This is a genomic window from Maribacter aurantiacus (assembly GCF_005780245.1).
In the GTDB taxonomy this organism is placed as follows: domain Bacteria; phylum Bacteroidota; class Bacteroidia; order Flavobacteriales; family Flavobacteriaceae; genus Maribacter; species Maribacter flavus.
On record NZ_VBUK01000011.1, the window covers coordinates 1 to 57671 of the forward strand.

Below are 57671 nucleotides of genomic sequence, written 5' to 3' on the forward strand. Positions count from 1 at the left end.
TGCTAATTGCTAATTGCTAATTGCTAATTGCTAATTGCTAATTGCTAATTGCTAATTGCTAATTGCTAATTGCTAATTGCTAATCGCTAATCGCTAAAAGCCAACAACCAATGAACAAAAAATTCGAAACAAACGCCATACGGAATCAGTTGAAACGCACGGAAAACCTGGAGCATTCCGTACCTATGTACTTAACGTCCAGTTTTGTCTTTGAGGATGCAGAGGACATGCGCGCCTCGTTTGCCGAGGAGAAGGAGCGTAACATCTATTCCCGCTATTCCAATCCCAATACCAATGAGTTTGTGGATAAGGTTTGCCAAATGGAAGGGGCGGAGCAGGGCTTTGCCTTTGCCTCGGGTATGGCGGCCGTATTCTCGACATTGGCGGCCTTGTTGGAGAGTGGCGACCATGTGGTTTCGGCAGCCAGTATTTTTGGGTCTACCCATTCCCTGTTCAACAACTTTTTTCCAAAGTGGAATATTTCCCACAGTTATTTTGATGTACATGATTTGGATTCCATAGAAGGACTCATTCAACCGAATACCAAATTGATCTATGCCGAAACTCCTACCAATCCAGGTGTGGATGTGCTGGATTTGGAAGTGTTGGGCCAGATTTCGAAAAAACATAACGTTTTGTTGGTGATCGATAACTGTTTTGCCTCGCCCTATTTGCAGCAACCTATTAAGTTTGGCGCGGATTTGGTCATTCATTCCGGTACCAAACTAATGGATGGTCAGGGACGCGTCTTGGCAGGTATTACCGTGGGTAAGGCGGAACTGATGGACAAGGTCTACCGCTTCTCCCGTATTACGGGTCCTGCCCTTTCCCCGTTTAACGCCTGGGTATTGAGCAAGAGCTTGGAGACCCTGGCAGTAAGGGTAGATCGGCATTGTGCCAATGCCCTTAAATTGGCCGAATTTTTGGGAACGCACGACCGGGTAAACTGGGTAAAATATCCCTTCTTAAAGTCGCACCCAAAATACGATGTCGCAAAAAAGCAGATGAAGGCCGGTGGCTGTGTGGTCGCCTTTGAGGTAAAGGGCGGACTGGAAGCTGGCCGAAAATTCTTCGATTCCATAAAACTGTTGTCCCTCTCCGCCAATTTGGGGGATTCCCGTAGTATCGTGACCCATCCGGCCTCGACTACCCACAGCAAGCTGTCCGTGGCCGAGCGTGCCGCCAGTGGTATTACCGAAGGTATGGTCCGTATTTCTGTAGGTCTGGAGCATATTGATGATATAATTGCCGATATTTCCCAGGCGTTGGGGTAATTACAAATTCTTCAAAATTGTCAGTTCGAGTGATTTTCACTAGAAAATAGTATCGAGAACATTTTGATTTAAACGTGTCCTTCTCGATACAAAATTACAATGCGATTTCACTCGTAGTGATAAAAGTGTCTTGCCATTCATTTTGAGGGTTCTGGGGTGGTGAAGGAAGTGCGTTTGGAGAACACCAGAGGCTTGAACCACAGCCTATAATTTTCCTTTTTTTCAGGATAAATGGTTACTTTTTTTTGGTAAAAAAACTATATTTAAGGATTCCCCCTGTTTTAAACTTTGGATTCAAAAAGCATTGACAAATCTGTATACTTGTCATGGTCTGATGGTTAATCCTATTCCAAAGGTTTTAACGTAAAGAAGTAACCAATACTAAACTAAATACATGTAACCATGAAAAAGCAATTCGTGCACGCAATCGTCGTTCTATGTGCAATTTCCCAATGCTGGAGTTGTAAGGAATCCCAAGAAATGGAAATGCAATCTGGAAAAGAATATTCGGAGGAAATCAAGGAAATCATCATGGCGAAGAACGCCGAAATAGAAAAGTTGTATGCGGAGGGAATGATCGACTCGGCGGCGACCCATTTTGCCGAGGATTGTATCCAGTTACCGCCCAACCAACCGGCTATCATTGGAAATGAAAATTATAAAGCGGCTTGGAAGCAGAACATGCAATTCGGTACTTGGGAATTTGACCTGAACACCGAAAAGGTAAAAGCCAGTGGTGATTTAGCTACGGAATACGGCTCCTATTCCCTGACCTTTAGTCCTAACGAGAATTCTCCCATTCCGGCCATGGAGGACATGGGGAATTATGTGGTGCTTTGGGAAAAAATCGATGATGATTGGAAGGTTCTGTGGGATGCCCCGGTAAGTTCCGTACCCATGCTTATGCAGGCAACGGATTCTATCCCCAGCCAATAGCTCTCGCTCCCTCACGATTCCAATCGTATGGTCTTAAAAGAGACCATTAATAAAGAAACAAGGTAACTACTGGTTCGTAGGCCATGGTTTTGAATTATGGAAATAATTGTTCCACGGGTATTTTCATTTTTTTTAGGCAGACTAAAATCTCAAATTCCGAGTTGCTTTGGGGAACTGCGGATCGTTTTGTAGTTTGTCGGCTAAAATCATCCTAACATGACCACGTTTGCGGAGAAAGTAATCTCCTTTCATAAATATCTATGCTTTGACGCGCCCCTGGGGGAAAACATCCAGGTGATGAACCCCTTTTCGGAAAATGAAGCGGTGCTCCACATATTGGAGCAATTCTATACCCAATTTTTTAGGGATACTCTGTCTCGACGTATCGTCTTGGGAATCAACCCGGGTAGGCTGGGAGCCGGGGCCACGGGCATTCCCTTTACGGACACCAAACGCTTAGCGGAGGATTGTGGCATTGAAACAACCGCCATCCAAACACACGAGCCTTCCTCCGTTTTTGTCTACGATATGATCAATGCCTATGGCGGTAGCGAAAAATTTTATAGCCAATTTTATATCAATTCCGTTTGCCCCTTGGGCTTTATCGAGAAAAATAAAAAAGGGAATTGGGTCAATTGCAATTATTACGATTACCCGGAACTGTTTGAAGCCACCAAAGATTTTATCATCACCACCCTAAAGGAACAGATTGCCTTTGGTATCGATACCTCGGTCTGTTACATTCTGGGAAAGAAGAATGCCAAATTTTTCAAGAAGATCAATGATGAGGCCAAGCTGTTCGATTCTTTTGTGGTCTTTGACCATCCAAGGTACATTGTTCAGTATAAACTCAAACAAAAGGAGGCGTATATTGAGCAGTATTTGAGGGGATTAGGGGACTAGTTCCTTGTTTTTTACTATTAATTGTTTTAATTTTTATTTCAACAGATTCGGCGCAGAAGATGGCAACGACGCTAATTTTGGCCTGTTTTCAAACCATAACTGGTGTAACCTTTGTGCTTACGTATTTTATTCATTTATAGTGGTGGTCACTGCATGTTTATCTTCTTTGGAAGACGTATCTTTATCTTAGAATGCGAAATTCAATCCGTTGAAAATTATGACCGAAACCAAGAACTTTTTCACCACTTATAAGGATGCCGTTTGGAAGAAGGACGCCAAGGCATTGATAAACCTATATAGCCCAGAAATGGTGGCCTTTGATATGTGGGACCAAGGTTTTTATGGTTCATTGAAGGAGTGGATTCCAGAAATGGAGCATTGGTTGGGTTCCCTTGGTGAGGAAAGGGTTCAAGTGGATTTTGACCGTATCAGGCTTCATGAGTCGGATGCCCTTGGCTTTGTCAGTGGGTATATTTCCTTCAAGGCTATTGCACCGGATGGAAGGGTTTTGCGGGAAATGACCAATAGGATTTCGGTCGGTTTTACCAAGGAAAATGGCGATTGGAAGGTAGTCCACCAACATATTTCGGCCCCGGTACGTTCTTCAGACCTTACTGCTGTCCTGGAGCTTTAAATTGGAACAAAATATAGATGGGACAATTGCATATAGAATCTTTTTTTCCATAGAACTCTGACGCAACCATTTAAAGAAAAGCAAATCTAAATTGAAAAGAACCATTATGATGCCAATCCGCTATTTTCTAAAGAACCACATCCTTATTATTCTTTCATTTTTGTTTTTCCTAGGTTGTTCCAAAGACGATGACAACAGTTCCGATGCATTGGTAGGCAATTGGACGGTTGCGTACTTTATAACTGACGGTGACCTTAAAATCACCAAGGATGATAATCCCACTTGGCCAGAAGTTAATGATGGAGAAATCACTGCAACATTCGGTGAGCCTGATGGAAATGGAAAGGGAACATTATCGGGGACCTCGGTAAGTAACTCCTATACTGGAAGTTATACGGCGAAAGGTAATGGTGAGCTGACCATTGGTTTCATTGCTTCTACGCTTGCCACTGAACCGGAATGGACATCCTTGTACAACATTAGTGCAGCACAAGAGTTTGAAATTAAAAACGGTAAGCTTTTTATTTATTACAATGACAGATTGAATGCAATTGTCTTTGATCGAAACTAAAGCTTTATTTTAGGTCCAAACCCAGACCGATAAATTCTAATGGCATGATTTTTCTCATGTTTTAAACCCCGTATCAGGGCCATCTTTGCGCCCTTAAAATAGAACCCATGAACATAGTAAGTAAGGAAGAAGCCGTTGGAATCGTAAAATCTGGAGACCGAGTCTTTATCCAGGGTGCCGCCATGACACCCAATACCCTTATCGATGCCCTGTGCGACAGGTACCTGGAACTTAAAGACGTAGAGATAATTTCCATTCATACGGAAGGGGATGCCAAATATACCGTGGAGCCCTACAATCAAAGTTTTAAGATGAACAGTTGTTTTGTGGGTCGCAATGTGCGCACCGCCGTAAACAGTAGCTTGGGCGATTATATCCCCATTTTTTTGAGCGAAATCCATCTGCTCTTTCGTCAGGGAATTTTGCCCTTGGATGTGGCGATTGTGCAGGTTTCCCCCCCGGATGTACATGGTTATTGTTCTCTAGGGGTTTCGGTCGATGTGGCCCTCCCGGCCATTGAAACGGCCAAAAAGGTAATCGCCCAGATAAACCCTTTCGTACCCAGGACGCATGGCGACGGTATTATCCATATCAAGGACATCGATTGTGCCATTGCCGTGGAAAGTCCCATACATATTCATGGGGTCACCGAGGTTTCCCCCGTGGAGGCTGAAATAGGAAAACATGTGGCCGACCTTATCGAAGACGGGGCCACCTTACAGATGGGCATCGGGAGTATTCCCAATGCGGTTCTCAACAATTTGGGGAACCACAAACATCTGGGCATCCATACGGAAATGTTTACGGACGGGATTCTTCCCTTGATAGCATCGGGCGTGGTTACAGGTGAAAAAAAGAAAGTAAAAACGGGCAAGATCGTCACCTGTTTTGCCGTAGGCTCGCAAAAACTGTATGATTTTGTGGACGACAATCCATTGGTACATTTTAAGGAAGCGGCGTATACCAACTATACGGCGATTATCCGAAAAAACCCAAAAGTAACGGCCATCAATAGTGCCATCGAAATCGATTTGACCGGACAGATTTGCGCCGATACCATAGGAAACCGACAATTTTCCGGGGTAGGGGGACAAATGGATTTCATTAGGGGCGCTTCCCTTTCCAAAGGAGGGAAACCCATTTTTGCGATGCCCTCCGTGACGGCCAAGGGAATTTCCAAAATCACCCCGTATTTGAAGCAAGGGGCCGGCGTTACCACCACCCGCGCCCACGTGCATTATGTAGTGACGGAATATGGTACCACCAATCTCTTCGGGAAAAACCTGAAGGAAAGGGCAAAGTCGCTCATAGCAATTGCACATCCGGACCATAGGGAGGAACTGGAACGCGCGGCTTATGAGCGTTTTAGAAGTTGATGTACATGATACCCATCGAAACCCAAAGACTCCATATCCAAGAGGCAACCCTAACCGATGCCGATTTCATTTATGAACTTTTGAACAGTCCAACGTGGTTGGAACACATTGGCAATCGGGGGATACGGACTTCTGCCGATGCGGAGGCGTATATTCAAAATAGCTTGTTGGCATCCTATCGGGATTATGGCTTCGGACTTTGGAAGGTTTCTGTAAAGGATACCAATGTGCCTTTGGGTATCTGCGGATTTTTAAAAAGGGATTATCTCGATGCACCCGATATCGGCTTTGCCCAATTACCCCAATTTGAAGGCTTTGGCTATATGTTGGAAGCGTGCCGCTCCGTCATGGACTATGGTGTATCGGCACTGAACTTCCCAAAAGTGCTGGCGGTGACAACATCCAATAATGTACGCTCCCAAAAACTGCTGTCAAAACTGGGTTTTTCGGAGATCGGCACCGTGCAGCCTTCGAACAAAGAAACGCCTTTTCGATTGTATTCCAATCCCTAGGAGGTAATCCGCTAATTACCCCAGCAGTTCCCGTTGCTTTAAAAAGGGCTGTTTGTACGAGCGTTTTCCGGTCGCCTTGTACATGGCATTCGCCAAGGCGGCAAAAATAGGAGGGAAGGAAGGTTCCCCCAATCCCGTAGGATGGATGTCACTTTCCACAAAGTGCACATCGATTTCCTTGGGCGCCTCGCGCATGCGGATTATGCGATAGGTATCAAAGTTCCGTTGGTACGGCACACCGTCCTTAAAGGAAATTTCCCCGTAGAGGGCATTGCCTATTCCGTCCACGATACCGCCCTCGGCCAGATTCGTTGCGGCATCCGGGTTGACCACGATTCCACAATCGATTGCGCAGGTTACCTTTTGAACGACCGGTTCATTGTTTTCCCACGTCAGGTCCAATACCTGGGCCGCATAGGAATTATGGCAGAAATAGGCGGCCACGCCTCGGGCCACGCCGTCCCTATTGGACCAATTGGACTTTTCCTTTACGAGTTTCAATACGCCGGCATAGCGGTGGGCCTTATAATCATTATTTTCCCCAACGGGATTGTGCTGGGCGCGTTCCAATAGTTCCAACCGAAAGTCTATGGGGTCCTTACCAGCGGCTTCGGCCACTTCATCCAGAAAGGACTGTTCTGCACAGGCGATAAAATTGGAGCTGGGCGCCCTAAAGGAACCTACGGTCAGGTTGGTGTCAATGGTCCAATCTTCCGCCAGGTAATTTTCAACGGCTCCTGCGGGAAAACGGTTTTCATGCAGGGGACTCTGAGGAATTCCACCCGTTTTTACGTGAAAGCCAATGAGGTTGTTATCGGCATCCAGTGCCGCCCGAAAGGTAGCCCTGTAGGAGGGTCGGTAAATACCATTGGTCATATCGTCCTCGCGGGAATACACCAATTTTACAGGGGCCTTCATTTTCTGGGAAATAAGGGCCGCTTCCACGAGCCAATGTGCATAGGACCTTCGGCCATACCCACCGCCCAAACGGGTCATCTGTATCTCTATATTTTCAATGGGCATGCCCAATCGGGCCGAAAGGGTCTGTTCCGTTAGTTCAGGTTTTTGCAACGGACCAATGAGCAAGGCTTTATTATCGGAAACATCTGCAAAAAAGTTCATGGGCTCCATGCAATTGTGCGCCAAGAAAGGGGCCGTATAGGTTGCTTCGATAACCTTGGCTGCATTCTTAAAGGCATTTTCGGGATTTCCGTCCCTACGTTTCACCGTCGCTTTTTTGGAAGCGATGGCTTCCATCTCAGCATAGTGTTTGGCTGTGCTTTCCAGTCCGCCCGGGGTGTATTCCTCCCATTTTCTGCCAAACCGGTTTCGGGTCTCCGTAATACCTTCAATGGGTTCACATTCAATTTTCAGTGCTTTTTTGGCCTGCATCACCTCCCAAGTAGAGTTTCCAACAACAACCGCTACCTCGTTGAACGTTCGCGTATCGAAGAAGGCTTTCTCATAGTCGTCATTAAATACCTTGATGGTAAAGATGGATTTGATACCGGGCATGTTTTTTGCCTCGCTGTCATCAATGGATTTTAGTTTGAGCCCAAATGCCGTTGGCGTTACGATCATGGCGGTCAGCATGCCCTCTTTATAGGTGTCTACTCCAAATAAAGGTTTACCCGTAACGATTTTGTGGCCGTCCACATTTTTTTGGGATGTACCAATAATGGTGAAATCCTTGATTTCCTTTAATTGCACTTCTTCGGGCACATTCATAGTTGCCGCAGCGGATGCCATTTCGCCATAGGAAGCACTTTTGTCACTTTCGGTATGTGTTAAAATGCCATTACGTGCACTGATTTCTTCTGATGGTACTTGCCAATCTTGGGCCGCCGCAGCAATCAACATGGCCTTAGCGGAGGCACCGGCCATACGCAGCCCTTCCCAACCCCTGCGAATGGATTGGCTTCCACCCAAAAATTGAAGTGTAAAAGCCGCCGTATCCAAGGGTGCCTGCTCCACGATTACATCCTTCCAATCCACGCCCAGCTCATCCGCAACAATCATGGGCATGGAGGTCTTTACATTTTGACCTCCCTCCGGATTAGGTGATAGAATGGTCACCTGACCATTGTCCGCTATTCTTAAATATCCGTTGATTTTAAACCATTCCTTTGGTAGTTGGTTCACTTCTTCCGCTGACATTTTGCAGGATGCTAACCAGCTAAAGCCCAGTACCATTCCACCACCGGCCAAGGCACTACTTTTTATAAATGATCGACGTCCAATTTTGGTTTTAACGATGGTCACTTATTCAGATATTTTAGATTCGTTTTGAGCATTATCCTACTAATGGCGGTTTGTCCGTTATAAAGGGTTGATGATAATGTCTTCTGCCCGTAGCCTTATACAATGCATTCGCCAAGGCCCCCATAATGGGAGGAAATGGCGGTTCGCCCATGCCTGTTGGGTCTATGTCATTTTTCACAAAGTGCGTTTCAATGGATTTTGGTGCTTCGCTATGTCGAATCAATCGATAACGGTCAAAGTTGTTCTGTTCTGGAGTACCGTCCTTAAAGGTAAGGCCACTGTACATAGCATGGCCAATTCCGTCAATAGCTCCCCCTTCGGATAGGTTCGATGCCGCATCGGGGTTTACCACAATACCACAATCGATGGCAGCCGTAACTTTTTGAACGACGGGTTTGTTATTTTCCATGACCATATCCAATACCTGGGCAACGTAACTGTCGTGGCAGAAATAGGCTGAAACCCCTCTGTGAACTCCCGCTTCGGATTGGCCCCAATTCGCTTTTTCTTTTACCAATTCCAGCACCCCTGCATATCGGGCCGCGTCATAATCGTTGGATTCCTTTTCCCCGACCGGGTTCTCTTGGGCTCGTTTTAGTAGTTCCAATCTGAAATCGATGGGATCCTTGCCCATTTCCTCGGCCAGTTCATCCAAAAAGGACTGTTCCGCCCCGGCGATAAAATTGGAGCGTGGCGCTCTAAATGCACCGGTGGTAATGTTGGAATTAAGGGTAAAGTCTTCAGCTAAATAATTGTCAATGGCTCCGGCAGGGAATCGATTGGCGAATACTGGGCTTTCCGGAATTCCACCTCCCTTTACATGAAAGGCTATCAATTTATTATCTGCGTCCAAGGCCGCACGATAGGTGGCATAATACGCTGGGCGATAAATCCCTTGCGTCATATCATCTTCCCGACTATAGACCAATTTCACGGGAGCTTTCATTTTTTTGGATATCAAGGCGGTCTCCACCATAAAATGGCCATAAAGCCTCCTACCAAAACCACCTCCTTGTCGCGTCATTTGAATATCAATGCTTTCCAAGGGTAATCCTAAAACTTCGGAAACGGCGGGTTCCATCCATTCTGGGGTTTGTGTAGGACCTAATAACTCCGCATGGTCTTCCGTTACATGTGCAAAGAAATTCATGGGTTCCATGGTATTGTGTGCCAAAAACGGACAACTATAACTCCGCTCAATAATTTTGGCGGCATTTTTAAAGGCGGTTTCAGGATCGCCATCTTTGCGTGTTACCTTTCCTTTGGAAGTCACCAATTCCTTTAATTTGGTGGTATGGGTCTCCGAATCTTCCATACCGGCGGGAAAGTTAACTTCCATATCATTGCCGAACATGGTTACGGTTTCTGTAATATCGGAAGCGTTTTCCCATTCGATATTCAAAGCTTTCTTGGCCTGAAATACCTGCCAAGTGCTTTCCCCTACCACAGCGATCAACTCATTGAAGGCCGTAAAGTGAAAGGTATTTTTTTTGTAATCTTCATCGTATAGTTTGATGGAAAAAATATCATGAATTCCTGGCATCTGCTTGGCAGACTCCGCATCAAAGGATTTTAGTTTCATGCCAAAGGCAGGCGGATGAACCAATGAGGCGATCAACATACCTTCCCGCTGTACGTCCAATCCAAATAGGGGTTGGCCCGTTACTATTTTTTTGCCATCCACATTTTTACGTGATGTTCCGATAATGGAAAAATCTGCAATCTCCTTTAATTCTATTTCTTCGGGCACTTCCAAGCTCGCCGCAGATGAAGCCATTTCGCCATATCCGGCGGAATTGCCGCTTGCTTCGTGTGATAGAACACCTGCAATAGCGGCAATTTCTCCAGCGGGCACCTGCCACGCCTGTGCCGCTGCATTTTTAAGCATCTGTCTGGCGGTGGCTCCCGCCATACGTAGGTTTTGCCAAGAACTGCTTATCGATCTACTGCCGCCGGCCACCTGCCAACTATACAGATTTGTATTTAAGGGTGCTTGCTCAACGACCACATTTTTCCAGTCAACCTCCAGTTCATCCGCCACGATCATGGGCATGGATGTTCTTACGTTCTGACCAATTTCGGGATTGGGAGACATGATGGTAACTACCCCGTTGTCCCCAATTTTTAAGTAGCCATTGATTTCATACCATTCCTTTGGCATTTCAGGTTCGATGGCCATGGCCACGGCCTCAGCTCCTTTTGGTTTACAGGAATTCAACCAACTGAATCCAAGGATAAGGCCGCCTCCAGCGACGCTGGTATTCCTAATAAATGCGCGTCTTCCCAATGTTGTTTTTATGTGTGTCATGGTCCTATGAAGTTTGAGTGCTATTGGCAGCCATTTTAACGGCTTTCTTAATTCGTGTATACGTGCCGCAGCGGCAGATGTTTCCGTTCATGGCATTTTCAATTTCTACGTCCGAAGGGTTAGGATTTCTCTTGAGCAAGGCAGAAGCTGTCATAATCTGACCTGCCTGACAATACCCACATTGGGGAACATCCACTTCCAACCAAGCTTCCTGTACCGGATGGTCTCCATTTTCTGAGAGCCCTTCTATGGTGGTGATTTCTTGGTCACCAACAGAGGATACGGGTAATTGGCATGACCTTACCGCGTTGTCGCCTAGGTGAATGGTACAGGCCCCACATTGGGCAATACCACAGCCGTATTTGGTTCCTACCATTTGCAAATGATCGCGAAGGACCCAAAGCATGGGTGTTGATGGGTCTACATCTACTTGCTGAGACGTACCGTTGATTTTTAATGAGAATGCTGCCATAATTTTTGATAAGTTGTTGTTCTTGTTGAAATTACAAAATATTGATATACAAAGGGAAAACTAAGGTAGGGAAGTTCAAAATAAAGAAGGTTATATGACTTTTAGCTTTGGTTGGCGTGGAATTAAAAAAGTGTTGCCGAAAAAAACTTCGATAACACTTTTCAAATTTACGGCCGTGGGGTCGTAACGGTAATACCTAGCAATTATAGGCTAAGCAATATACTATCCCACTATTTCCTTTTCAAGAATAAAGGGTTGATTGTAGACGCGTTTTCCGGTTGCCTTATACATGGCATTCGCCAATGCCCCGATAACAGGTGGCAACGAAGGTTCTCCAAGTCCGGTAGGGTCTATACCGTTATCAACAAAATAGGACTCTATCTGTTTGGGCGCCTCGCTATTTCTAATTAAATGATAGGAGTCGAAGTTCTGCTGCTGCGGAACCCCGTTCTCAAAGGTCATTTGAGAATAAGTAGCATGTCCAATACCGTCTATGATACCCCCTTCAATCTGATTTTTGGCACTGATTGGATTGATTACGATTCCACAATCCACGGCACAAACAACCTTTTCTACCATAGGTTTGTTACCGTCCATGGTAAGATCCAATACTTGGGCTACATAGGAATTGTGGCAGTAATAGGCGGATACTCCCCTGGCTTTACCATTATCCAAACCGTCCCAATTGGCTTTTTCCTTAACTAATTTTAAAACACCGGCATAGCGTTCGGGGTCGTAATCATTTTTCTCAGGTGGTCCAACGGGGTCTTTTATCGCCCTGTCGAACAATTCCAAACGGAATTCGATAGGGTCTTTACCGGCCAATTCGGCTACCTCGTCCATAAAGGACTGCTCTGCACCGGCCATAAAGTTAGACCTAGGTGCTCTCCATGCCCCTGTCGTAATTTTGGTCTGTAGGCTTGTCTTTTCAGCTAAATAATTATCTACCGCTCCCGCAGGGAATCTATTTTCAAAAACTAAATCATCATTAGTTCCAACTCCCTTCACAGACCAAGCTATTAGATTGTTATCCTTGTCCAATCCTGCCTTGAACCTCACTTTGTAGGCAGGGCGGTAGGTTCCTTGGGTCATGTCGTCCTCTCGGGTATACACCAATTTGATCGGAGCCTGTACTTTTTTGGAAATAACGGCTGCCTCTACACCAAAGTGTCCGTAGAGCCTACGTCCAAATCCACCACCCATACGAGTCATGCCAACATCTATTTTATCAATGGGCAATCCTAACACAGAGGATAAGGTCTTTTCCAAAAACTCAGGAGTCTGTATAGGACCTTTGACTTCGGCCTTATCCGCAGTTACGTTAGCAAAAAAGTTCATGGGCTCCATTGTATTGTGGGCCAAAAATGGAGCACTATAGGTTCGCTCGATGACTTTGGCCGCACCTTTAATGGCCTTGTTAAAATCCCCATCGCTACGAGCTGGTTCTTTTGCGGGAGCATCCAACAATTTTGCTAAATCGTCCTCATAGCTTTCGGTACTTTCCAAGTTAGATGGGCTTTCCCATTCCACTTTTAAAGCTTTTTTGGCCTGCATGCACTGCCACGTACTTTCACCCACAATTGCAACTAGTTGTGGTATTCCACCTCCATCGGACCACTGTTTTTCAACCCCTTCTGGATATACATCAACAGGGAAAACATCTATAATTCCCGGCATGGATTTGATTGATTCGGCATCCATTGATTTAAAGGTTTGCCCAAAAGCCTCAGGATGCACTATCATGGCTGTAAGCATACCTTCCTCTTGGACATCGATTCCGAACAATGGTTTTCCTGTAACTATTTTTGGTCCGTCAACATTTAATCTGTCCGTACCTATTATCGTAAAATCATTTATGTCCTTTAATTCCACTTCTTCCGGAACTTCAATATTTTCTGGTGGGTCATTGGGAGAAGCTACGCCCACAGCGGCAGATGCCATTTCCCCATATCCCGCGGACTTGTTGCTAGCTTTGTGGTAGAGCGTTCCGTTGGATGTGGTCACCTCTTCCAAGGGGACCTCCCAAGCTTTGGCAGCAGCCTGTCTCAACATTTTTCTCGCTGTAGCACCAGCCATACGCAACCCTTCCCATCCTGCTCGGATGGATTGGCTTCCGCCGGCCAACTGTCTCTGGAAAACATCCAAATTTAGCGGCGCCTGTTCCACAATGACGTTTTTCCAATCTACGTCCAATTCATCGGCCACAATCATAGGCATGGCCGTTTTTACGTTCTGTCCGATTTCTGGATTGGGAGACATGATTGTTACCAATCCATTATCACCAATTTTTAGAAAACCATTGATGTCAAACCATTCTTTTGGAAGGCTGTTCACTTCTTCGGGGGTCATTTTACAAGAGGCGAGCCAACTAAAACCCACCATCATACCACCACCGGCAAGTGCCGAAGTTCTTATAAAAGATCGTCTTCCTATTTTTGTTTTTACGAGTGTCATTTTTTTTGATTTTTTTGGTGCTTTGTACGAGTCATGCATTCTGAGTCTCTGAGACTGCCATTTTTATGGCTTTCTTGATGCGTACATAAGTTCCACATCTACAAATGTTTCCGTTCATAGCCGTTTCTATTTCTTCATCGCTGGGGGAAGGATTTCGCTTTAGTAGGGCCGTTGCACTCATGATTTGACCGGCTTGACAGTAGCCACATTGTGGAACATCTATCTCTAGCCATGCTTTTTGTACTGGATGATCGCCGTTTTCAGAAAGTCCTTCTATGGTTGTAATTTCTTGGTTGCCAACAGAGGAAACAGGTAATTGGCACGAACGAATCGCGTTATCTCCCAAGTGAACGGTGCAGGCACCACACTGGGCAATGCCGCAACCATATTTTGTTCCCACCAATTTAAGATGGTCCCTGAGCACCCATAACATGGGTGTACTATCGTCTACATCGACCTCTAGGGTCTTTCCATTTATCTTTAAGCTGAATTTTGACATAGTGAGTTTGTTTTGAATCGGATGCTTCAAGTTACTAAATATTTATATGTAATGGAACAAGTATTGTCTTAGATTAACATTTTTTTATTTTGATATTGGCCATAGAAAGAGTCTGTTAACTGAACTCACACGTAACTGGCTATCAGTGTTATTTCAGTTTACGTTTCTATCGACTAAATCGCTACACCAAATTTCTCAACCTTAATTTTAATTATCTTTGAAATATGCTTTCCAAGAAGACAAAATACGGATTAAAGGCCCTTGCATATTTGGGAAACCAAAAAAATCGAAAACCCGTCCAGATTTCCGAAATAGCGGAGCATGAGAATATATCCCAAAAGTTTTTGGAAAGTATTCTCCTAAGCCTACGTAAATCTGGATTTTTGAGTTCCAAAAAAGGTAAGGGTGGTGGATATTACCTCTTGAAGGACCCAGACCAAATATATATGACCGATGTTATGCGGGTACTGGAAGGGCCTATTGCCATGGTACCTTGTGTAAGCCTTAATTTTTACGAAAGCTGTGACGATTGCCCGGACGAAAGGACATGCTCCGTCCACAAATTGATGCTCCAAGTTAGGGACAGTGCCTTGGCGGTATACCGAAACAATACCTTACAGGATATTCTTTGCAATCAACCCAAAGACGAGAAATAAGCTTGCCCATCTAAAACTCTTGTTGGAAATATCTCAATTTAACCCCTGTTTTGTTAATAATCTACTAATTCTATAGGGTAATTATAAATTTTAAGGATTTCATTGGTGATAGGTAAAAATTAAATTCTATTTTTGAAAACTCTACTAATTAAGTAGGGTAATAAAATTTACAATTTAAGATGATTGCAGATCAACTTGTTTTAGATAAGAAAACCACAAAAACGACCTACGCGGAGGATAAAAAATCCGAAAAGCCTATACGAAGTATTGCCAAGGCATTTAGCTGGCGTATCATAGGAACTCTGGACACACTTGTTATTTCGTACATTCTTACCGGTAAGATTTCAATTGCGGCATCCATAGCGTCAATAGATTTTGTCACGAAAATGATTCTCTATTTTTTTCATGAAAGGTTGTGGAACTTAATAAAATGGGGCAAATAAAAAAGGTATGGCATTATCAACATCTCAAATTCAACAATTGAACGCCCAATTCAAGGGTATACCACCAGAGGAAATAATCTCTTGGGCCGTGAAACACGGTAATACCCCGGTGGTTACTACCAATTTTCGGCCTTATGAAGTCGCTATTTTACATGCGGTATCCCAAGTAAGTCAGGACATTCCCGTGATTTGGTGTGATACGGGGTACAATACCCCAAAGACTTACAAACACGCGGAGGAGCTAATTGAAAGGTTACAATTGAACATCAAATTATATGTTCCCAGACAGACCTCTGCCCATAGGGATGCCATAATGGGAATTCCACAAATAGATGATCCACGACATGAGGAATTTACCAAGCAAGTGAAATTGGAACCTTTCGCCAGGGCCATGGCCGACTTTAAACCAGATGTTTGGTTTACGAACTTGCGCAAAGGTCAGACAGCTTTGCGTGATAGTTTGGATATATTAAGTTTGAGCAAGGACGGGGTGCTAAAAGTGAGTCCTTTCTATCATTATAATGACACCCAATTAGACACCTATTTAAGGAAGTTCGATCTTCCCAATGAACATAACTATTTTGATCCCACCAAGGTTTTGGCCAATAGGGAGTGCGGATTACATACATAAAGAATACCTATGGAAGTAAAAGAATTGGAAGTGCCAGTTGAAATCGGTGAGAATACCGCCCATATCAATGCCCTAGAAAATGAGGCCATTTATATTTTGAGGGAGGTAGCGGCACAATTTGAAAAACCGGTTTTATTGTTTTCGGGAGGAAAGGACTCGATTACTTTGGTAAGGTTGGCCCAAAAGGCCTTCTGGCCCGCTAAAATTCCTTTTCCCTTGATGCATATTGATACCGGACATAATTTTCCCGAGACCATAGAATTTAGAGATCGTTTGGTTAAGGAACTGGGATTGGAACTTATTGTTAGAAATGTCCAGGACTCCATTGACCAAGGAAAGGTCAAGGAAGAGTCTGGAAGATATTCCAGTAGAAACAGTTTGCAGACAACGACGCTGTTGGATGCTATTGAAGAGTTTAAGTTCGATGCTTGTATTGGAGGTGCCCGTAGGGATGAGGAAAAAGCAAGGGCCAAGGAAAGGATATTTTCTGTTCGTGACGATTTTGGACAATGGGACGAAAGAAACCAAAGACCGGAATTGTTCGATATGTTGAACGGTCAGATCGAGTTGGGTCAGAACGTACGCGTGTTCCCTATTTCCAATTGGACAGAGCTGGATGTTTGGTCCTATATAAAGGATGAAGGAATAGAGATTCCTTCCATCTATTTTGCACATAAGCGCAAGACCTTTCTTAGGGACGGTATGATATGGTCGGCCGAAGATGGAATTGTATTCAGGGACGAGGATGAGGTTGTGGAAGAACGGATGGTTCGTTTTAGAACGGTAGGTGATATGTCCTGTACGGCGGCCGTTCTTTCGGATGCCATTAGTATAGATAAGGTGGTAGCCGAAATTAGGGATTCTTCCATTTCAGAACGAGGTGCCCGTATAGACGACAAACGTTCCGAAGCGGCCATGGAAAAAAGAAAACAACAAGGATATTTTTAGAATTTTCTTTTGAAAATTCTGCCGTTGGCTATTAGCTATCGGATATAAATCAAATAATAATTAATGGCCAGCAGCTAAAACCTAATGGCTAACCGCATAAAAATGGAAGTACTAAAAATAGCAACGGCAGGTAGTGTGGATGATGGTAAAAGTACCTTGATTGGAAGGATACTTTACGATACCAAATCCTTGACTTCGGATAAACTCGAAGCCATAGAAAGGACCAGTAAGCAAAAAGGATACGATTATTTGGATTTTTCCTTGGCTACGGATGGTTTAGTGGCTGAAAGAGAACAGGGAATTACCATAGATGTAGCCCATATCTATTTTTCCACGGCTAAGAAAAGCTACATTATTGCCGATACCCCAGGACATGTTGAATATACCCGAAACATGGTAACGGGTGCCTCTACCTCTCAGGCGGCCATCATTTTGATTGATGCCCGCAAAGGGGTCATTGAGCAAACCAACAGGCATTTTTTCATCAATAATCTTCTACGTATAAAGGAAGTAGTGGTGGCCATCAATAAAATGGATCTGGTCGATTTTTCGGAGGAACGATACAATGAAATTAAGGCCGATTTTGAAAAACTGATGGAGAAACGGGATTATGCCGATCAAAAAATCACGTTTGTTCCGGTCAGTGCCCTTAAGGGTGATAATGTCGTAAATAAATCCGAAAATACATCTTGGTATAAGGGGGAAACTTTATTGGAGCATTTGGAAGCTTTGGATCTTGCAGCGGTTTCCAATGTGGGCACGCCTCGTTTTCCCGTGCAGTATGTTATCCGTCCAAAAACAGAGGAGCATCATGATTTTAGGGGCTTTGCAGGTAAGGTCTACGGAGGTGAGTTGAGTGTGGGTGATGAGGTAGTTGCCCTACCTTCACAGACAAGGTCTAAAATCAAGGACATTTATGTTTACGATAAAAAATATAAAACGGCTTCTAGAAGGTCATCTGTGACCATTACCTTGGAAGACGAAATTAATCTGAGCCGGGGTGATATGTTGGTCAAGGCCAATGACCTCCCAACCATAGAAAAGCAATTTACAGCTACCATTTCCTGGATGGATTCCAAGCCGTTGGCGGCAGGGAACAAATATGTGGTTCAGCATGGGGTCAATAAGGTATTGGCCAAGGTTGATCAGGTGCATCATAAAATTGCACCGGATTATTCCGGAGTGGATGCCGAAGCCCAGTCGTTGGGTATGAACGATATTGCGGAGGTGAGTTTTAGGTTAAACAAACCTATTTTTTACGATAAGTTCAAAAATCATAGGACCAATGGTTCCTTTATTCTTATCGATACACAATCAAATAATACGGTAGGAGCCGGGTTTATAAGTTAGTCGTAATCCTGAATTAAATGTTGAATATAATTTTAAATTAAAACATATTAATCCGATAGGATTTATATTATTATTAAAGCAGCAGGACAAGATCATATAAAAAATAGCAATGCAAAGTTTTAGAACAGAAATAGAAAATCCGATTGTTGAAAAGGACATCCTAGAGTTGGAACGAAAGATTCATGAGTTCCACGGCGGTAAGTTGGATGAGGAGAAATTTCGAAGTCTTCGTTTGGCCAGGGGAGTTTATGGACAGCGTCAACCAGGGGTTCAAATGATCAGGATTAAGTTGCCTTACGGAAAGGTAACATCTAAACAATTGCATCGTATTTGTGAGGTTTCGGACGAGTATTCCAGAGGTAGGCTCCATATTACGACCAGACAGGATATCCAAATTCATTATGTGGATTTGAACAGGACTCCTGAACTCTGGGCGGAGTTGGAAAAGGATGATATTACCCTCAGGGAAGCCTGTGGTAATACGGTACGCAATGTAACGGCCAGTGAAACCGCAGGCATCGATATAAACGAGCCTTTTGATGTATCGCCCTATGCCCACGCCCTTTTTCAATATTTTTTGAGAAATCCCGTGAGTCAGGAAATGGGACGAAAGTTTAAGGTTTCCTTTTCCGCTTCGGATGAAGATACCGGACTTTCCTACATGCATGACCTTGGTTTTATTGCCAAAATCAAAGAAGGTATTAAAGGTTTTAAAGTGATGCTTGGTGGGGGATTGGGGTCACAACCGAGGCATGCAGATGTTTTATATGAGTTTTTGCCTTCGGATAAAATAATTCCTCTGATGGAAGTAGTGGTCCGTGTTTTTGACCGCTTTGGAGAACGAAAAAGCAGGGCAAAAGCCAGAATGAAGTTCTTATTAAAAGATGTAGGCTTGGATGGTTTTAGAAAACTGATCGATGAAGAATGCAAGGCAATTCCCTTTAAAACCTATCCCATTGATGCCTTGGAATACCCTAAAATAAAAGTTTCCGAGCTCGAAGCTCCAAAAGTAGAAATTGACGATATCAAGGAATTTGAAAAATGGAAGTCTACCAACATCCTACCACAGAAACAAGATGGTTTTGTGGCGATAGGAATTAAGGTTCTTTTGGGAGACTTTTATACGGAAAAGGCCAGATTGTTAGCGGATTTGGTACAGAACTATGCTGCGGGTGAATTCCGGTTGACTTTGCGCCAAAATATATTGATTCCCTATGTAAGAGAGGATGCCATTCCATTTTTCTTCGCGGAACTAAAAAAACTAGGCTTTGCTGAAGCCGGTTATAATAAGGCCTTGGATATTACCGCCTGTCCCGGAACGGATACCTGCAATCTGGGTATTGCGAGTAGTACGGGAATAGCGGAGGAGTTGGAACGGGTAATAAAAGCAGAATATCCACAATATATTGAAAATCCAGATGTGGTCATTAAAATAAGCGGATGTATGAACGCCTGTGGACAGCACAATATGGCCAATATTGGTTTCCAGGGTATGTCCGTTAGAACTAAAGATAAATTGGTGGCCCCTGCCTTACAGGTATTATTGGGAGGTGGAAACGATGGAAATGGAAATGGACGGTTTGCGGATAAAGTAGTTAAGGTGCCTAGTAAGCGAGGACCTGAAGCCTTACGATTGATATTGGACGATTTTGATGCTAACGGCAATGGAAAATCCTTTCCCGATTATTATGCCGGAAAAGGACAAATGTATTTCTACGATTTCTTGACCCATTTATCCAATGTCGATGATCTAACTGCCGATGATTTTGTTGATTGGGGAAATACCGAAAGATATGAGAAAGCTATCGGTGTGGGAGAATGTGCCGGGGTAGTCATCGATTTGATTGCGACATTGCTTTTTGAAAGTAAGGAAAAGATTCAGAATGCCCAGGAGAAATTTGAGGAGGAAAAATGGGCGGCCAGTATTTATTATGCTTATTCCTCTATGGTTAATTCGGCCAAGGCCTTATTGACGTCAGAAAATACCAAAGTGAACACCCACGCCAGTATTATCAAGGATTTCGATGAGAAGTTTGTTGCCAATGGTAGAATCGAGGTTTCGGGTGGTTTTGAGAACATGGTTTTGCAAATCAACAAAAATGAGCCCACGAAAGAATTTGCGACTTCCTATTTGAAAAATGCAAGATTGTTTTTAGAAACCGTTGAAAAGTATAGGGAACGAGAATTAGCGCAAGTTTAAAATGCAGTTTAACAAACAACCCAATCAAAAAACAATCGCAGCGGCAGTAAACACTCCCTTCCAAACGGGGGGGAGGTTAACTGTTGTGGGAGCAGGACCAGGTGACCCTGAATTGATTACCGTAAAGGCAATAAATGCCCTTCAAAGCGCCGATGTAGTTTTGTATGATGCTCTTGTTAACGAAGAGCTTTTAAAATATGCCCCAAAGGCAGAAAGGATATTCGTTGGAAAAATAAAAGGTTGTTACACCTATCAACAGGACCAAATAAATGAGTTGATTGTTTCCAGAGCAAAATCCCACGGACACGTAGTCCGGTTAAAAGGGGGTGATCCCTTTGTTTTTGGACGAGGGGCCGAGGAAATGGAATTTGCAGCTTTCCACGGTCTGGAAACGGCAATGGTTCCCGGAATTTCGTCCAGTTTAAGTGTGCCGGCCTATCAAAATATCCCAGTTACTAAAAGAGGGGCTTCGGAGAGTTTTTGGGTCATTACGGGAACTACAAAACAGCATAAATTATCAGGAGACGTAGCCTTGGCAGCTAAAAGTAATGCTACGGTTGTCATTCTCATGGGAATGTCCAAGTTACCCGAAATTGTTTCTTTTTTTAAAAAGGAAGGGAAGGACGAAACAGCTATTGCCATTATCCAAAATGGTACTTGGAAGGAAGAGAAAATAGCGGTAGGGACTATTTCCAATATAGAAGACGAAGTAAAGAAGAATAGGTTGTCCAATCCTGCCATCATTATTATTGGTGAAGTGGTTGGACATCGGCAAAAGCTTATCGAAATAAAAAAACGATATGTAGATAGTAAAGAGTTAAAAGTTCTAAGTGAATAGATAAAAGATTTTTTTGCCTAAACAGCTAACTCCTAACCACTAAATCCTAATTAAGAAGTATGATAAAAACAGATATTGTAATCATAGGTGCAGGCCCAACAGGATTATTCACCGTATTTGAAGCAGGACTGCTAAAATTAAAATGCCATCTTATCGATGCATTGCCACAGCCTGGTGGTCAGTGCTCGGAGATTTATCCCAAAAAACCGATTTATGATATTCCAGCTTTTCCGGAAATATTGGCGGGTACATTAGTGGATAATCTTATGGAACAGATAAAGCCATTTGAAGCCGGATTTACCTTGGGAGAACGGGCGGAAACCTTGGACAAACAAGAAGATGGCTCCTATATAGTTACCACGAACAAAGGTACACAGCACCATGCACCCGTTGTGGTGATTGCAGGCGGTTTGGGCTCTTTCGAGCCAAGAAAGCCTCCCATTTCCAATATTGTGGATTTTGAGGATAAAGGCGTGGCCTATATGGTTAAGGACCCGGAGGTCTATCGTGGTAAAAAGGTGGTTATTGCCGGTGGAGGAGATTCTGCCCTAGACTGGGCCATTTTCTTGGCCGATGTCGCTTCGGAAGTATCCTTGGTTCACCGTAGAAATGAATTTCGAGGAGCCTTGGACTCTGTTGAGAGAGCATCGGAATTGGCCAAATTGGGTAAAATAAAATTATTCACGGAAGCCGAGGTTAAAAAATTATATGGCGATGAGAAGTTGGAAGCCGTTGTCATCAAACATAACGACACCGAAAAGGGTGAAACCTACCTAGAAGTGGATAATTTTATTCCGCTTTTTGGACTTTCACCGAAATTGGGTCCTATCGGAAATTGGGGATTGGAAATTGAGAAGAATGCTATAAAGGTGAACAATGCCAAGGACTATCAGACAAATATACCGGGAGTTTTTGCCATTGGAGATGTCAATACCTATGAGGGCAAGTTGAAATTGATTCTTTCCGGTTTTCATGAAGCGGCGGTAATGTGTCAGTATGCTTATCAAATCATCAATCCCGGCAAACGATATGTGATGAAATATACTACGGTTGGTGGGGTAGAAGGATTTGATGGCTCCAAAAAAGAGGCTAAAAAAGAAGTGGTACAAAGTATAGCATAGTAATTTTTGAAACGACTAAGGAACCCTTCAAGAATACTAATTGAAGGGTTTTTTGTTATGGAAAAGTCTTTACAAAAATGATTATTTGGTTTTGAACGGGTAGAGCCGTTACTTTGCCCCAGTTCTATTAAAAACTGTATTGTTATCAAGAAAGGTGGAGGGAATAGACCCATTGAAGCCTTGGCAACCCTTGGACTAGTCTGATTTGGTCAGTAGGTAAGTAGGTGCTACGTTCTATCCCGAATGCCATCGGGAAAGATAACCCCAAAAGGCCTAGCCCAAATTCCTATTCTTGATTCCTTACGTTACATTTAAATGATTTAAAATAGGAGGTTATAACGTCCAATATGAAACAGAAATGAGCAATATAAAAGAGGAAATTCAAAAAAGAATTTTGGTATTGGATGGTGCGATGGGCACTATGTTGCAGCAATACAAGTTTACAGAGACGGATTTTCGTGGTGAACGATTTAAGGATTGGCACATAGATGTTAAAGGAAATAACGATATGTTGGCCCTTACGCAGCCAGAAGCTTTGGCGGAGGTACATCGTAAATATCTAGAGGCTGGGGCGGATATCATTGAGACCAATACTTTTTCCAGCACCACCATAGCTATGGCAGATTATGAGATGGAGGATTTTGTCTATGATTTTAATTATGAATCGGCCGTCATCGCCAAAAAAGTTGCCGAAGAATACACATTGACAACACCAGAAAAACCACGCTTTGTAGCAGGTAGTATGGGACCAACGAATAAAACAGCCAGTATGTCCCCAGATGTAAATGATTCAGGTTACAGGGCCATTACTTTTGAGGAATTACGCATAGCGTATAAACAACAAGTAGAAGCCCTTTTGGATGGTGGTGTGGATGTTTTGTTGATAGAAACCATAACGGACACCTTAAATTGTAAGGCCGCTTTATTTGCAATAGAAGAAGTAAAGGAAGAACGAAATATAGACGTTCCAATCATGATAAGCGGGACCATTACGGATGCATCTGGCAGAACGTTAACGGGTCAAACCGCGGAGGCATTTCTTATTAGCGTATCCCATATTCCTTTGTTAACTGTAGGACTCAACTGTGCCTTGGGAGCTAAGGACTTAGTGCCCCATTTAGAGGTCCTTTCCAAGAAGAGTGAGTTCGGAATCTCGGCCCATCCCAATGCCGGACTGCCCAATGCTTTTGGGGAATACGACCAAAATCCGGAACAAATGGCGAGTCAAATTAAGGAGTATTTGGATAAAGGGTTGATTAATATTATTGGGGGTTGTTGTGGAACTACGCCCGCCCATATTAAAGCAATTGCTGATTTGGTTAAGGATTACAAGCCAAGGCCATTAATGGTAGAGCAGGTATAGATATGGAAAGCAAACAAAAAAAATACCTTAAACTAAGCGGTCTGGAACCTTTAGTGGTTACACCAGAAAGTAATTTTATTAACGTAGGAGAAAGGACCAACGTAGCTGGTTCCAAAAGATTTCTGCGACTGATAAAAGAGGAAAAATTTGAAGAAGCATTGGATGTTGCTAGGGAACAGGTAGAAGGAGGAGCCCAGATAATCGATATCAACATGGACGATGGACTGATCGATGGTAAAGCAGCCATGGTCAAGTTTTTGAATTTGGTCATTGCCGAACCAGATATTGCGCGTGTCCCCATCATGATCGATAGTTCCAAATGGGAGATTATCGAAGCAGGTCTGCAAGTGGTTCAAGGTAAATGTGTTGTTAATTCCATTAGTCTAAAAGAGGGCGAAGCGGAATTCATACATCACGCCAAATTGATAAAGCGATATGGGGCTGCGGTCATCGTTATGGCTTTTGATGAAGTTGGTCAGGCGGACAATTACGAAAGACGTATTGAAATCGCCCGACGTTCTTACGATATTCTGGTTAACCAAGTGGGCTTTCCTCCAGAGGACATCATTTTTGACCTGAATATATTTCCAGTAGCTACGGGGATGGACGAACACAAATTGAATGCGCTCGATTTCATAAAAGCTACGAAATGGGTTAGGGAAAACTTACCCTATTGCAGTGTTAGTGGTGGTGTAAGTAATGTTTCTTTTTCATTTCGTGGTAATAATCCAGTTCGGGAGGCCATGCATTCGGTGTTTTTGTATCATGCGATAAAGGCCGGAATGAACATGGGTATCGTAAACCCAACGATGTTGGAGGTATATGACGATATTCCCAAGGACCTTCTGGAGCACGTAGAGGACGTAATGTTAAACCGTCGAGAAGATGCAACGGAGCGGCTCCTGGAATTTTCGGAATCCATTGTAGGTAAGGCCAAGGAAAGCAAGGTGGATAATTCTTGGAGAGAGGAACCCTTGCAGGAACGAATTACAAGGGCATTGGTCAAAGGAATCGATCAGTATATTGAAGTGGATGTGGAAGAAGCCAGAAAGGCATCTGACAAACCTATTGAAGTCATTGAAGGACATTTGATGACCGGGATGAACGTGGTAGGGGATTTATTCGGGAGCGGTAAAATGTTCCTGCCCCAAGTAGTGAAATCGGCGCGGGTCATGAAAAAAGCCGTTGCCTATTTGTTGCCCTATATTGAAGAGGAGAAATTGGCCAATCCGCAGGAAGGGGACTCCGAAGGTAATGGAAAAATATTGATGGCGACCGTGAAGGGGGATGTCCACGATATTGGAAAAAATATTGTCAGTGTGGTGCTGGCGTGTAACAATTATGAGATTATTGATTTGGGGGTAATGGTACCTCCGGAAAAAATAATACAGGAAGCCATAAACCATAATGTGGATATCATAGGCCTGAGCGGATTGATCACCCCTTCCTTGGATGAAATGGTACATCTTGCGAAGGAGATGCAACGAAACAATTTTAATATCCCATTACTGATTGGAGGGGCAACGACGAGCAAGGCCCATACCGCGGTCAAAATTGATCCCCAATATACGGAGGCCGTGGTCCATGTAAACGATGCTTCCAGGGCCGTAACCGTCGTTGGCGATCTTCTACAGAAAGAAACTTCGGCGGCTTACAAAATCAGAATTAAGGAAGACTATGATGACTTTAGGGACAAATTTTTAAAGCGTTCCGTAAAGAAGGAATATAAAACCATAGTGCAGGCCCGTGAGAATAAGTTTCAAATCGACTGGGGCAACGCTAAAATAAAGGAACCTCATATGATGGGGATACAGGTGATAGAAAATCAAGAGCTGGATAAATTAGTCTCCTATATTGATTGGACCCCTTTCTTTAGAAGTTGGGAATTGCATGGGAAATATCCCGATATATTGACCGACGAAGTGGTTGGGGAACAAGCAAGAGATTTATTTTCTGATGCGCAAAAAATGCTCAAGGATATATTAGACAAGAAACAGCTAAAAGCAAAAGCTGTATTTGGATTGTTTCCGGCAAATACCGTAAATGCTGATGATATCGAGGTCAGGAATCCTGATGATGGAAATACCTATGAGTTTAGGACACTAAGACAACAGTTACAGCGCAGGGAAGGCGTTGCAGATTATGCCCTGGCCGATTTTATTGCACCAAAGGAAAGCGGTGTCCAGGATTATATTGGGACTTTCTGTGTTTCCACAGGTTTTGGTACCGCTGAATTGGCTGCGGAATTTGAAAAGAATTTGGATGATTACAGTTCAATTATGGTCAAGGCATTGGCGGACCGTTTGGCCGAGGCCTTTGCGGAATATTTGCATAAGGAGGTGAGAATCAACTATTGGGGCTATGCCAAGGATGAAAATTTAAGTAATGAGGAATTGATCAAGGAATCGTACAAAGGAATACGCCCGGCCCCGGGATACCCAGCATGTCCTGATCATTTGGAAAAACTGACCATTTGGGAATTACTTCAAGTAGAGGAAAGAATAGGGGTAAAGCTAACGGACAGTCTGGCCATGTGGCCGGCAGCATCGGTTTCAGGGTATTATTTTGCCAATGCGGAAGCGAAATATTTTGGACTGGGAAAAATTAAGGAAGACCAAGTAGCAGATTTTGCCCAAAGAAAAGGAATCAGTTTGGAAAAGGCCAAAAAATGGCTCGCGCCAAATATTGCCGATGATTGATATGCGTTAGGGATTGAAGCGGCATCTTTTATAAATTGTAGATTTATAAATATATAGCTGAAAGCCCGCCCGAACGCCCAAAAAATGAAAGGCCACCTAGCCCCCAGAGAGGGAATAAAAGTATCGGTCATATTAATTGTGGAAGGTTGAAATTTTAAAATAATAAATAGAGTCCCCGATTAAGCTCCCTCTCCTTGGGAGAGGGCGGGGGAGAGGCCCATGAAAGTAACGGAACATATAAAACAAGCCAAGGGTAAAACCTTGTTCTCATTCGAGCTGATACCGCCCGTGAAGGGCAAAAGCATTCAGGAACTGTATGATAATATAGATCCGCTGATGGAGTTCAAACCGCCATTTATCGATGTGACCACCTCCAGGGAGGAATATGTATATATAGACAAAGGCGGACTTTTGGAGAAAAAGGTGACCCGAATGCGGCCCGGTACGGTGGGGATTTGTTCCTCCATCCAGCACAAATATCATGTGGATACGGTTCCGCATCTGTTGTGCGGCGGTTTTACCAAGGAGGAAACGGAATATGTGTTGGTGGATTGTCATTATCTGGGTATTGATAATGTAATGGCGCTCCGGGGGGATTCCATGAAAGAGGAACGATATTTTGTGCCTACGGAAGGGGGCCATTGCTATGCCAAGGAATTGGTTTCCCAAATACGGAATCTGAGTCGTGGGGAATATTTGCATGAAACCATTGACTCTGATGATAATGCTGATTTCTGTATAGGCGTGGCCGGATATCCCGAAAAGCATTTGGAAGCTCCTTCTTTGCAAACCGATTTAAAACGATTAAAGGAAAAAGTGGATGCCGGGGCGGACTATGTGGTGACGCAGATGTTCTTCGACAATCAAAAATTCTTTGAATTTGTGGAAGCTGCCAAAAATTTAGGTATTACCGTGCCCATTATTCCGGGAATCAAGCCCATTGCGGTAAAAAGACATCTGCAATTGTTGCCGCAGGTGTTTCGGATCGATATTCCCCAGGATTTAATTGATGCGGTGGAAGCTTGTCAGAACAACAAAGATGTACGACAAGTGGGTATAGAATGGGCCATTCAACAATCGAAGGAATTGAAGTCGGCCGGTGTACCCGTTTTGCACTATTATTCCATGGGAAAATCGGATAATATCAAGGCCATTGCCCGGGAGGTTTTTTAGTTTGGCCTAGCGCTGGGCGCTTTACGCTAAACGGTGAATACCAAACGTAATGTGTAGAAAATGTTTTATTAGTAACAGCCAACAAAAAAAAGCTACTGACCGTTTAGCGCTTACCGCTCAATAATCAATAATTGATCGTATTGAAACCTATATCCAACCCCAAGTAACGAACAACGATTAACGAACAACCAAAAAAAACTATCCCCCAACTTCACTACCTTTGCCATTCATGAATTGGAAATGTTTTTTGTTTTTATCCCTTTTGGGAACTTTATGTTTTTCCCAAGATGCGGAGGTCAAAAAGCATACCTTGGACCTAAGTCAGTTCTATGGCTCGGTTATGCTTCATAACACCGACATTTCCCATTTAATTACCAATCACCCTGGGGGATTTATCTTAGGTTATAACCGAAAAACATACGGTTCCAAAGAATGGGAGGAACTCTATAATTATCCGGATTATGGGGCTTCCTTCATATATCAGGACATGAACAATCCAACCTTGGGACAGAACTACGGGCTATACGCGCATTACAATTTCTATTTCTTAAAAAGGAACATCCAATTTAGGATCGGGCAAGGGATTGCGTATACCACCAAACCGTACGACAGGGAGGAAAACTTTAGGAACAACGCATATGGGTCGGATTTTCTGAGTTCCACCTTCTTGATGCTCAATTATCACAAGGAGAATATTATTTCTGGATTGGGTTTGAAGACTGGGGTTTCTGTCATCCATTATTCCAATGGAAATTTTAGGGCACCCAATACGTCCACCAATACCTTTGCGCTCAATTTGGGGCTGACCTATGATTTGGACGGTGGTGAGGAATTGGCCTATATAAGGACTCCCGACCGTGAAAAAGTGACGGAACCGGTCCGTTATAATCTGATATTGCGCGGGGGACTCAACGAAAGCGATGTAATAGGTTCCGGACAATATGGGTTTTTTATTTTTTCTGGATATGCCGATAAAAGATTGGGAAGGAAAAGTGCCATTCAGGTAGGGGCCGATGTGTTTTTTTCGAATTTTTTGAAGGAACTGATTCGGTTTCAGGCCACGTCATTTCCCGAAATGGATGTCCAGCCCGATGATGATTACAAACGAATTGGCGTTTTCTTGGGTCATGAACTGTTCATCAATAAAGTGTCTGTTATCACGCAGCTGGGCTATTATGTGTATTATCCCTTTGATTTTGAAGGACGTGTGTATAATAGAGTTGGTTTAAAACGCTATTTTGGAAAGCAATGGTTTGGTGCCATTACATTGAAATCGCATGGTGCCGCTGCCGAAGCCGTCGAATTTGGAATGGGAATACGATTATAGAAAATGTTTAGGAACAAAAATTATCAAAAAAATAAATGTAAGCAATGGTTGCATCATTGCTTTGTGATATTTTCATTATTTGTTTAGTGCCTACGTCTTGTAGTAACGAAAATGCACCCGATTGCTTACAAACTTCAGGTGAAATCATACGCGAGGAAGTTGAAGTGCCTGAATTCGATAAGATAACCGTTTTTGAAAAAATTGCCTTGGTTTTGAAACAAGGAGATTCCCAGAAGGTGGAGGTAGCGACAGGGGAGAATTTGTGGGAAGAATTATCTGTTGCGGTTGAGGGTGACCGACTCATACTTAGAAATGAAAATGGGTGTAATTTTTTTAGGGAGTACGGGCTAACCACCGTATATGTAACTTCGCCCAATATCAGTGAAATCAGAAGTAGCACGGGATTGGCCATAACGAGCGATGGTGTGCTCTCCTATCCAAGCCTTACGTTGCTTTCTGAAAGTTTTTTGGTTCCTGAAGCGGAAACTACGGACGGCGAATTCTACCTAGACCTAAATACGGGAGACCTCAGCATTGTCGTAAACGGGATAGCCTATTTTAAATTAAGGGGAAACACCCAAAATTTGAATGTGAACATAGCTGCAGGGGATTCCAGGGTGGAAGCGCAAGCATTGGTCTCCCAAAACGTTTCCATAAATCATAGGGGAAGTAATGATATCTTGGTCAATCCGCAGGAATCCATTTCCGGGGTCATAAGAGGGTACGGGGATGTTATTTCCTATAACCGACCTAACACTGTGGACGTATCTGTAATCTTCAACGGAAAGTTGGTCTTTAGGGACTAGTTTTGGAACCCGTTTCCAACCGATGTACGCTATCTGCATATTAAAAACATGTTAAAGGATACACGACTTATTCTTGTTCAATATTTCTTATTTATCTTTAAACAAAAAAATACTATGATTTCATCAAAAATATTTCAGTTTGTAACTTTTGTGACGCTCATGTTCGCCCTGCAAAATTCCGTTGCCCAAGAGATAACCGTTTTTCAAGGAATGTGGGGAGATCAGTTTTATCAGGACAAGGATAAAATGACTTGGAAGGAATTTGGTATGGCCATGGATTCAAATCCCGCTTCAGAAGTATATTGGTCCAAGGCCAAAAAGCAATTCGGCGTTACCTTCGCGGCAGCGACCGCCAACCTAGGTTTTGGGATTTGGTACTTGGTCAATGAGAACAATGACAATGACACCACAGCGCCAATAATTGGCTTTGCAGGTACGGCGGTCGTGGGATCCATCTTCTATTGCCTTGCCAATAAGAATAAGAAAGATGCCATATTGGAATTCAACGACAGTCTGGGAAAAACGACTTATAGGTTGGTGCCCTCGGATAGAGGCGTTGGGTTGGCGTTGAAGTTTTAGGCATCACTTTTTCAATGTTTTATCTAATTTTTTAAAAAAGTCTGGGGACTTCACTTGGAGATTTGAATATAATTATTACTTTAGCCCCGGTTTTAAAGATTATGACAAAGCAATATTTCTGGAATGGTTTTTATTTTTACTTCTTTTTTAAGAGAAGTACGGGACTGTTGTAGTATGTTGCAAACAAAATAATACGAAAGGTCCCGTGAAAAACGGGACTTTTTTTTTAGAAAAAAGTCGTGCCAATAAGAGTAGCCATACAAGGAATTAAAGGGTCTAACCACCATCAAGTAGCCAAGGATTATTTTGATGAGCAAGTGGATTTGGTAGAATGTCTTTCGTTTGATGCCGTAGTGGATGAATTACTTAGAAAGAATGCGGACAAGGGTATCATGGCCATTGAAAACTCCATCGCCGGGTCCATCATTCCAAACTATGCCTTGGTGCATAGGAACAACCTTCATATCATAGGGGAATATTATCTGAATATCCATCATAATCTCATGGTGTTGAAAGGTCAGAAATTCAAGGATATTAGGGAGGTAAGTTCCCACCCCATGGCATTATTGCAGTGCAAGGAGTTCTTTAAGGATTATCCCAATATTAAACTGGTGGAGGATGTGGATACGGCAGAAACGGCAAAGCGCATCCACGATAAAAAATTAAGGCATATTGCGGCCATCGCTCCCAAGGTCGCGGCAGAATTATACGATTTGGACATCGTAGCGGACGATATACAGACCATCAAAAATAATTCTACCCGTTTTATCATTGTCAAAACAAAAAACAAGGAACTATCCAAGGAAGAGATAAACAAGGCGTCATTACGGTTTTTAACGGACCACAAACGCGGTAGTTTGGCCACAGTGCTGAACGTTATGAGCGACTGCAATTTAAACCTGACCAAAATTCAGTCCCTCCCCGTAATCGAAACACCTTGGAAATATTCTTTTTTTGTGGATGTGACATTTAACAAATACGAGGATTTTGATAAAGCAAAATCACTCTTGAATATCATGTTGGAGGAGGTAAAGATATTGGGAGAATATAAAAACGCCATGTTATGATACGAACTGCCAAACGATTGGAATCGGTTCAGGAATATTATTTCTCCAAGAAATTGAGGGAGGTAAGAGGGCTTATGGCCAAAGGTAGGCCCATTATAAACATGGGTATTGGAAGTCCGGATCTGGCCCCTTCCGAAGCAGTTATACAAACCGTTCAAAAGGCCATTCTGGACGATGGTGCACATCAATATCAAAGCTATCAGGGCTTGCCCGAATTTAGAAATGCCATTGCCGCGTTCTACAAAAGGAAATTCGGGGTAACGGTCGATGCTGGAAACGAAATACTACCTTTAATGGGTTCCAAGGAAGGAATCATGCACATAAGCATGGCCTTTTTGAACAAGGGCGATGAAGTATTGGTGCCCAATCCGGGGTATCCTACCTATACATCCGTTACGAACTTGGTGGAGGCGGTGCCGGTTTATTACGATCTCACGGAAGGTAACGGTTGGTTCCCTGATTTGGATATTTTGGAGGCCCAAGACCTTTCAAAAGTAAAACTGATGTGGGTAAGCTATCCGCACATGCCCACTGGGGCAACCGCGACTAAGGAACAATTTTCAAAATTGATCGCCTTTGCCAAAAGAAACGATATTCTTTTAGTGAACGATAACCCCTACAGTTTTGTACTGAACGATAATCCGCAAAGTATGCTCTCGATAGATGGAGCCAAAGAGGTCTGTTTGGAACTGAATTCGTTAAGCAAGACATTCAATATGGCCGGATGGCGCGTTGGTTTTGTTTTGGGAAATGCAGAATTTTTGGAGGCCGTGCTAAAGGTGAAGAGCAACATGGATTCCGGAATGTTTTATGGTATTCAAAAAGGAGCCATAACCGCTTTGGAAAGCACGGATGCGTGGTATAGTGACCTCAATGAGCTCTACAGGGAGCGCAGGCAACTTATTTTCCAATTGGTGAAAAAATTGGGCTGCAGTTATGATGAGGATGCCGTGGGTATGTTCGTGTGGGCCAAATTGCCCATGAGTATTACCTCGGCAGAAGCATTTATAGACAATATTTTATATGATAGGGATATCTTCATCACACCGGGAACCATTTTTGGAAGTAACGGGGAAGGGTATATCCGATTTTCCCTTTGCGTATCAAAAGAGAAGATTCAGGAGGCTATTTCAAGATTTGAATAGATAGTAGATGTACAGGTTAGAAAACATGATAATAACATCAAAATTCCCCTCCTTGGGAGGGGCAAAGGGAGACCTATGAACGTTTTTGTAATTGGAATAGGTCTAATTGGAGGTTCCTTTGTAAAGGATATTAAGGCAATAATGCCCGATGCTATCGTATTTGGTATAGATGCGAATCCGGACCATTTGGAGGAGGCCCTGTCTCTGGGGCTAATAGAGCATAAGGCCAACTATGGGGATTTGCCCAAAGCGGATTTTGTTCTGGTAAGCATTCCTGTGAACGAAATGGTGAAGGAATTGCCAAGAATCTTGGATGTTGTTGATGATGATTGTGTGGTATGCGATGCTGGTTCCACCAAGGAACTCATTTGCAAGGCCTTGGCCAACCATCCCAAAAGACGAAATTTTTTGGCCTGTCATCCCATAGCGGGTACTGAGTTTTCAGGGCCATCCGCAGCCGTACAGGGCTTGTACGAGGGCAAAACCAATATTATCTGTGAAGTGGAAAAGACCGCCTTTAAATTGCAGGAAAGGGCCTTGGAGATTTTTCAGCTGTTGGGAATGAGGATTCGGTATATGAACCCAAAGGCCCACGACAAGCATATCGCCTATGTCTCCCATTTGTCACACATAAGCTCATTTATGTTAGGAAAGACGGTAATTGAAAAAGAGAAAAATGAACGCGATATTTTTGACATGGCAGGCAGTGGATTTGAAAGCACCGTGCGTTTGGCAAAAAGTTCACCTGCCATGTGGACGCCCATTTTTGAGCAGAACAAGGAAAACGTCATAGAGACCTTAAACGAATACATTCAAAACCTGATGGAATTTAGGGAATTGTTGAAAGAGGATGATTTTGAGGGTATTTACAATGAAATGAACAATACGAACAAAATAAAATCAATTTTAAAAGGAATACCGATAAATAAGAAGTAATGGAGAACAAGAAAGAAATGAGATCCTGGTTGGATGATATGAACTTGAGCCATCCGCTGGTAATTGCAGGACCGTGTAGTGCTGAAACAGAAGAGCAGGTTTTAAAAATCGCACATGAATTAAAGGATACCGATGTAAATTATTACCGTGCAGGTATTTGGAAACCAAGAACACGTCCTGGGAACTTTGAGGGAGTAGGTGCCCTGGGCCTTAAATGGTTACAGAAAGTACGTGAGGAAACCGGATTAAAAACGGCCACCGAAGTTGCCAATAGGGCGCATGTGGAATTGGCGCTGGAGTATGATGTGGATTTGTTGTGGATAGGGGCCCGTTCCACTGTAAGTCCATTTATCATGCAAGAATTGGCCGATGCCTTGGAGGGAACCGACAAAATCGTTTTGGTAAAAAATCCTGTAAATCCGGATTTGGCCCTCTGGTTGGGAGGTATAGAAAGATTGTATACCGCTGGAGTCAAAAAATTGGGCGCCATTCACCGTGGCTTTTCCACGTACGAGAAAAGCAAATATAGGAATATCCCGGAGTGGCAAATGGCGGTCGAGTTTCAGGACAAGTTTCCAGATTTACCATTGATTAACGATCCATCGCATATTACAGGAAAAAGGGATATGATCTTTGATGTATCCCAAACCGCCCTAGATCTTAATTTTGATGGTTTGATGATCGAAACGCACCACGATCCCGATAACGCTTGGAGCGATGCCGCCCAGCAGGTAACACCAAAAAGGCTAATCCAGATTATGAAAGATCTGAAGATTAGAAAGGAGACTGATGTTGAGGCGGAGTATAATTCTAAATTAAGCAATCTACGCGCCCAAATTGACGTAATAGATAATCAATTGATAGATATCCTAGGAAAGCGTATGAAGATTTCCGATAGTATCGGGGCATTGAAAAAGGAGCGTAACGTTGCCGTGCTACAATCCAACCGTTGGAACCAAATCTTGGGTGCCATGATTTTGGAAGGCGAAAGTAAAGGTCTTAGTGAGGAGTTTATTTTGAGAATGTTCAAGGCGATTCACCAAGAGTCCATCAACCATCAGGAAAAGATTGTAAATGGATAGAACTAAAAAAAGCCCCGTTTCATCGGGGCTTTTTTATTGGCACCAACAAAGGGTATAACACCCAGAGGCCTTCCTTGAAATTAAAGGTTTGTTTTCTGCACAGACCTCATGGGCTAGTTTACTTTTTTAAATACATATCGGGTTATAAAAATACCCTGTCCGTCCTTATCACCGGCATCGGCCTCTACACCACTGGTTACAAAAACCAGTTCCCAACCTTCGGCGGCCATGGCGGTTAGTTTGGAAGAAATGAGCGCATCGTTTGCGGCAATGTTCTGGAACCTGATTCCGGCGATATTGTAAAAATTTAGCAATTTGGTTTCCTCAAAATCCTTTACCCGAATATCGGAGCGGTCCGCTTTGTTCCTTGAATTGTCCTCTTCTGTTTGTACGGTTGCAAATTCCTTATAATCCCGGTCCGCGTTCCCATCAATGATCCTAGACCTTCCCAACCCACTGGGTACTATGGACTCAACGGTCGTTATGATTTTAAATTCTTGGGCTTGGGCAGCGGTTGCCGCTAAAACAGTAAATAATAGGGTAAATAATGATTTTTTCATGATTTTGGTTTTTAAATGGATGAATAATTAGTTTTCATATACGCCAAATTTACTGTAAACTACTTTTAGGTGGCTTAATAAATTACTAGAATGGGTTAAAAGGTGTATGCGAATGGATTCTAAAAGTATTGTCGTTTCTTTGTAGCTGGAAACATGAACAAAATGGAAGGTAAAGTCTATAAATCAACAGGAAGTTGGTATACCGTAAAAGGTGCGGACGGTACTTTCTATGAATGCCGAATAAAGGGAAAATTTAGGATTAAGGGTATAAAAAGTACCAATCCCATTGCAGTTGGTGACCATGTCCATTTTGAATTGGATGAGAAGGGTGATGAAAAGGTAGGTGTCATCCATAGTATTGAAGACCGAAAAAACTATATCATCCGTAAATCCGTCAATCTATCCAAACAGACCCATATCATCGCAGCCAACCTTGACCAGGTCTTTTTGTTGATTACATTGAACAACCCGATCACCTACACGATATTCATTGACCGGTTTTTGGTAACCGCTGAAGCGTATGATGTTCCAGTAGTTTTGGTATTCAATAAAATCGATACCTATACGGAGGAAGAGAAGAACGAAATAAAGTTTTTGGCGACCCTATATCGGGAAATTGGGTACACCTGTATAGGAATATCGGCGAAGACCGGAAAGAACGTAGACAAAATCAAGGAAATGATGAAAGGAAAAACCTCCATGTTTTCCGGACATTCTGGTGTTGGAAAATCAACCTTGATCAATGCCATAGAACCCAATTTGGAAATAAAAACCGCGGAGATTTCCCAACAACATTTACAGGGACAGCATACAACCACTTTTGCCGAAATGTTCGATTTAAGTTTTGGGGCCCAGATCATAGATACGCCCGGTATCAAAGGATTTGGTATCGTGGATATGGAAAAGGAAGAAATTGGGGACTACTTTCCGGAACTATTTGAGCTAAAGCAGGACTGCAAGTTCAACAATTGTATTCATGTGGATGAGCCCCATTGTGCGGTAAAGAGGGCATTGGAAGCGGGGAAGGTTTCCTGGAGCCGCTATAAAAGCTATTTGCAAATGGTCAATGGTGAGGAGGATACTTATAGGATAGATATGTACGGGGAGAAAAAATGAGAACGGTCATACAGAGAGTAGCCAAGGCAAGCGTAACCGTTGAGGGAAAAGTCATTTCGTCAATTGGACATGGCCTTCTTTTATTACTTGGTATTGTTGCCGAGGATACCGAGGAGGATATCGATTGGCTGGTTAAAAAGGTTCTAAATCTTCGGATTTTCAATGATGAGTCCGGGGTGATGAACAAATCCATATTGGATATTGACGGGGAGAGTATTGTGGTAAGTCAGTTTACCTTGCACGCATCGACCAAAAAAGGCAATCGACCTTCTTACCTTAAGGCTGCAAAACCAGAAACCGCCATCCCACTTTATGAAAAATTCGTTCACAAATTGGAGTTGGAAATTGGTAAAAAAGTAGGAACGGGCATTTTTGGTGCGGACATGAAGGTAGACCTTTTAAATGATGGTCCCGTGACAATAATCATCGATACAAAAAACAAGGAATAATGAACATAGAGAACGCACAAAAGGCGGTAGACGATTGGATAAAGCATCACGGGGTCCGTTACTTCAACGAACTTACCAATATGGCCCAATTGACCGAAGAGGTAGGTGAAGTGGCCCGGATTATTGCTCGTAGGTACGGTGAGCAAAGCGAAAAGGAATCGGATAAATCAAAGGATTTGGGTGAGGAATTGGCAGATGTACTTTTTGTACTGTTATGTTTGGCCAACCAAACCGGAATAGATTTACAACAGTCTTTTGACAAAAAGTTAGATTTGAAAACGAAGCGTGATCATGACCGCCACCACAACAACAAAAAGTTGAAATAATACTATCTTTGGCCTTCGTTTTTAATTTCATTTATCTTGAAACTCCATCTTTCCGGTCCAGAGAATACACTACTTAAGGATACGATTAAAATAACGGGTTCAAAGAGCGAATCAAACCGTTCACTTTTACTATCGGCACTATATCCCGGTATCAAAATAGAGAATCTTTCAAATTCTGATGATGCCCAGGTAATGGCTGCTGGACTGAAGCAACGCGAAGGTACGGTGGACATTCACCATGCCGGTACCGCCATGCGCTTTTTGACCGGGTATTTTGCGGCCCTTGAAGGGAGCGATGTTTTGCTGACCGGTTCTAAAAGAATGACGGAACGACCTATTAAAATTTTGGTCGATGCCTTGAACGAACTCGGGGCCAACATTTCGTATGAGAAGGAAGAAGGGTATCCGCCCCTTCGCATCAAAGGGAAAAAGCTATCCAAAAACCGGGTACGTCTACCGGCCAATATTAGTAGCCAATATATTTCTTCACTATTGTTGATAGCCCCTAGTTTGGAGAATGGTCTTGAACTGGAACTTGTTGGGAAAATTACCTCGGTACCTTATATACAAATGACATTGGGTTTGTTGACGGAACTGGGTATAGATAGTGATTTTAGGGGAAATACCATTTCGGTTAAACCCAAAGCATCGGTCAACCCTGTTACCTTGGTAGTGGAATCCGATTGGAGCTCAGCATCTTATTTTTATAGTATCGTGGCATTATCGGAGGTGGGGACGGAAATTACGCTTTCGGCCTACAAGGAAAATAGTCTTCAGGGAGATAGTGTCCTTAAGGAAATTTATACCGTTTTTGGTGTGGAGACCTCCTTCGGAGAAAACCGGATTACACTAAAAAAGGTTCCCAATAATCCAACCTCCTTTATTGAACGTGATTTGGCAAATGCCCCGGATATCGCCCAGACCATCGCTGTTACGTGTTTTGGAATGGGAATCGGTTGCCACCTGACGGGACTTCACACCCTAAAAATCAAGGAAACCGATAGATTGGAAGCCCTGAACACCGAGCTTACAAAACTGGGAGCGGATATTTCCGTAACGGACAAAACGCTTACCCTAGGGACTTCAACCTTAATGAACAAGGACGTTGCCATAGATACCTACAATGACCATAGAATGGCCATGGCCTTTGCTCCCTTGGCCTTAAGAACTTCATTGGTCATCAATGATGCCATGGTGGTTACAAAGTCCTATCCCGATTTTTGGAACGATCTTCAAAAACTGCATTTTAAGGTACGGGAATTATAATTTGTCTTTTACTTGACAACCCCCTGTTATGGGTCGTATATTTGCAGCCGCAAAATGCTATACAAAAAATAGCTAAATGAAACCCTCATCGAGGGATTTGTTATGATACGTTAAATACCTCTACAAAAGGAAATGTTTAAATATCAAGCTATTGACCTAATATTAAACGAATGAAACCCTCATCGAGGGATTTTTATAATTAGTTTGAATGCCTTTACAAAAGGAAATGTTTAAATACCAAGCTATTAATCCAATTTTAAACGAATGAAATTATCCAATTTTAATTTTGAGCTTCCCAAGGAGCTATTGGCGGAACATCCGTCCGAGAACAGGGATGAATCCAAATTAATGGTCATAGATACCAAAACTGGTAAAATTGAGCATAAAATGTTCAAGGATATGATCGATTATTTTGATGAGGGCGATGTAATGGTACTCAACAACACGAAAGTTTTTCCGGCTAGATTGTACGGTAACAAAGAAAAAACAGGGGCCCGTATCGAGGTATTTCTTTTGCGCGAGCTCAACGAGGAGCAGCGCCTTTGGGACGTTTTGGTAGATCCTGCCAGAAAAATCAGAATTGGAAACAAACTGTATTTTGGTGATGATGAAACCTTGGTCGCCGAGGTTATCGACAACACCACATCCCGCGGTAGGACATTGAGGTTCCTTTACGATGGTGCTTATTTGGATTTTAGAAGAAAACTTAGGGAACTGGGGGAAACCCCATTACCCAAATACATAAAAAGGAACGTGGAGCCTGAGGACGAGGAAAGGTACCAGACCATTTATGCCAAGCATGAAGGTGCGGTAGCTGCCCCAACGGCGGGACTTCATTTTTCAAAACACTTGTTGAAAAGGTTGGAAATCAAGGGCATAAATTTTGCCGAACTAACCTTACATGTTGGACTTGGAACATTTAACCCGGTTGAGGTAGAAGATCTATCCAAACACAAAATGGATAGCGAGGAGTTGATCATTGATGAAAAGGCCACGGAAGTCGTCAATAATGCCATTGCCAAGAAAAAACGAATCTGTGCCGTGGGAACCACTGCCATGCGAGGATTGGAAAGCGCAGTTTCTTCCAATCGCACCTTGAATACGTTTGAAGGGTGGACCAATAAATTCATTTTTCCTCCGTACGAGTTCAGCATTGCCAATTCGATGATCACCAATTTTCATTTGCCAAAATCTACGTTGCTGATGATGATATCGGCTTTTATGGGCCATGATTTAATGAAAAAAGCTTACAAAGAGGCGATTATGGAAAGCTATAGGTTTTATTCCTATGGCGATGCCATGCTCATTTTACGGTAATAGGCCTTATACCAATTCAACATTCAATCCCATCCAATAAAATGTTTCTTTTCTCGCATTACTTCAAAATAAAAAAGTTCCGCAACTAAGGCTGCGCAACGTTTTTCTTTATTGTAATCCAAAAAAATATTCCATTTTCTTTGGCAGGTTTTAAAAATTGAATTGGTATTAAATAGTGTAGACCGAAGATGTAAGTCCCGCTTTATCCGTATGTTGAAAAGCGGGATTTTTGTCGATAGGCATTACAACTTTCATATGGAAAGCAAGAAAAGGGACATAAGGGCATTGACCCGGGAACAGCTTCGGGATTTTTTTGTATCCCAAGGAGACAAGGCGTTCCGGGGCAATCAAGTGTATGAATGGCTTTGGCAGAAATCCGCCTACTCCTTTGATGTAATGACCAACTTGTCCAAGGCGACAAGGGATATGTTGGAGGAGAACTTTGTAATCAACCATATTCAGGTAGATCAAATGCAGCGAAGTGCGGATGGTACCATAAAAAACGCGGTTCGGTTGCATGACGATTTGGTAGTGGAGTCGGTTTTGATTCCTACCAAAACAAGGACTACGGCCTGTGTATCCAGTCAGGTAGGCTGTAGTCTGGACTGTAAATTTTGCGCTACGGCCCGTTTAAAACGGATGCGAAACCTGAATCCGGACGAAATCTACGATCAGGTAGTGGCCATAGATAATGAAAGCCGATTGTATTTTGACAGGCCCTTGAGCAACATCGTATTCATGGGAATGGGAGAGCCGTTGATGAACTACAACAATGTATTGAAGGCCATTGAAAAAATAACGTCTCCAGAAGGATTGGGCATGTCCCCAAAGCGGATTACCGTTTCTACTTCAGGCGTTCCAAAGCTCATCAAAAAAATGGCCGATGATGCCGTGAAGTTTAAATTGGCGGTTTCACTGCATTCCGCCATTGACGAAACCAGAACGTCCATAATGCCCTTTAATGCGACATTTACTTTGGCCGACCTGAGGGAGGCGCTGGTCTATTGGTACCAAAAGACCAAAAGCAGGATTACTTATGAATATGTGGTCTGGGAAGGCATAAACGATCAGCGAAAGGATGTGGATGCACTGGTCGAATTTTGCCGATTTGCCCCGTCCAAAGTCAACCTGATCGAGTATAATCCTATTGATGACGGTGATTTTCAACAGGCCTCCAATATAGCCATTGAGATGTACGTAGAAACTTTGGAGAAAAACGGGATCACGGTGACGGTTAGAAGGTCTCGGGGTAAGGATATTGATGCGGCTTGCGGGCAGTTGGCCAATAAGTCGGAAAGTTAAAAGTTAAAAGTTATTTTTTTAACCAACAACCAATAGCTAACAGCTAACCCCTAATTCCTAACCCCTAATTACTGCTTAATCCTCTCTTTTCCCTAATTTTGACATTCTAAGCCAGACTGCTTGAAAATCGTATCTCAAATAAAGGAACCGATCAACCGGGAAATGGATCTCTTTGAAACCAAATTCCGGGACTCCATGACCTCAAAGGTTGCCCTACTCAATAGAATTACGTATTACATTGTAAACAGGAAGGGCAAACAGATGCGACCAATGTTCGTTTTCCTTACCGCCAAATTATTGAACCAAGGGGAGGTAAACGAGCGTACGTATAGAGGGGCATCCGTGATCGAATTGATACACACGGCTACTTTGGTCCACGATGATGTGGTGGACGAAAGCGACAAGCGACGCGGTTTTTTCTCCATCAACGCCCTTTGGAAAAACAAAATTGCCGTTTTGGTGGGAGATTATCTCCTCTCCAAAGGACTGTTGCTTTCTATTGACCATGGGGATTTTGATTTGCTCCGAATTATTTCCGTTGCCGTAAGGGAAATGAGCGAAGGAGAACTGCTTCAAATAGAGAAGGCCCGTAGATTGGATATTACGGAGGATATTTATTACGATATCATACGGCAAAAAACGGCCACATTGATCGCAGCCTGTTGCAGCCTTGGTGCCTGTTCCGTAAAACCCGATAGTGCCGATGTGGAAACTTTCAGGAAATTCGGGGAATTATGTGGTATGGCTTTTCAGATAAAAGATGACCTTTTTGACTACGGGGAGGAGAAAATAGGGAAACCGACCGGAATCGATATCAAGGAGCAAAAAATGACCCTTCCGTTGATCTATGCCTTGAACAACTGTTCTAAAAAGGAAAAGGGCTGGTTGATAAATTCGGTCAAGAACCACAATAAAAACAAAAAGCGGGTAAAGGAGGTCATCGCCTTTGTCAAACAAGTGGGCGGCTTGGAATATGCGGTTGCCAAAATGCTCCAATTTAAAGACGAAGCCCTTTCCTTGCTGCATCAATATCCAAAATCAGATTACCGGGATTCCTTGGAACTGATGGTAAATTATGTGGTAGAGCGTAAAAAGTAATTTCTATTTTGGCTACTTTGTAATCTGGATATCCATTAACAACAAGACTCCCGTACAAATTAATGAACCATTAAAGTACCGTACCTCTACATGAATCAAATTTTCTTTTGGACAGGTAGTTGAGACCCTATTTTAATTTTAGTACTACTTAATAAGAATTATAATGGTTGGCATGCTCCATTGAGAATGAAAACCTGTCAGGTTTAGACAACAAAGGTGTGATAGCCCATCAAGGTTTATTTTAAACGATAGTTATCGATTTATTTAATTTTTTTTTTGATTTCTGGGCAACCAAATAGACTTGGTAAGCGTCTATGTAAATAGAAGACCATAAAGGATTTGAAAATTATACCCTTTTATAGAAACGAACGGCAACTGATACAAAAGGCCATTAATGGGAATAGGGAAGCCCAAAAGGTTTTGTATACCCATCATGCCCCAAAGATGCTTAGTGTCTGTAGACAATATATAAAGGATATACATTTTGCTGAGGATGTGATGATTCAAGGTTTTGTAAAGATGTTCAAACAATTGGACACCTTTAAATTTGAGGGAAGCTTTGAAGGTTGGGTGCGGAGAATCATGATTCGGGAGAGTATTTCCTTCCTTAGAAAACAGCAATTTGTAGTGTATGACGATGAAGTGTATGTGGAGAATCAATCCAATTCGTCCGAACTCGTTTCCGATTTGGATACGGAACACATCCAAAGACTTATAGACGCCCTTCCACAAGGCTATAAAATGGTCTTTGTACTGTATACCATAGAAGGATACAAACATCAAGAGATTGCCAAAATGTTGGATATTACGGAAAGCACCTCCAAATCCCAACTTTTTAAGGCCCGGAAAATGCTCCAAGAGCAATTACAGGAACAAAATATCATTGGATATGGAACCAGATAAGTTTGAAAAGTATATTAAAAGCAAGTTGGAAGAAAGGAGAATCGCTCCTTCGGATGGGGCTTGGGAAAGGATTTCAGGTCAATTGGAAAGCTCAAAGGAGCAACCAAAAAACGGTTATTTCTGGATGGGAATAGCGGCAAGTTTTATCCTACTTTTAGGAGCCTCGCTTTTTTTCTTTACCCGATCTGAAGAAATTGAAGGGATATCCCCGAATATAGTGGTCGATGTAGAACAGCCCAAAATCATTGAACAAAACTCGGAATTCAAGGACTCCACTGTTTTTGAAGTTACACCGCCCGAAGCCATTATAGTAACTAAAAATGAGGAAACAAAAGGGAATCAGGATGAAATCCTACGGTCAACGTCTAAAAGCCAACAGGAATCGGCTAAAGATATGGAGATGCTAGTTTCAAATACGTCTAAGGCACCTTTGGAGGATGAAACTGTTCCAACGGTCCCCGTAGAAATTCTGGATGCAAAAATCGCTGAGGTCATCGCTCAAGTAAACGTCATGGAACTAAATGGAAATATAACAGATGCGGAAGTAGATTCTCTTTTAATGAACGCACAAAAGGAAATCCTGAGACAAAAATTAGTTGAAAACAATACTACGGTCAATGCAATAGCCTTGTTGACCGAGGTGGAGGAAGAACTTGATCAATCCTTCCGAGATCAACTATTTGAAACCTTAAAGGCCGGTTTTCTGAAGGTTAGAACGGCCGTGGCCGACAGGAACGACTAAATCATTTAATCATTTATTATTTATTGAGCTCTGTATTTTACTACAGGGACTGGAGTTTTATTCATCAACAATCAAAATCAAAATCGAAAAAAGAAATGAGAACAATTACAACATTTGTCTTGCTATGTATCACCTTGTTTGTGGTTCAATCAATCTCCGCACAGGAAGATTATGAAAAAAAGGTCAAAGCCCTGAAGAGTCAAAAAGAAAAAGTAACCGAACAGGAAAAGGAGGCCTTGAAAGTAGAGGTTTCGGAAATAAACAAGCGACTTGAGGATGGAATAATTTCTGAGGAGGATGCCCAAAAACTAAAAGAGGAAGCGGCAGAAAAGCGTGCTTTGAATATAGAAAACAGGCTCGCGATTATCGATAATCAGATTTCCTTACTGCAACGTAATGAAGGGATTTTGTTCAACGATATCCAAGTAGATTCCGTACCCGAGGGTCAAATACGAATAGGTATTGATATTGGGGGAAAGCCTGCGGAAAGCTACGTTTTTAACACCAATTATTGGAAACGGGATTTGAGATATGATAGACGTACGTATTCTGATTTTGTTCTTGCAGCAGGCTTTAACAATGCCATTATCGACGGTCAATCCCTGAACGATTCTCCATATCAGTTAGGAGGGAGTCGGTTTTTTGAAATGGGTTGGCAGTGGCGGACCAGGGTGTTTGACAATACCAATTTTCTAAGGTTGAACTATGGGTTTTCATTCCAGTTCAACGGTCTTAAGATGAAGGACAATCAGTATCTTGTTCTAAACGACCAAGGTGTTGCCGAGCTTCAACCGTTTCAGTTTGATCTTGACAAATCCAAATTTAGGATGGACAACCTTGTATTTCCCGTTCATTTTGAATTCGGTCCCTCAAAATTAAAACAAACGGAGAAAACCATAAGATATTCCCTTCGCAATCAGTTTCGTTTGGGAATAGGGGGTTATGGAGGTTTTAACATCGGTACAAGGCAAAAACTGAAATACGACCAAGATGGCAGCAGTGTGAAAGATAAATTGAAAAGGGATTACAATACCAACAACCTTATTTATGGTATAAGTGCCTACGCGGGCTTTGACGGTGTGTTGCTATATCTCAAATATGACCTTAATCCAATTTTCAAGAATGCGGCCATTGAACAAAGAAACGTGTCCTTGGGTCTGCGTTTCGATCTCTAAATTATATGATTATTTGAATTGGTGAGGGCATACCTGTACGGTATGCCCTTTTTTAATTTGTGAGCCTTTTCATTTCCTCTGAAAATTCATCTGGGTAGTACACTCGTTTGCAATGGCTACATTCCAACATTTTCGATGCCGAAATCTTGAAAAGTTTTATCCAAAAAAAATGAAAGTAATTTCCTGAAATATAAGCGGTTAAGGTCCCTATTTGATTGCAATAAGGGCAGGTTAGGTTATCCAGGTTTTTGATTTCTGTTTTTCCGGGCCGTGTACCAAAGAAAAGAATCATGTCAAAGGTATCTAAAGCAGTTCAAAAGAGGCATGAAGAAAGTACGTGCGTTTCTTCAGCGTGTTGCCGTAATAAAGCGATTCGTTTATTTCCTGATTGTTTCCGTCGCTTATATAGACAGCCTTTCCTATGGATCGTCCTATCTTTTTGGCGATGGCCTCTGCTTTCTGTTTTGCGTTCTCATAGGCTCTCTGTGCATAGTCGGCCATTTGGCTATCGGTCAAAGTCGCTTTCATGGACGTTTCGGAACGGGATACGCCCAAGGCCCTAACTTGAAGAAAATTCTGCATCTCTTCCAAAGAATCCGTAGTGAAGGTCAAGATTACTCCATCTTTTTCATATCCCATCAATGCGTAGGACAAAGGGTCATTTTTCAGTTTTGACACGTCCAAACCTGCCTGCCCCAGTTTGTCCTTATAAGTTTTTATTAACTCTTCAAGGCTAACCGTTTGTGTGTCGTAGTAGACGTTATTGAGGCTTACGATCATGCTACTGGTATAGGTAGGTTCAATTTCGTATTCGAAGGCTCCATTGACGTTAATGGAGTTTGGGGTTTCCTGTGCTAGAATTGTGTTAATAAAGCAAAAGGACAGAAGAAGCAAAAATGATTTTTTCATGTTTTTTTATTTTCAGAGATAGTACTAAGGTACTACTAGTTTCCATTTTTTGGAATAGGCGTAATTTTTAAAATTGTAGTAGTTCCCATTACCCTCGAAGGGAAGAATATTCACTTCATTTTGATACATTTGATATTCCCATTTAAACTCAAGGAGCAAAAACACTGATTCTAGATGATTTCCAAAACCACGATTGATCAAGTTTATGAGACGGCCCGTTTGGAGGAAGTGATCGGAGATTTTGTGCAATTGAAAAAATCCGGTTCCAATTTTAAGGGACTCAGCCCATTTACCGATGAACGTACCCCGAGTTTCATGGTTTCCCCGGTCAAACAGATATGGAAGGATTTCAGTAGCGGAAAGGGAGGTAACGTGGTGGCCTTTTTAATGGAACACGAACATTTTACCTATCCGGAAGCTATAAAATATCTGGCAAAAAAATACAATATAGAGGTTGAGGAGACGGAACAGTCCAACGAGGAGAAGGAGCAGGCGAATGAACGTGAGAGTATGTATTTGGTTTCAGAATATGCAAGTACCTACTTCCAGAACATACTTTGGGAGTCGGAATTGGGAAAGGCCATAGGACTTAGCTATTTCAAGGAGCGAGGCTTTACGGAGGAAACCATTAAAAAATTCGGTTTGGGATACTGTCTGGACCAATGGGACGGATTTACCACGGCGGCACTCGATCAAGGTTACAAATTGGAATACCTGGAAAAAACGGGACTTACCATAGTCAAAGAGGATACCAATAACCCAAACAACCCCAAAAAGTTCGATCGGTTCAAAGGAAGGGTCATGTTTCCCATTCATTCCCTAAGTGGCCGGGTCTTGGGTTTTGGCGGACGTATCCTGACCAATGACAAAAAAGCGGCCAAATATCTTAATTCGCCGGAGAGCGATATCTATCACAAAAGCAAGGTGCTCTATGGTATTTACCATGCCAAACAGGCCATTGCCAAGGAGGACAATTGTTTTTTGGTGGAGGGTTATACCGATGTTATCCAGTTTTACCAACGTGGAATCCACAACGTGGTTTCGTCCAGTGGTACGGCTTTGACCCCAGAGCAAATCCGATTGATAAACCGGTTGACGAAAAACGTTACCGTACTTTTTGATGGGGATGCCGCCGGTTTACGGGCTTCGTTGAGGGGTGTGGATTTGATCTTGGAACAGGGAATGAACGTGCGTATCTGTACGTTTCCAGAAGGTGAGGATCCGGATAGTTTTGCCAAGAACAATGAATTGGACGAGGTAGAACAGTTTTTAAAGGACAATTCCAAGGATTTTATAAGGTTCAAGGCCTCATTGCTAGTTAAGGAAGCATTGGATGACCCCATAAAAAGGGCCGATACCGTACGCGATATCGTAAACAGTATTTCGAAGATTCCGGACCGGATCAAAAAGGAAATCTATGTGCAGGAATGTGCACAGATCATGAACATTTCAGAAAGTGTGCTCTTCAGTACCTTGGCGCAAATTGGAAAAAAGGACCAAGCCGATGCCCTAAAGCAGGAAAAACAGAAGCAGAAGGCCTTTGATGTGGTGCGGAGTGAGCCGGTTGGTGAAAAATTGGATGTGCAATATGAACTGGAACGCAAGATTATTGAAAGCCTTTTGTTATATGGGAATAGGAAAGAGGAGTTTGAAGACCTGGTTTTAAAGGAAAACGAAAGCGGAGACTTGGTTTTGGAACCGGAATCGCTTGAGATCAAAGTCTACGAAAAAGTGTACTTGGATTTACAGGAAGATGAGATAGAGTTGGCAAACCCAACATTTAGGGACGTATATTACAAGTTGATTGCCGCACTGAATGAAAATGAGGATTTTAAGGTCAGTGATTTTATCGCCGCCTTGGAACAGGAAATGGCCAATGAAGTATCGTCCATTCTCATGGAAGAGGAAAAATATGCCCTACATAATTGGGAACGTAAGGATATCTACCCAAAGGAAAAGGGGAGTGGTATCGCCCAATTGGTCAGTGAGACCATCCTTACCCTACGTTGTTTCTTGATAAAAAAAAGGATGCAGGCCCTGCAAAATGAAACCGAAACCCCGGAGCAGGACAATAAGGAAATTTTGGAGGAAATCATGAACTACCTACAGTTAAATAAGCTGTTGAACCAAAAGCTCAATAGGGTACTATCGTAAGGTACTCAACGAAAAAGACCCACATTAATGGCGGGTCTTCTTTATAATGTCAAACTATTTTTTAATAGAGTTCCAAGGCTTTGGCTTGCTGAAGCAAATCTACCATATTGTCTACGTTCAATTTTTTCATTAAACGAGCTTTGTAGGTACTTACGGTTTTTTCGTTTAGATTTAAACCTTGGGCAACCTCTTTGTTTCTTTTTCCACTGGCCAACAATTTAAGCACCTCAATTTCCCTTGTGGATAGTTTACGGAAGAACCTTCTTGGTTTTTTGGTTCCTTCATCAAAGGCCAATCTTTGGGCCAACTCATTGGTTATGAACATACTACCTTCACTAACTTTTTTCACCGCCGAGATGATATAATCCACATCAGAGGCCTTGGATAGATATCCAAAAGCTCCTGCCCTAATGGCACTAAGTGCGTAGACATCCTCAGATTGTCCACTGTACATAAGTACTTTTACGTTGGGATAATCTTTTTTAATTTTTCTTAAAGCGGCAATTCCGTTCATCTCCGGAATGTCCATTTCAAGCATTACAACATCGGGGGTTACAATCTGTAGTTTTTGGAAAAGCTCTTCAGTGGTGGAAACATCGTCCACCATTTCAAAACCATTAGCGGAATCCAGAACCGCCCTTACTCCCATTCGGATGATAGGATGGTTGTCCGCAATTAAAACTTTTATCATTATGTTGTTTTTTCAAGATAGTTTAGTCGGTTTAGCTTTTTAAGGAAAAAGAGTACATGCAATGTAGGACTAAAATATCAAATTTAGAAAGCAAAGATGTACTATTTTTCTAAAACGTGATCAAAATCGAATTATTATTCGATTTATTAACCTGATTAATAGGTGAGTGGTTATTTAATGGATTCTGGAATTATACAAACTGGGATGGGTTCCATTTTATGACGGTTCATGGTATTGAATCTTGTGAAGATAGCAAAAACTTCTTTGTCCCTTCCCGTGAAATCGTCCAGGGTTTTGCCTTCGTTCTTCATCCGCATGGCCCATTCCAGTTCTGGGTAGGACGCCCCAATCTGGTCTTCGTCCGTTCTGTCATCGCCCCAAAGGCCATCGGTGGGAGCCGCCTTAATAATTTCTTCGTTAACGCCCATTTTTTTTGCAATCTCATAGACTTCGGTCTTTAACAAGTCGGCAATCGGACTTAAATCGACACCGCCATCCCCGTATTTTGTGTAGAATCCAACACCAAAGTCTTCCACCTTGTTGCCCGTTCCGGCCACCAGATACTTATGCAATGCGGCGAAATAATAAAGACTGGTCATACGTAACCTGGCCCGGGTATTTGCCAAGGACATAAAGCGCTCCTCCTCGTTCTCCACTTTGGGAAATGCTGCTACGAGGCTATCAAAAACAGGGGTGAGGTTCACGGGTTGTCTGCTCACGTTGGGGAAATTCCTTTGCAACCAATCGATGTGGTTGGAAGCCCTGTCCACTTGATTGGCCGCTTGGTGTATGGGCATCTCTAGGCAAAGAAGGTCCAGACCCGTTTTGGCGCATAAGGTCGAAGTGACTGCAGAATCTATCCCCCCGGAAACACCTATTACAAACCCTTTTTGGTTTGCATTCGTTGCGTAATCCTTCAGCCAACCTACTATGTGATCGATAACTTTTTCCGTTTGCATACCCGTATTAAATTTGTTTGGATCGATTAACTTTGCCTAAAAATAAGTTGTCCTTATTTAAAAATAAAATGTATTCGGAAATACTTGGTATGAGAAAACCCATTTTTATCGTTTTATCAATTTTACTGATTTTTATTGGATGTAATGACAGCGATAAGGTCGAAGAGGAAATTTCAAAAGTTCCTATGGACCTTAAAATAGAAAGGTTTGATCGATTGTTTGCCGATGCCGGGGAAGAAGGCCTCCTTAAATTGCGCAAAATGTATCCTTACCTTTTCCCTGCCCCTGACAGTGTTTGGGTGGCCAAGATGAAGGATTCACTACAAATTGAGCTGTTTCAACAGGTAGGTAATACCTTCAATAGTTTTGAGGACGAGGAAGAAGGGCTGGCGGATCTTTTCAGACATATCAAGTATTATTTTCCCGAACAGCAAACCCCTAAAATCATCACCGTTACCAATGACGTTGACTACGATAACCGGATCATCTTGGCAGATACCTTATTGTTTATTGGCTTGGACAATTATCTAGGTTCCCAACATAAATATTACGGTGGTTTTCAACGGTATGTTGCAAAAATTTTGGACCGAAAGTTCATGGTGAGCGATGTAGCAAGTGCCTTTGCCAAAAAAGTGGTTCCCAGACCTAGGGACCGGACTTATTTGGCCCGAATGATTTATTTTGGGAAGGAACTTTATTTAAAGGACAAATTGATGCCTTATGCCAAGGACGAGCTCAAAATCGGATATACAGCAGATGAAATGGATTGGGCCGTGGCCAATGAAGAACCCATCTGGAGAAATTTTATTGAGAACGAATACCTATATAGTACGGAAACCCGATTGAACCAACGATTTTTGGATCCGGCTCCTTTTTCAAAATTTGGTCTGGAACTGGACAATGAGTCCCCTGGACGCTTAGGTAGATATATTGGTTGGCAGATCGTGCGGGCTTTCATGGAAAACAACGAGGTCAATTTGAAACAATTGCTGACCATGCCGGCAGAGGAAATTTTCAAGAAATCGAATTATAAACCAAGAAGTTAGATGGCAGATTTACATGAGTCGGAAATTACCCTGAAAGTGGGGCTTGACGAAAACCGAGTACCAGAAACACTTTCATGGTCCGCCCAGGACGGAGGCATAGATAATGAGGAAGCCAAAGCCATGTTACTTTCCGTTTGGGACAGTAAAAACCAGGAATCCCTTAAAATTGACCTTTGGACCAAGGACATGCCTGTAGATGAAATGAAAGTATTTTTTCATCAGACCTTGGTTTCATTATCGGATACATTTATGAGGGCCACCCAGGATGAGAAAATGACGGCCACCATGAAGGATTTCTGCGATTATTTTGCGGAAAAATTGGAACTCAAAAAATAGTTGTTATTAGGATTTACTAAATCGGCCTGTTTTTCTGCGCCTCAAAATATTCTAGGTTTATGGTGTCGATATACGCCAGAACCTCATCCCTTCCTGCTTTCTTGCTAGATGATGTAATGAAATAGTGCGGTGCCTCTTCCCACATATCCTTTTGTAAATAATTTATATAGTCCGCGACCTGTCTTTGAATGGCCATCGGCCTTAACTTGTCGGCTTTTGTAAAAATGATTGAAAAGGGAATTCCGTTTTCGCCCATCCACTGCATAAATTCCAAATCAATGGTCTGTGGTTTATGCCTGATATCGATCAAGACAAAGGAGCATACCAGTTGTTGGCGCTCTAGAAAATAGTTGGTGATATATTTTTGAAAGGTCTTTTTGTCCTTTTTGGAAACCTGGGCATAACCGTAACCGGGAAGATCCACCAAAAACCAATTATTGTTGATCTTAAAATGGTTTATCAATTGGGTCTTTCCAGGCCTGCCGGATGTCTTGGCCAGGTTTTTTCGGTCCGTCAACATATTGATCAGGGACGATTTTCCAACGTTGGACCTTCCAATAAAGGCGTATTCGGGCAGGGGTTCATTGGGGCATTTGGCAACCTCTGAATTGCTCATCACAAATTCCGCCGATGAAATTTTCATTTGGTTTGGTCTAAAAATTACGCTCCTGTAACCACTTTTCCAATATGGAATTGAACTCCTCCGGATGTTCCATCATAGGTGCATGGCCACATTCCTTGATCCAAAACAAATTGGAATCCGGTAGCAGCTCGTGGAAGAGTTCAGCAACATCGGGTGGGGTTACCGTATCGTTTTCGCCCCATATAATACACGTGGGAGTATGCATTGTGGGTAAATCAGTACTCATGTTGTGCCTAATGGCACTCTTGGCGATGGCAAGTGTTTTGACCAATTTCATGCGGTCGTTAACCGTTGCATAGACCTCGTCCACGATTTCCTTGGTAGCTACTTCCGGGTCGTAGAAAACATCCTGCGCCTTTTTTTTGATGAATTCATAATCGCCCCTTTTGGGATATCCGTCGCCCATGGCACTTTCATAGAGCCCAGAACTACCGGTAATGACCAAGGCCTTTACCATTTCCGGATATAATTTGGTATGTAGCAGACCAATATGGCCCCCCAAGGAATTTCCCAATAAAATAACGTCTTTAAGGCCTTTGAATTCAATGAACTTTTCCAAGTATTTGGCAAAGTTCTTTACATTGGTCTTGAGCATGGGCATATCATATATTGGAAGTTCTGGAACCAGAACTTTATACCCTTTTTTAGGGAAATGATCCGTAACACCGTGAAAATTGCTCAGGCCGCCCATGAGACCGTGCAGGATAATGATGGGAGTTCCTTCCCCTTTTTCAATATACCTGAACTTCCCGTCTTTGATTATTTCGTCATCCATCTACTAGGGTTCTGACATTTGGGCAAATATAGGTATTTAGATAGAATAGCGTGGTATTAATATACCATCCAAAAATGCAGGGTCACGGCCAGTTCATGCGATTAAAGTTTTGTTGGAAAATGTCATTAGTGGTGATTTGGAATCAACTTGTGTCAAAAATGCCGCAAAAATTAGCTATTTTATTAACAAAGTGGTTTTTTGTGGTAAAATGTGGTAATAATATTTATATATTTGAGTTATATAAGAAAGGCCAACAATTTTGGAAATCTATTTTTCAGGTGTTTACAACTGCAAGGCGGATGCCAAGGGAAGGGTAATGCTACCTATATCCCTTAGGAATCAAATGGCTCCAATGTTGGGAAATGGCTTTTTTATTAAAAAGTCCTATTACGATGAGTGTTTGGAACTGTATCCAAAGCACGAGTGGGAATCTGAGGTCAAAAAGCTCAATGAAAAGCTAGGGGACAGCAGGAAGGACCGTGAGTTTAAGCGAAAATTTACTTCGGGATTAAGGCAGGTGGAAATAGATTCGGCGGGTAGATTGTTGATTCCCAAGGATGTAATAGGTCTTGTGGATATAAAAAAGGACGTGGTGTTGTCCCCAATGGACCGGCACTTGGAGATTTGGGACAAGGCCACTTATGACGGGGATGTGGAATCTTCCCCAGAGGAAAGGGAGCAGTTGGCCTACCAGGTGAAATATGCAGAAAAGCCGGAAGGGGATGTATCATAATCCAGTTTTGCTAAAAGAATCCGTGGATGGGCTGGCAATCAAGGAAGGTGGCGTGTATGTGGATGTGACTTTTGGCGGTGGTGGGCATTCAAGTGAAATATTGAAAAGATTGGGCGAAACAGGAAAGTTGTTTGCTTTTGATCAAGATGAGGATGCGCAATTGAATCGGTTGGATGACGGTAGATTCGTGTTGATCAGTGAAAATTTCAGGTATCTGACCCAGTTTTTAAAGTTCTATGGCATACGGAAAGTAGATGGGATCCTGGCGGATTTCGGGGTATCCTCACACCAGTTCGATGAAGCGGAAAGGGGTTTTTCCACCAGGTTTGACGCGGCCTTGGATATGAGGATGAGCAAGCGCAACGCCCTATCCGCTAAAGAAGTGGTTAACGGTTATTCCTATGATGAGTTGAGGCGCGTGCTTTTTGAGTACGGGGATTTGAGAAATGCAAATGCCATGGCGAACACCATACTGTTAGAAAGGGAGCGTGAACCTATAAGTACTACGGAACAATTGAAGGAGGTGCTAAAGAAGTTTTTGCCGGAGCACAAAAGGCACAAAATTTTGGCACAGGTCTACCAGGCGATTCGTATTGAGGTGAACCAAGAGGTGGCGGTCATCAAAGAGTTTTTGGAGCAAGTGCCGGATCTTTTGAATATAGGGGGTAGGTTGAGTGTGATCAGCTACCATTCACTGGAAGACCGTTTGGTGAAGAGGTTCATAAGGGCCGGGCAGTTTGAGGGAGAGCCCGAAAAGGATTTTTACGGCAACACCAACGTGCCATTGAAAAAAGTAGGACCGCTGATCGTCCCCAAAAAGGAGGAAATAGCGAATAATAACAGGGCAAGAAGCGCAAAGCTTAGAATCGCCGAACGTATATAATTACGGATTGATGAAAGTAAAAAAAGGTATACTGGACATTTTGAAGGGAAAGTTTTTAGTGGACGGGGATTCGCTTAAAAACTGGAGGTTCATCATTTTCACTTCCTTTTTAGCGGCAATCATGATAAGCAGTTCGCATAGTGCGGACAAGAAAGTGCATAAAATCGCCGCTCTGAACGAAAGTGTCAAAGAATTGAAAAATGAGTTTGTGGACGCTCGGTCAGACCTGCAAAAGTTAAAGTTGGAATCCACCATAACAAGTACGGTGGAAGAAAAGGGTTTGTATCCATCGGAAACACCTCCAAAAAAAATAAAGGTAAAATCATTAAAAGCTTCTAATTAGCCAATGCCGGTAACTGAAAAATCCATATTGTCCAGATTGTATATCGTTGCGGCATGCCTTGTGGTTTTTGCAGGTGCGGTGTTGTTCAAATTGGTTTCCATACAAGTGGTGGATGGGGAGAAATATATGGCTTTGGCCGAAACCAGAACCACAAAAATGTTCACCATTGCCCCCAACAGGGGTAATCTCTATTCCGATGATGGCAGTCTCCTGGCTACCTCCGTGTCAAAGTACAACATACATTTCGATGCGGTTACCGTAAGTGAAAAGGATTTTCAGGAAAATGTTAAGCCCTTGTCCGATGCATTGGCAAAACTATTCAACAAAGAGTCTTCCTATTACCAACAAATTCTAAGAAAGGCCAGGCAGAATCAAAATAGGTACGCCTTGATCGCCAGAAATTTGGATTATTCCGAATACATGGCGGTGAAAAGTTTTCCGCTCTTCAACAAAGGCCCCTTTAAAGGTGGTATCGTTATCGACCAAAACACAAAACGGGAACACCCACTTGGGAAAATTGCGGAGAGAAGCGTAGGCTACGAACGCGTGGACGAAAACGGTTACAGAACCCGGGTGGGAATGGAAGGCGCCTTTAGCGATTACTTAAGTGGTATTGAAGGGAAAAGGTCTAAAGTAAAGATTGCGAAAAACCAATGGAAACCCATTGGTTATGATAATATAGTAGAACCAAAGGATGGCTACGATGTCTATTCCACCATTGATATCAATATCCAGGATATTGCGCACCATGCACTTTTGAAGCAACTGGAAAAGTACAAGGCAGACCATGGAACTGTAATAGTTATGGAAACCAAAACAGGAGAGGTAAAGGCCATTTCCAACTTGGGCAGGACTTCAGAGGGTAAGTATTATGAGCGTCTTAATTATGCCATTGGAGAATCCCATGAACCAGGTTCTACTTTTAAATTGGTGAATCTGGTGGCTGCCTTGGAGGATAAGGTTGTCGATACCAGTACCGTGGTAGATACGGAAAAAGGAAGATGGAAAATTTATAACCATTATGTAAGGGACTCAAAAAATGGCGGGTATGGTGAAATTTCCGTAGCGGAAGCTTTCGAGGTATCATCCAACACGGCCTTTGCCAAAATTATACATAACAATTACAAGGAAGACCCGGAGAAATATGTAAACCGACTCATGAGCATGGATATCCATAAAGAGTTGGGCCTCCCAGTAAAAGGTGAGGGCAAGCCTGTATTGAGATATCCTGGGGACAAAGGATGGTCCGGACTATCCTTGGCGCAAATGGCCTACGGATATGAAGTGGCCATGACCCCTTTACAAACCTTGGCTTTCTACAATGCCATCGCCAATGATGGGGAATTGATAAAGCCTCGCTTGATCAAGGAGGTAAAAGAATGGAACAAAACTGTCAAGAAATTTGATAAGGAAGTGTTGAACCCGTCCATCTGCTCCATGGAAACTGCCAAAAAGGTACAACAGCTATTAAAGGATGTGGTAGAGAAGAAGCATGGAACCGGCCATGGGCTGTATTCTCCCAATTTCTCAATGGCGGGAAAAACTGGCACTTGCCAGAAAAATTACGTGAGCAAAGATCCGGACAAGCTAAAATACATCTCTTCGTTTGCAGGTTATTTTCCAGCGGATGACCCAAAATACTCTTGTATCGTGGTTATACACGAGCCAGATAAAAGTGTTGGCTATTATGGGGCCGATGTATCCGGTCCTGTCTTTAAGTCCATCGCTCAAAAAATATATGCCACCTCCCCATTGATCGATGAAGTTGATGTTAAGGAGGTGTTGGAAACGAGGTTAGAGGATGCCTATCAGGGGTATTTTGCCAATATTCAAAAGGAATATAAGGAAGTGCCCAACGTACGTGGTATGAGCGGAATGGATGCGATTTCCATTTTGGAAAATCTGGGATTGGAAGTTGAGGTGAAAGGGAACGGAAAAGTGAAAAATCAGTCCATATCCAAAGGAACCGATTTAAAAAAGGTGAGAAAAATAGTATTGGAACTATCGTGAAGGTATTGAAGGACATATTGTACAGTGTGCATATTTCCGCGGTGAGTGGTACCACAAACTGTGAAGTGGCCTCGGTATGCTTTGACTCCAGAAAGGTACAGAATGGGGATGCCTTTGTTGCCACTAGGGGTACGGTCACAGATGGACATAAATTTATGGACAAGGCCGTATCGCTTGGGGCGAGGGCCATTATTTGTGAGGAACTACCCAAGAAAATGGTGGATGGCGTTACCTATGTTGCCGTCGAAAACGGCCAACAAGCCTTGGCCATTATGGCTTCCAATTATTACGATACGCCATCCAAAAACTTAAAACTGGTAGGGGTAACGGGGACCAATGGAAAAACGACCGTTTCCAGCCTTTTGTACCAACTGTTCAAAAAGGCCGGCTTTAAAGTGGGCTTGCTATCGACTATTAAGATTATGATCGATGACACGGAATACCCAACTAGCCATACCACTCCAGATGCCCTGGTCATCAATAAGCATCTTAAGTTGATGAACGATGCCGGCGTAGAGTACTGTTTTATGGAGGTAAGTTCCCATGGAATCCATCAGAAGAGAACGGAGGGATTGGTATTTGAAGGGGCCATTTTTACGAACCTATCCCATGATCACCTGGATTACCACAAGACCTTTGCGGAATATCGGGATACCAAAAAGAAATTGTTTGACAACCTTTCCAAAAAGGCTTTCGCACTAACGAATATTGACGATAAGAACGGCTTGGTAATGCTCCAAAATACAAAGGCAAGAAAGTTTACTTATGCCTTAAAAAATTATGCCGATTACAGGGCGCAGATTTTGGAAAACCAATTCGACGGGCAATTGCTCAAAATAGACGATAACGAATTGTGGACAAAGCTAATAGGTCATTTCAACGCCTATAACATCTTGGCCATTTACGCTGCGGCTGATTTGTTGGGGCTTGAAAAGTTGGAATGCCTGCGTTTGATGAGCGAATTGGAAAATGTGGATGGAAGATTTCAATATTATATATCAAAGGATAAAATAACGGCTATAGTTGATTATGCCCATACGCCGGATGCTTTAAAAAATGTGCTCGAGACAATCGGCACGTTGAGGACTGGAAATGAAAACGTCATCACCGTTGTGGGGTGTGGTGGCGACAGAGACAGATCAAAGCGTCCGGTAATGGGCAATATCGCTTCGGAAATGAGCAACACGGCAATTTTCACTTCGGACAATCCAAGGACGGAATCGCCAAGCGCCATTATCGCCGAAATGGAAGCAGGGGTTGAGCCGCAGAACACCAAAAAAATTTTATCTATTGAGAATCGGGAGCAGGCCATTAAGACCGCCTGCCAACTGGCAAATGCCAATGATATCATTTTGATTGCCGGAAAGGGG

General features: G+C 42.8%; 55 protein-coding genes and 1 riboswitch (1 of these 56 running past the window's edge). Of the genes, 43 read left to right on the forward strand and 12 right to left on the reverse strand.

Annotation, left to right across the window (positions count from 1 at the left end):
• Positions 1-110 precede the first annotated feature (110 nt).
• The 7 genes from FEK29_RS15165 to FEK29_RS15195 all read left to right on the forward strand — a co-directional run bounded on the left by FEK29_RS15165 (position 111) and on the right by FEK29_RS15195 (position 6206).
• The gene (locus tag FEK29_RS15165; protein ID WP_138259286.1) at positions 111-1274 is read left to right on the forward strand and encodes a trans-sulfuration enzyme family protein; all 1164 of its coding nucleotides are present in this window, start codon (positions 111-113) and stop codon (positions 1272-1274) included.
• 402 nt (positions 1275-1676) lie between these two features.
• Positions 1677-2210 (forward strand): YybH family protein, encoded by a 534-nt coding sequence (locus FEK29_RS15170; protein WP_138259287.1) that lies wholly within the window; start codon positions 1677-1679, stop codon positions 2208-2210.
• A gap of 216 nt (positions 2211-2426) precedes the next feature.
• The gene (locus FEK29_RS15175) at positions 2427-3113 is read left to right on the forward strand and encodes a uracil-DNA glycosylase family protein (protein ID WP_138259288.1); all 687 of its coding nucleotides are present in this window, start codon (positions 2427-2429) and stop codon (positions 3111-3113) included.
• 217 nt (positions 3114-3330) lie between these two features.
• A complete protein-coding gene (locus FEK29_RS15180) occupies positions 3331-3747 on the forward strand; it encodes a YybH family protein (RefSeq protein ID WP_138259289.1) in 417 nt (138 codons plus the stop codon).
• Between the two features lie 106 nt (positions 3748-3853).
• Entirely contained in the window at positions 3854-4318 is a 465-nt protein-coding gene (locus FEK29_RS15185; protein WP_138259290.1) for an META domain-containing protein, read from the forward strand.
• 107 nt (positions 4319-4425) lie between these two features.
• Positions 4426-5694, forward strand: coding sequence for an acetyl-CoA hydrolase/transferase family protein (locus tag FEK29_RS15190; protein WP_138259291.1), 1269 nt, complete (start codon positions 4426-4428; stop codon positions 5692-5694).
• A 5-nt stretch (positions 5695-5699) separates the two neighbouring features.
• Positions 5700-6206, forward strand: a complete 507-nt coding sequence (locus FEK29_RS15195) for a GNAT family N-acetyltransferase (protein WP_138259292.1) — start codon at positions 5700-5702, stop codon at positions 6204-6206.
• 15 nt (positions 6207-6221) lie between these two features.
• Here the strand turns inward: FEK29_RS15195 and FEK29_RS15200 are convergent, their stop codons facing one another.
• The 5 genes from FEK29_RS15200 to FEK29_RS15220 all read right to left on the reverse strand — a co-directional run bounded on the left by FEK29_RS15200 (position 6222) and on the right by FEK29_RS15220 (position 14201).
• Positions 6222-8468 (reverse strand): xanthine dehydrogenase family protein molybdopterin-binding subunit, encoded by a 2247-nt coding sequence (locus tag FEK29_RS15200; protein WP_138259293.1) that lies wholly within the window; start codon positions 8466-8468, stop codon positions 6222-6224.
• 31 nt (positions 8469-8499) lie between these two features.
• The gene (locus FEK29_RS15205; protein WP_138259294.1) at positions 8500-10776 is read right to left on the reverse strand and encodes a xanthine dehydrogenase family protein molybdopterin-binding subunit; all 2277 of its coding nucleotides are present in this window, start codon (positions 10774-10776) and stop codon (positions 8500-8502) included.
• 4 nt (positions 10777-10780) lie between these two features.
• Positions 10781-11248 carry a (2Fe-2S)-binding protein gene (locus FEK29_RS15210; protein WP_138259295.1) on the reverse strand — a complete coding sequence of 156 codons (468 nt, stop codon included), beginning with the start codon at positions 11246-11248 and terminating at the stop codon, positions 10781-10783.
• A 222-nt stretch (positions 11249-11470) separates the two neighbouring features.
• Positions 11471-13702: a xanthine dehydrogenase family protein molybdopterin-binding subunit gene (locus FEK29_RS15215; RefSeq protein ID WP_138259296.1), complete on the reverse strand. Its 2232-nt coding sequence runs from the start codon at positions 13700-13702 to the stop codon at positions 11471-11473.
• Between the two features lie 31 nt (positions 13703-13733).
• Positions 13734-14201 carry a (2Fe-2S)-binding protein gene (locus tag FEK29_RS15220; RefSeq protein WP_138259297.1) on the reverse strand — a complete coding sequence of 156 codons (468 nt, stop codon included), beginning with the start codon at positions 14199-14201 and terminating at the stop codon, positions 13734-13736.
• A 224-nt stretch (positions 14202-14425) separates the two neighbouring features.
• Here FEK29_RS15220 and FEK29_RS15225 point away from each other — a divergent pair, with 224 nt between their 5' ends.
• The 18 genes from FEK29_RS15225 to FEK29_RS15310 all read left to right on the forward strand — a co-directional run bounded on the left by FEK29_RS15225 (position 14426) and on the right by FEK29_RS15310 (position 34565).
• The gene (locus FEK29_RS15225; protein ID WP_138259298.1) at positions 14426-14857 is read left to right on the forward strand and encodes an RrF2 family transcriptional regulator; all 432 of its coding nucleotides are present in this window, start codon (positions 14426-14428) and stop codon (positions 14855-14857) included.
• A 179-nt stretch (positions 14858-15036) separates the two neighbouring features.
• Positions 15037-15300, forward strand: coding sequence for a DUF2061 domain-containing protein (locus FEK29_RS15230; RefSeq protein ID WP_094997718.1), 264 nt, complete (start codon positions 15037-15039; stop codon positions 15298-15300).
• A 7-nt stretch (positions 15301-15307) separates the two neighbouring features.
• On the forward strand, positions 15308-15931 hold the full coding sequence (locus tag FEK29_RS15235) for a phosphoadenosine phosphosulfate reductase domain-containing protein (protein WP_138259299.1): 624 nt from the start codon (positions 15308-15310) through the stop codon (positions 15929-15931).
• Between the two features lie 9 nt (positions 15932-15940).
• The gene (gene cysD / locus FEK29_RS15240; RefSeq protein ID WP_138259300.1) at positions 15941-16879 is read left to right on the forward strand and encodes a sulfate adenylyltransferase subunit CysD; all 939 of its coding nucleotides are present in this window, start codon (positions 15941-15943) and stop codon (positions 16877-16879) included.
• 102 nt (positions 16880-16981) lie between these two features.
• Entirely contained in the window at positions 16982-18229 is a 1248-nt protein-coding gene (locus tag FEK29_RS15245; RefSeq protein ID WP_138259301.1) for a sulfate adenylyltransferase subunit 1, read from the forward strand.
• Between the two features lie 109 nt (positions 18230-18338).
• Positions 18339-20429 (forward strand): HEPN domain-containing protein, encoded by a 2091-nt coding sequence (locus tag FEK29_RS15250; RefSeq protein WP_138259302.1) that lies wholly within the window; start codon positions 18339-18341, stop codon positions 20427-20429.
• 1 nt (position 20430) lies between these two features.
• Entirely contained in the window at positions 20431-21267 is an 837-nt protein-coding gene (gene cobA, locus FEK29_RS15255) for a uroporphyrinogen-III C-methyltransferase (RefSeq protein ID WP_138259303.1), read from the forward strand.
• Positions 21268-21326: 59 nt separating this feature from the next.
• A complete protein-coding gene (locus tag FEK29_RS15260; RefSeq protein WP_138259304.1) occupies positions 21327-22388 on the forward strand; it encodes an NAD(P)/FAD-dependent oxidoreductase in 1062 nt (353 codons plus the stop codon).
• Positions 22389-22527: 139 nt separating this feature from the next.
• Positions 22528-22653: riboswitch (SAM riboswitch) on the forward strand.
• Positions 22654-22746: 93 nt separating this feature from the next.
• Entirely contained in the window at positions 22747-23751 is a 1005-nt protein-coding gene (locus FEK29_RS15265) for a homocysteine S-methyltransferase family protein (protein ID WP_138259305.1), read from the forward strand.
• Between the two features lie 2 nt (positions 23752-23753).
• Positions 23754-26450: a methionine synthase gene (metH, locus tag FEK29_RS15270; protein ID WP_138259306.1), complete on the forward strand. Its 2697-nt coding sequence runs from the start codon at positions 23754-23756 to the stop codon at positions 26448-26450.
• A 219-nt stretch (positions 26451-26669) separates the two neighbouring features.
• Positions 26670-27623 (forward strand): methylenetetrahydrofolate reductase [NAD(P)H], encoded by a 954-nt coding sequence (gene metF, locus FEK29_RS15275; RefSeq protein ID WP_138259307.1) that lies wholly within the window; start codon positions 26670-26672, stop codon positions 27621-27623.
• Between the two features lie 229 nt (positions 27624-27852).
• A complete protein-coding gene (locus FEK29_RS15280; protein WP_138259308.1) occupies positions 27853-28950 on the forward strand; it encodes an acyloxyacyl hydrolase in 1098 nt (365 codons plus the stop codon).
• Positions 28951-28994: 44 nt separating this feature from the next.
• Positions 28995-29756 carry a head GIN domain-containing protein gene (locus FEK29_RS15285; RefSeq protein WP_138259309.1) on the forward strand — a complete coding sequence of 254 codons (762 nt, stop codon included), beginning with the start codon at positions 28995-28997 and terminating at the stop codon, positions 29754-29756.
• Between the two features lie 114 nt (positions 29757-29870).
• Positions 29871-30335, forward strand: coding sequence for a hypothetical protein (locus FEK29_RS15290; protein ID WP_138259310.1), 465 nt, complete (start codon positions 29871-29873; stop codon positions 30333-30335).
• A 239-nt stretch (positions 30336-30574) separates the two neighbouring features.
• A complete protein-coding gene (locus FEK29_RS15295; protein ID WP_138259311.1) occupies positions 30575-31402 on the forward strand; it encodes a prephenate dehydratase in 828 nt (275 codons plus the stop codon).
• The gene (locus tag FEK29_RS15300) at positions 31399-32547 is read left to right on the forward strand and encodes a pyridoxal phosphate-dependent aminotransferase (RefSeq protein WP_138259312.1); all 1149 of its coding nucleotides are present in this window, start codon (positions 31399-31401) and stop codon (positions 32545-32547) included. Before FEK29_RS15295 ends, FEK29_RS15300 begins: the two co-directional genes overlap by 4 nt.
• 75 nt (positions 32548-32622) lie before the next feature.
• A complete protein-coding gene (locus FEK29_RS15305) occupies positions 32623-33483 on the forward strand; it encodes a prephenate dehydrogenase (protein WP_138259313.1) in 861 nt (286 codons plus the stop codon).
• Entirely contained in the window at positions 33483-34565 is a 1083-nt protein-coding gene (locus FEK29_RS15310) for a bifunctional 3-deoxy-7-phosphoheptulonate synthase/chorismate mutase type II (RefSeq protein ID WP_138259314.1), read from the forward strand. Before FEK29_RS15305 ends, FEK29_RS15310 begins: the two co-directional genes overlap by 1 nt.
• A 113-nt stretch (positions 34566-34678) precedes the next feature.
• On the opposite strand, the gene FEK29_RS15315 is transcribed toward FEK29_RS15310, so the two are convergent.
• Positions 34679-35125: a hypothetical protein gene (locus FEK29_RS15315; RefSeq protein WP_138259315.1), complete on the reverse strand. Its 447-nt coding sequence runs from the start codon at positions 35123-35125 to the stop codon at positions 34679-34681.
• Positions 35126-35287: 162 nt separating this feature from the next.
• On the opposite strand from FEK29_RS15315, the gene rsgA reads away from it, so the two are divergent.
• From rsgA to FEK29_RS15365, 10 genes are all read left to right on the forward strand, one after another.
• Positions 35288-36241 carry a ribosome small subunit-dependent GTPase A gene (gene rsgA / locus FEK29_RS15320; protein WP_138259316.1) on the forward strand — a complete coding sequence of 318 codons (954 nt, stop codon included), beginning with the start codon at positions 35288-35290 and terminating at the stop codon, positions 36239-36241.
• Entirely contained in the window at positions 36238-36690 is a 453-nt protein-coding gene (gene dtd / locus FEK29_RS15325; RefSeq protein WP_138259317.1) for a D-aminoacyl-tRNA deacylase, read from the forward strand. Before rsgA ends, dtd begins: the two co-directional genes overlap by 4 nt.
• A complete protein-coding gene (locus tag FEK29_RS15330) occupies positions 36690-37016 on the forward strand; it encodes a nucleotide pyrophosphohydrolase (RefSeq protein ID WP_138259318.1) in 327 nt (108 codons plus the stop codon). Before dtd ends, FEK29_RS15330 begins: the two co-directional genes overlap by 1 nt.
• Positions 37017-37052: 36 nt before the next feature.
• A complete protein-coding gene (locus FEK29_RS15335; protein ID WP_138259319.1) occupies positions 37053-38282 on the forward strand; it encodes a 3-phosphoshikimate 1-carboxyvinyltransferase in 1230 nt (409 codons plus the stop codon).
• Between the two features lie 264 nt (positions 38283-38546).
• On the forward strand, positions 38547-39599 hold the full coding sequence (gene queA / locus FEK29_RS15340) for a tRNA preQ1(34) S-adenosylmethionine ribosyltransferase-isomerase QueA (RefSeq protein ID WP_138259320.1): 1053 nt from the start codon (positions 38547-38549) through the stop codon (positions 39597-39599).
• Between the two features lie 255 nt (positions 39600-39854).
• Entirely contained in the window at positions 39855-40901 is a 1047-nt protein-coding gene (gene rlmN, locus FEK29_RS15345; RefSeq protein WP_138259321.1) for a 23S rRNA (adenine(2503)-C(2))-methyltransferase RlmN, read from the forward strand.
• 120 nt (positions 40902-41021) lie between these two features.
• Entirely contained in the window at positions 41022-41999 is a 978-nt protein-coding gene (locus FEK29_RS15350) for a polyprenyl synthetase family protein (RefSeq protein ID WP_138259322.1), read from the forward strand.
• 339 nt (positions 42000-42338) lie between these two features.
• Positions 42339-42902, forward strand: a complete 564-nt coding sequence (locus tag FEK29_RS15355) for an RNA polymerase sigma factor (protein ID WP_138259323.1) — start codon at positions 42339-42341, stop codon at positions 42900-42902.
• Positions 42889-43644, forward strand: a complete 756-nt coding sequence (locus FEK29_RS15360) for a hypothetical protein (protein WP_138259324.1) — start codon at positions 42889-42891, stop codon at positions 43642-43644. The genes FEK29_RS15355 and FEK29_RS15360 overlap by 14 nt, the downstream gene beginning before the upstream one ends.
• Before the next feature lie 95 nt (positions 43645-43739).
• A complete protein-coding gene (locus FEK29_RS15365; protein WP_138259325.1) occupies positions 43740-44819 on the forward strand; it encodes a coiled-coil domain-containing protein in 1080 nt (359 codons plus the stop codon).
• Positions 44820-44871: 52 nt separating this feature from the next.
• Here FEK29_RS15365 and FEK29_RS15370 read toward each other — a convergent pair whose 3' ends face one another.
• Both FEK29_RS15370 and FEK29_RS15375 read right to left on the reverse strand, forming a co-directional pair.
• Positions 44872-45111, reverse strand: coding sequence for a zinc-ribbon domain-containing protein (locus FEK29_RS15370; RefSeq protein ID WP_138259326.1), 240 nt, complete (start codon positions 45109-45111; stop codon positions 44872-44874).
• Positions 45112-45122: 11 nt separating this feature from the next.
• Positions 45123-45728: an SIMPL domain-containing protein gene (locus FEK29_RS15375; RefSeq protein WP_138259327.1), complete on the reverse strand. Its 606-nt coding sequence runs from the start codon at positions 45726-45728 to the stop codon at positions 45123-45125.
• Positions 45729-45902: 174 nt separating this feature from the next.
• Between FEK29_RS15375 and dnaG the strand changes: the two genes are divergently transcribed.
• Positions 45903-47882: a DNA primase gene (gene dnaG, locus FEK29_RS15380; RefSeq protein ID WP_138259328.1), complete on the forward strand. Its 1980-nt coding sequence runs from the start codon at positions 45903-45905 to the stop codon at positions 47880-47882.
• Positions 47883-47943: 61 nt separating this feature from the next.
• On the opposite strand, the gene FEK29_RS15385 is transcribed toward dnaG, so the two are convergent.
• Both FEK29_RS15385 and nadE read right to left on the reverse strand, forming a co-directional pair.
• A complete protein-coding gene (locus FEK29_RS15385; protein ID WP_138259329.1) occupies positions 47944-48573 on the reverse strand; it encodes a response regulator in 630 nt (209 codons plus the stop codon).
• Positions 48574-48743: 170 nt separating this feature from the next.
• Positions 48744-49532 (reverse strand): NAD(+) synthase, encoded by a 789-nt coding sequence (gene nadE / locus FEK29_RS15390; RefSeq protein ID WP_138259330.1) that lies wholly within the window; start codon positions 49530-49532, stop codon positions 48744-48746.
• 89 nt (positions 49533-49621) lie between these two features.
• On the opposite strand from nadE, the gene gldB reads away from it, so the two are divergent.
• Complete coding sequence (gene gldB / locus FEK29_RS15395) at positions 49622-50578, forward strand: gliding motility lipoprotein GldB (RefSeq protein WP_138259331.1); 957 nt, start codon at positions 49622-49624, stop codon at positions 50576-50578.
• Complete coding sequence (gene gldC, locus FEK29_RS15400; protein ID WP_138259332.1) at positions 50579-50914, forward strand: gliding motility protein GldC; 336 nt, start codon at positions 50579-50581, stop codon at positions 50912-50914.
• A 16-nt stretch (positions 50915-50930) separates the two neighbouring features.
• On the opposite strand, the gene yihA is transcribed toward gldC, so the two are convergent.
• Positions 50931-51557: a ribosome biogenesis GTP-binding protein YihA/YsxC gene (gene yihA / locus FEK29_RS15405; RefSeq protein WP_138259333.1), complete on the reverse strand. Its 627-nt coding sequence runs from the start codon at positions 51555-51557 to the stop codon at positions 50931-50933.
• A gap of 10 nt (positions 51558-51567) precedes the next feature.
• Positions 51568-52332: an alpha/beta fold hydrolase gene (locus FEK29_RS15410; RefSeq protein ID WP_138259334.1), complete on the reverse strand. Its 765-nt coding sequence runs from the start codon at positions 52330-52332 to the stop codon at positions 51568-51570.
• 259 nt (positions 52333-52591) lie between these two features.
• Here FEK29_RS15410 and FEK29_RS15415 point away from each other — a divergent pair, with 259 nt between their 5' ends.
• The 5 genes in view from FEK29_RS15415 to FEK29_RS15435 are tightly spaced (at most 10 nt apart) and all read left to right on the forward strand, a layout consistent with a single transcriptional unit that may run on beyond the window.
• On the forward strand, positions 52592-53065 hold the full coding sequence (locus FEK29_RS15415) for a division/cell wall cluster transcriptional repressor MraZ (protein ID WP_138259335.1): 474 nt from the start codon (positions 52592-52594) through the stop codon (positions 53063-53065).
• Positions 53034-53948, forward strand: a complete 915-nt coding sequence (gene rsmH, locus FEK29_RS15420; RefSeq protein ID WP_240042766.1) for a 16S rRNA (cytosine(1402)-N(4))-methyltransferase RsmH — start codon at positions 53034-53036, stop codon at positions 53946-53948. Before FEK29_RS15415 ends, rsmH begins: the two co-directional genes overlap by 32 nt.
• Before the next feature lie 10 nt (positions 53949-53958).
• Positions 53959-54291, forward strand: coding sequence for an FtsL-like putative cell division protein (locus FEK29_RS15425; protein WP_138259336.1), 333 nt, complete (start codon positions 53959-53961; stop codon positions 54289-54291).
• 3 nt (positions 54292-54294) lie between these two features.
• On the forward strand, positions 54295-56301 hold the full coding sequence (locus FEK29_RS15430; protein ID WP_138259337.1) for a penicillin-binding protein: 2007 nt from the start codon (positions 54295-54297) through the stop codon (positions 56299-56301).
• On the forward strand, positions 56298-57671 hold the 5' portion of the coding sequence (locus FEK29_RS15435; protein ID WP_138259338.1) for a UDP-N-acetylmuramoyl-L-alanyl-D-glutamate--2,6-diaminopimelate ligase. Its footprint extends 90 nt past the window's final position; 1374 of the gene's 1464 nt are visible here — the first part of the coding sequence; the start codon lies at positions 56298-56300; its stop codon lies off the right edge, out of view. The genes FEK29_RS15430 and FEK29_RS15435 overlap by 4 nt, the downstream gene beginning before the upstream one ends.

Bases quoted from the DNA above. Each gene is read 5' to 3' on its own strand.
- cysD (WP_138259300.1), top strand. From the start codon at position 15,941: ATGGAAGTAAAAGAATTGGAAGTGCCAGTTGAAATCGGTGAGAATACC.
- FEK29_RS15185 (WP_138259290.1), top strand. From the start codon at position 3,854: ATGATGCCAATCCGCTATTTTCTAAAGAACCACATCCTTATTATTCTT.
- FEK29_RS15410 (WP_138259334.1), bottom strand. From the start codon at position 52,332: ATGGATGACGAAATAATCAAAGACGGGAAGTTCAGGTATATTGAAAAA.
- FEK29_RS15430 (WP_138259337.1), top strand. From the start codon at position 54,295: ATGCCGGTAACTGAAAAATCCATATTGTCCAGATTGTATATCGTTGCG.
- FEK29_RS15220 (WP_138259297.1), bottom strand. From the start codon at position 14,201: ATGTCAAAATTCAGCTTAAAGATAAATGGAAAGACCCTAGAGGTCGAT.
- FEK29_RS15330 (WP_138259318.1), top strand. From the start codon at position 36,690: ATGAACATAGAGAACGCACAAAAGGCGGTAGACGATTGGATAAAGCAT.
- FEK29_RS15235 (WP_138259299.1), top strand. From the start codon at position 15,308: ATGGCATTATCAACATCTCAAATTCAACAATTGAACGCCCAATTCAAG.
- FEK29_RS15250 (WP_138259302.1), top strand. From the start codon at position 18,339: ATGCAAAGTTTTAGAACAGAAATAGAAAATCCGATTGTTGAAAAGGAC.
- FEK29_RS15245 (WP_138259301.1), top strand. From the start codon at position 16,982: ATGGAAGTACTAAAAATAGCAACGGCAGGTAGTGTGGATGATGGTAAA.
- FEK29_RS15175 (WP_138259288.1), top strand. From the start codon at position 2,427: ATGACCACGTTTGCGGAGAAAGTAATCTCCTTTCATAAATATCTATGC.
- FEK29_RS15230 (WP_094997718.1), top strand. From the start codon at position 15,037: ATGATTGCAGATCAACTTGTTTTAGATAAGAAAACCACAAAAACGACC.
- nadE (WP_138259330.1), bottom strand. From the start codon at position 49,532: ATGCAAACGGAAAAAGTTATCGATCACATAGTAGGTTGGCTGAAGGAT.
- metF (WP_138259307.1), top strand. From the start codon at position 26,670: ATGAAAGTAACGGAACATATAAAACAAGCCAAGGGTAAAACCTTGTTC.
- FEK29_RS15365 (WP_138259325.1), top strand. From the start codon at position 43,740: ATGAGAACAATTACAACATTTGTCTTGCTATGTATCACCTTGTTTGTG.
- FEK29_RS15165 (WP_138259286.1), top strand. From the start codon at position 111: ATGAACAAAAAATTCGAAACAAACGCCATACGGAATCAGTTGAAACGC.
- metH (WP_138259306.1), top strand. From the start codon at position 23,754: ATGGAAAGCAAACAAAAAAAATACCTTAAACTAAGCGGTCTGGAACCT.
- FEK29_RS15190 (WP_138259291.1), top strand. From the start codon at position 4,426: ATGAACATAGTAAGTAAGGAAGAAGCCGTTGGAATCGTAAAATCTGGA.
- FEK29_RS15360 (WP_138259324.1), top strand. From the start codon at position 42,889: ATGGAACCAGATAAGTTTGAAAAGTATATTAAAAGCAAGTTGGAAGAA.
- rsgA (WP_138259316.1), top strand. From the start codon at position 35,288: ATGGAAGGTAAAGTCTATAAATCAACAGGAAGTTGGTATACCGTAAAA.
- FEK29_RS15300 (WP_138259312.1), top strand. From the start codon at position 31,399: ATGATACGAACTGCCAAACGATTGGAATCGGTTCAGGAATATTATTTC.
- gldC (WP_138259332.1), top strand. From the start codon at position 50,579: ATGGCAGATTTACATGAGTCGGAAATTACCCTGAAAGTGGGGCTTGAC.
- FEK29_RS15425 (WP_138259336.1), top strand. From the start codon at position 53,959: ATGAAAGTAAAAAAAGGTATACTGGACATTTTGAAGGGAAAGTTTTTA.
- dtd (WP_138259317.1), top strand. From the start codon at position 36,238: ATGAGAACGGTCATACAGAGAGTAGCCAAGGCAAGCGTAACCGTTGAG.
- queA (WP_138259320.1), top strand. From the start codon at position 38,547: ATGAAATTATCCAATTTTAATTTTGAGCTTCCCAAGGAGCTATTGGCG.
- FEK29_RS15315 (WP_138259315.1), bottom strand. From the start codon at position 35,125: ATGAAAAAATCATTATTTACCCTATTATTTACTGTTTTAGCGGCAACC.
- FEK29_RS15280 (WP_138259308.1), top strand. From the start codon at position 27,853: ATGAATTGGAAATGTTTTTTGTTTTTATCCCTTTTGGGAACTTTATGT.
- FEK29_RS15215 (WP_138259296.1), bottom strand. From the start codon at position 13,702: ATGACACTCGTAAAAACAAAAATAGGAAGACGATCTTTTATAAGAACT.
- cobA (WP_138259303.1), top strand. From the start codon at position 20,431: ATGCAGTTTAACAAACAACCCAATCAAAAAACAATCGCAGCGGCAGTA.
- FEK29_RS15265 (WP_138259305.1), top strand. From the start codon at position 22,747: ATGAGCAATATAAAAGAGGAAATTCAAAAAAGAATTTTGGTATTGGAT.
- FEK29_RS15170 (WP_138259287.1), top strand. From the start codon at position 1,677: ATGAAAAAGCAATTCGTGCACGCAATCGTCGTTCTATGTGCAATTTCC.
- yihA (WP_138259333.1), bottom strand. From the start codon at position 51,557: ATGAAAATTTCATCGGCGGAATTTGTGATGAGCAATTCAGAGGTTGCC.
- rsmH (WP_240042766.1), top strand. From the start codon at position 53,034: ATGCAGAAAAGCCGGAAGGGGATGTATCATAATCCAGTTTTGCTAAAA.
- FEK29_RS15310 (WP_138259314.1), top strand. From the start codon at position 33,483: ATGGAGAACAAGAAAGAAATGAGATCCTGGTTGGATGATATGAACTTG.
- gldB (WP_138259331.1), top strand. From the start codon at position 49,622: ATGAGAAAACCCATTTTTATCGTTTTATCAATTTTACTGATTTTTATT.
- dnaG (WP_138259328.1), top strand. From the start codon at position 45,903: ATGATTTCCAAAACCACGATTGATCAAGTTTATGAGACGGCCCGTTTG.
- FEK29_RS15385 (WP_138259329.1), bottom strand. From the start codon at position 48,573: ATGATAAAAGTTTTAATTGCGGACAACCATCCTATCATCCGAATGGGA.
- FEK29_RS15305 (WP_138259313.1), top strand. From the start codon at position 32,623: ATGAACGTTTTTGTAATTGGAATAGGTCTAATTGGAGGTTCCTTTGTA.
- FEK29_RS15180 (WP_138259289.1), top strand. From the start codon at position 3,331: ATGACCGAAACCAAGAACTTTTTCACCACTTATAAGGATGCCGTTTGG.
- FEK29_RS15205 (WP_138259294.1), bottom strand. From the start codon at position 10,776: ATGACACACATAAAAACAACATTGGGAAGACGCGCATTTATTAGGAAT.
- FEK29_RS15225 (WP_138259298.1), top strand. From the start codon at position 14,426: ATGCTTTCCAAGAAGACAAAATACGGATTAAAGGCCCTTGCATATTTG.
- FEK29_RS15195 (WP_138259292.1), top strand. From the start codon at position 5,700: ATGATACCCATCGAAACCCAAAGACTCCATATCCAAGAGGCAACCCTA.
- rlmN (WP_138259321.1), top strand. From the start codon at position 39,855: ATGGAAAGCAAGAAAAGGGACATAAGGGCATTGACCCGGGAACAGCTT.
- FEK29_RS15290 (WP_138259310.1), top strand. From the start codon at position 29,871: ATGATTTCATCAAAAATATTTCAGTTTGTAACTTTTGTGACGCTCATG.
- FEK29_RS15370 (WP_138259326.1), bottom strand. From the start codon at position 45,111: ATGATTCTTTTCTTTGGTACACGGCCCGGAAAAACAGAAATCAAAAAC.
- FEK29_RS15375 (WP_138259327.1), bottom strand. From the start codon at position 45,728: ATGAAAAAATCATTTTTGCTTCTTCTGTCCTTTTGCTTTATTAACACA.
- FEK29_RS15285 (WP_138259309.1), top strand. From the start codon at position 28,995: ATGGTTGCATCATTGCTTTGTGATATTTTCATTATTTGTTTAGTGCCT.
- FEK29_RS15210 (WP_138259295.1), bottom strand. From the start codon at position 11,248: ATGGCAGCATTCTCATTAAAAATCAACGGTACGTCTCAGCAAGTAGAT.
- FEK29_RS15260 (WP_138259304.1), top strand. From the start codon at position 21,327: ATGATAAAAACAGATATTGTAATCATAGGTGCAGGCCCAACAGGATTA.